At 51.9% G+C, this 54,893-nt stretch carries 63 protein-coding genes and 3 pseudogenes (1 of these 66 running past the window's edge); 31 read left to right on the forward strand and 35 right to left on the reverse strand.

Translation table 11 applies throughout. The features are described 5' to 3' along the window. From FD737_RS18340 to leuE, 4 genes are all read right to left on the reverse strand, one after another. On the reverse strand, positions 1-525 hold a 525-nt coding region (locus FD737_RS18340; protein WP_160834206.1), incomplete at its 3' end, for an ABC transporter ATP-binding protein. Next, on the reverse strand, positions 525-1,370 hold the full coding sequence (locus FD737_RS18345; protein ID WP_160834207.1) for an ABC transporter permease: 846 nt from the start codon (positions 1,368-1,370) through the stop codon (positions 525-527). The genes FD737_RS18345 and FD737_RS18340, both read right to left, overlap by 1 nt. Before the next feature lie 61 nt (positions 1,371-1,431). Beyond that, positions 1,432-2,418: an ABC transporter substrate-binding protein gene (locus tag FD737_RS18350; protein ID WP_160834208.1), complete on the reverse strand. Its 987-nt coding sequence runs from the start codon at positions 2,416-2,418 to the stop codon at positions 1,432-1,434. A gap of 335 nt (positions 2,419-2,753) precedes the next feature. Continuing rightward, on the reverse strand, positions 2,754-3,392 hold the full coding sequence (gene leuE, locus FD737_RS18355) for a leucine efflux protein LeuE (RefSeq protein ID WP_058961387.1): 639 nt from the start codon (positions 3,390-3,392) through the stop codon (positions 2,754-2,756). A gap of 219 nt (positions 3,393-3,611) precedes the next feature. Between leuE and FD737_RS18360 the strand changes: the two genes are divergently transcribed. Beyond that, on the forward strand, positions 3,612-4,682 hold the full coding sequence (locus FD737_RS18360; protein ID WP_160834209.1) for an ABC transporter substrate-binding protein: 1,071 nt from the start codon (positions 3,612-3,614) through the stop codon (positions 4,680-4,682). Further along, positions 4,651-5,364, forward strand: coding sequence for a substrate-binding domain-containing protein (locus tag FD737_RS18365; RefSeq protein ID WP_160834210.1), 714 nt, complete (start codon positions 4,651-4,653; stop codon positions 5,362-5,364). The genes FD737_RS18360 and FD737_RS18365 overlap by 32 nt, the downstream gene beginning before the upstream one ends. A 17-nt stretch (positions 5,365-5,381) precedes the next feature. Here FD737_RS18365 and FD737_RS18370 read toward each other — a convergent pair whose 3' ends face one another. Together FD737_RS18370 and FD737_RS18375 are read right to left on the reverse strand one after the other, a co-directional pair. Next, the gene (locus FD737_RS18370; protein ID WP_160834211.1) at positions 5,382-6,719 is read right to left on the reverse strand and encodes a DUF4105 domain-containing protein; all 1,338 of its coding nucleotides are present in this window, start codon (positions 6,717-6,719) and stop codon (positions 5,382-5,384) included. Between the two features lie 314 nt (positions 6,720-7,033). Beyond that, positions 7,034-7,921 carry a LysR substrate-binding domain-containing protein gene (locus FD737_RS18375; protein ID WP_160834212.1) on the reverse strand — a complete coding sequence of 296 codons (888 nt, stop codon included), beginning with the start codon at positions 7,919-7,921 and terminating at the stop codon, positions 7,034-7,036. Positions 7,922-8,012: 91 nt separating this feature from the next. On the opposite strand from FD737_RS18375, the gene FD737_RS18380 reads away from it, so the two are divergent. Continuing rightward, on the forward strand, positions 8,013-8,987 hold the full coding sequence (locus FD737_RS18380; RefSeq protein ID WP_160834213.1) for an AEC family transporter: 975 nt from the start codon (positions 8,013-8,015) through the stop codon (positions 8,985-8,987). 4 nt (positions 8,988-8,991) lie between these two features. On the opposite strand, the gene FD737_RS18385 is transcribed toward FD737_RS18380, so the two are convergent. The 3 genes and pseudogenes from FD737_RS18385 to FD737_RS18395 form a co-directional block, all read right to left on the reverse strand. After that, complete coding sequence (locus tag FD737_RS18385; RefSeq protein ID WP_237448824.1) at positions 8,992-10,143, reverse strand: dienelactone hydrolase family protein; 1,152 nt, start codon at positions 10,141-10,143, stop codon at positions 8,992-8,994. Positions 10,144-10,208: 65 nt separating this feature from the next. Continuing rightward, positions 10,209-10,892 (reverse strand): annotated as a pseudogene (locus FD737_RS18390) (O-methyltransferase). Positions 10,893-10,960: 68 nt separating this feature from the next. After that, positions 10,961-11,839, reverse strand: coding sequence for a LysR family transcriptional regulator (locus FD737_RS18395; protein ID WP_160834214.1), 879 nt, complete (start codon positions 11,837-11,839; stop codon positions 10,961-10,963). 120 nt (positions 11,840-11,959) lie between these two features. Here FD737_RS18395 and FD737_RS18400 point away from each other — a divergent pair, with 120 nt between their 5' ends. Then, positions 11,960-12,811: a Vmh family MBL fold metallo-hydrolase gene (locus FD737_RS18400; RefSeq protein WP_160834215.1), complete on the forward strand. Its 852-nt coding sequence runs from the start codon at positions 11,960-11,962 to the stop codon at positions 12,809-12,811. A 47-nt stretch (positions 12,812-12,858) separates the two neighbouring features. On the opposite strand, the gene FD737_RS18405 is transcribed toward FD737_RS18400, so the two are convergent. Together FD737_RS18405 and FD737_RS18410 are read right to left on the reverse strand one after the other, a co-directional pair. Then, positions 12,859-14,178, reverse strand: a complete 1,320-nt coding sequence (locus tag FD737_RS18405; RefSeq protein WP_160834216.1) for an FAD-binding oxidoreductase — start codon at positions 14,176-14,178, stop codon at positions 12,859-12,861. A 356-nt stretch (positions 14,179-14,534) separates the two neighbouring features. Then, positions 14,535-15,056, reverse strand: coding sequence for a MarR family winged helix-turn-helix transcriptional regulator (locus FD737_RS18410; RefSeq protein ID WP_097119103.1), 522 nt, complete (start codon positions 15,054-15,056; stop codon positions 14,535-14,537). A gap of 68 nt (positions 15,057-15,124) precedes the next feature. On the opposite strand from FD737_RS18410, the gene FD737_RS18415 reads away from it, so the two are divergent. After that, positions 15,125-15,997: an EamA family transporter gene (locus FD737_RS18415; protein WP_160834217.1), complete on the forward strand. Its 873-nt coding sequence runs from the start codon at positions 15,125-15,127 to the stop codon at positions 15,995-15,997. A gap of 100 nt (positions 15,998-16,097) precedes the next feature. Further along, positions 16,098-16,718: a TetR/AcrR family transcriptional regulator gene (locus tag FD737_RS18420; RefSeq protein ID WP_160834218.1), complete on the forward strand. Its 621-nt coding sequence runs from the start codon at positions 16,098-16,100 to the stop codon at positions 16,716-16,718. Here the strand turns inward: FD737_RS18420 and FD737_RS18425 are convergent. Next, entirely contained in the window at positions 16,706-16,927 is a 222-nt protein-coding gene (locus tag FD737_RS18425) for a hypothetical protein (protein ID WP_160834219.1), read from the reverse strand. The two genes, FD737_RS18420 and FD737_RS18425, sit on opposite strands and share 13 nt — an antisense overlap. A 169-nt stretch (positions 16,928-17,096) precedes the next feature. Here FD737_RS18425 and FD737_RS18430 point away from each other — a divergent pair, with 169 nt between their 5' ends. Then, complete coding sequence (locus FD737_RS18430) at positions 17,097-17,771, forward strand: DUF3313 domain-containing protein (protein WP_160834220.1); 675 nt, start codon at positions 17,097-17,099, stop codon at positions 17,769-17,771. 63 nt (positions 17,772-17,834) lie between these two features. Here the strand turns inward: FD737_RS18430 and yajD are convergent, their stop codons facing one another. Further along, complete coding sequence (gene yajD, locus FD737_RS18435) at positions 17,835-18,182, reverse strand: HNH nuclease YajD (protein WP_034824111.1); 348 nt, start codon at positions 18,180-18,182, stop codon at positions 17,835-17,837. A gap of 355 nt (positions 18,183-18,537) precedes the next feature. Between yajD and FD737_RS18440 the strand changes: the two genes are divergently transcribed. The 3 genes from FD737_RS18440 to FD737_RS18450 all read left to right on the forward strand — a co-directional run bounded on the left by FD737_RS18440 (position 18,538) and on the right by FD737_RS18450 (position 19,852). Continuing rightward, positions 18,538-18,807 (forward strand): hypothetical protein, encoded by a 270-nt coding sequence (locus FD737_RS18440; protein ID WP_160834221.1) that lies wholly within the window; start codon positions 18,538-18,540, stop codon positions 18,805-18,807. Positions 18,808-18,867: 60 nt separating this feature from the next. Continuing rightward, complete coding sequence (locus tag FD737_RS18445; RefSeq protein ID WP_045815627.1) at positions 18,868-19,218, forward strand: DUF1304 domain-containing protein; 351 nt, start codon at positions 18,868-18,870, stop codon at positions 19,216-19,218. Positions 19,219-19,312: 94 nt separating this feature from the next. Further along, complete coding sequence (locus FD737_RS18450) at positions 19,313-19,852, forward strand: DUF2058 domain-containing protein (RefSeq protein WP_160834222.1); 540 nt, start codon at positions 19,313-19,315, stop codon at positions 19,850-19,852. A gap of 15 nt (positions 19,853-19,867) precedes the next feature. Here the strand turns inward: FD737_RS18450 and FD737_RS18455 are convergent, their stop codons facing one another. After that, entirely contained in the window at positions 19,868-20,566 is a 699-nt protein-coding gene (locus tag FD737_RS18455) for an RluA family pseudouridine synthase (RefSeq protein WP_160834223.1), read from the reverse strand. 202 nt (positions 20,567-20,768) lie between these two features. Here FD737_RS18455 and FD737_RS18460 point away from each other — a divergent pair, with 202 nt between their 5' ends. Both FD737_RS18460 and FD737_RS18465 read left to right on the forward strand, forming a co-directional pair. Further along, complete coding sequence (locus FD737_RS18460; protein WP_064511353.1) at positions 20,769-21,251, forward strand: cold-shock protein; 483 nt, start codon at positions 20,769-20,771, stop codon at positions 21,249-21,251. A gap of 13 nt (positions 21,252-21,264) precedes the next feature. Continuing rightward, entirely contained in the window at positions 21,265-21,510 is a 246-nt protein-coding gene (locus tag FD737_RS18465; RefSeq protein WP_160834224.1) for a DUF2543 family protein, read from the forward strand. 67 nt (positions 21,511-21,577) lie between these two features. Here the strand turns inward: FD737_RS18465 and FD737_RS18470 are convergent, their stop codons facing one another. From FD737_RS18470 to FD737_RS18480, 3 genes are all read right to left on the reverse strand, one after another. Beyond that, a complete protein-coding gene (locus tag FD737_RS18470) occupies positions 21,578-22,300 on the reverse strand; it encodes a GntR family transcriptional regulator (RefSeq protein WP_255492032.1) in 723 nt (240 codons plus the stop codon). A 202-nt stretch (positions 22,301-22,502) separates the two neighbouring features. Further along, positions 22,503-23,999, reverse strand: coding sequence for an aldehyde dehydrogenase (locus FD737_RS18475; RefSeq protein ID WP_160834226.1), 1,497 nt, complete (start codon positions 23,997-23,999; stop codon positions 22,503-22,505). Between the two features lie 9 nt (positions 24,000-24,008). Next, positions 24,009-24,908 carry a dihydrodipicolinate synthase family protein gene (locus FD737_RS18480; protein ID WP_097119095.1) on the reverse strand — a complete coding sequence of 300 codons (900 nt, stop codon included), beginning with the start codon at positions 24,906-24,908 and terminating at the stop codon, positions 24,009-24,011. A 383-nt stretch (positions 24,909-25,291) separates the two neighbouring features. Here FD737_RS18480 and yddG point away from each other — a divergent pair, with 383 nt between their 5' ends. Continuing rightward, positions 25,292-26,206, forward strand: coding sequence for an aromatic amino acid DMT transporter YddG (yddG, locus tag FD737_RS18485; RefSeq protein ID WP_160834227.1), 915 nt, complete (start codon positions 25,292-25,294; stop codon positions 26,204-26,206). A 294-nt stretch (positions 26,207-26,500) separates the two neighbouring features. Next, positions 26,501-27,877, forward strand: a complete 1,377-nt coding sequence (locus FD737_RS18490) for an MFS transporter (protein ID WP_160834228.1) — start codon at positions 26,501-26,503, stop codon at positions 27,875-27,877. A gap of 22 nt (positions 27,878-27,899) precedes the next feature. Here the strand turns inward: FD737_RS18490 and FD737_RS18495 are convergent, their stop codons facing one another. Then, entirely contained in the window at positions 27,900-28,928 is a 1,029-nt protein-coding gene (locus FD737_RS18495) for a GlxA family transcriptional regulator (protein ID WP_097119092.1), read from the reverse strand. Between the two features lies 1 nt (position 28,929). Next, positions 28,930-29,394 carry a MarR family winged helix-turn-helix transcriptional regulator gene (locus FD737_RS18500; protein ID WP_160834229.1) on the reverse strand — a complete coding sequence of 155 codons (465 nt, stop codon included), beginning with the start codon at positions 29,392-29,394 and terminating at the stop codon, positions 28,930-28,932. Between the two features lie 86 nt (positions 29,395-29,480). Between FD737_RS18500 and FD737_RS18505 the strand changes: the two genes are divergently transcribed. Together FD737_RS18505 and FD737_RS18510 are read left to right on the forward strand one after the other, a co-directional pair. After that, positions 29,481-30,053 (forward strand): non-oxidative hydroxyarylic acid decarboxylases subunit B, encoded by a 573-nt coding sequence (locus FD737_RS18505; protein ID WP_160834230.1) that lies wholly within the window; start codon positions 29,481-29,483, stop codon positions 30,051-30,053. A gap of 10 nt (positions 30,054-30,063) precedes the next feature. Continuing rightward, on the forward strand, positions 30,064-31,524 hold the full coding sequence (locus FD737_RS18510) for a UbiD family decarboxylase (protein ID WP_160834231.1): 1,461 nt from the start codon (positions 30,064-30,066) through the stop codon (positions 31,522-31,524). 179 nt (positions 31,525-31,703) lie between these two features. Here FD737_RS18510 and FD737_RS18515 read toward each other — a convergent pair whose 3' ends face one another. Next, positions 31,704-32,657, reverse strand: coding sequence for a GlxA family transcriptional regulator (locus tag FD737_RS18515; RefSeq protein WP_058960939.1), 954 nt, complete (start codon positions 32,655-32,657; stop codon positions 31,704-31,706). 114 nt (positions 32,658-32,771) lie between these two features. On the opposite strand from FD737_RS18515, the gene FD737_RS18520 reads away from it, so the two are divergent. The 4 genes from FD737_RS18520 (at position 32,772) to FD737_RS18535 (ending at position 34,915) form a co-directional block, all read left to right on the forward strand. Further along, positions 32,772-33,413, forward strand: a complete 642-nt coding sequence (locus FD737_RS18520; protein ID WP_160834232.1) for an HD domain-containing protein — start codon at positions 32,772-32,774, stop codon at positions 33,411-33,413. Between the two features lie 107 nt (positions 33,414-33,520). After that, complete coding sequence (locus FD737_RS18525) at positions 33,521-33,838, forward strand: antibiotic biosynthesis monooxygenase (protein ID WP_160834233.1); 318 nt, start codon at positions 33,521-33,523, stop codon at positions 33,836-33,838. After that, positions 33,831-34,226 carry an amino acid-binding protein gene (locus FD737_RS18530; protein ID WP_160834234.1) on the forward strand — a complete coding sequence of 132 codons (396 nt, stop codon included), beginning with the start codon at positions 33,831-33,833 and terminating at the stop codon, positions 34,224-34,226. The genes FD737_RS18525 and FD737_RS18530 overlap by 8 nt, the downstream gene beginning before the upstream one ends. After that, positions 34,202-34,915, forward strand: a complete 714-nt coding sequence (locus FD737_RS18535) for a helix-turn-helix transcriptional regulator (RefSeq protein ID WP_237448826.1) — start codon at positions 34,202-34,204, stop codon at positions 34,913-34,915. The genes FD737_RS18530 and FD737_RS18535 overlap by 25 nt, the downstream gene beginning before the upstream one ends. Before the next feature lie 225 nt (positions 34,916-35,140). Here FD737_RS18535 and FD737_RS18540 read toward each other — a convergent pair whose 3' ends face one another. Continuing rightward, entirely contained in the window at positions 35,141-35,683 is a 543-nt protein-coding gene (locus tag FD737_RS18540) for a DUF924 family protein (RefSeq protein WP_160834235.1), read from the reverse strand. Between the two features lie 116 nt (positions 35,684-35,799). Between FD737_RS18540 and FD737_RS18545 the strand changes: the two genes are divergently transcribed. Beyond that, on the forward strand, positions 35,800-36,261 hold the full coding sequence (locus tag FD737_RS18545; RefSeq protein WP_160834236.1) for a YlaC family protein: 462 nt from the start codon (positions 35,800-35,802) through the stop codon (positions 36,259-36,261). Positions 36,262-36,300: 39 nt separating this feature from the next. Here the strand turns inward: FD737_RS18545 and FD737_RS18550 are convergent, their stop codons facing one another. From FD737_RS18550 to FD737_RS18560, 3 genes are all read right to left on the reverse strand, one after another. Beyond that, positions 36,301-37,497 (reverse strand): cupin domain-containing protein, encoded by a 1,197-nt coding sequence (locus tag FD737_RS18550; protein WP_160834286.1) that lies wholly within the window; start codon positions 37,495-37,497, stop codon positions 36,301-36,303. 455 nt (positions 37,498-37,952) lie between these two features. Further along, entirely contained in the window at positions 37,953-39,152 is a 1,200-nt protein-coding gene (locus FD737_RS18555; RefSeq protein ID WP_160834237.1) for an FAD-dependent oxidoreductase, read from the reverse strand. Between the two features lie 123 nt (positions 39,153-39,275). Then, the gene (locus FD737_RS18560; protein WP_160834238.1) at positions 39,276-40,310 is read right to left on the reverse strand and encodes an aldehyde reductase; all 1,035 of its coding nucleotides are present in this window, start codon (positions 40,308-40,310) and stop codon (positions 39,276-39,278) included. A 58-nt stretch (positions 40,311-40,368) separates the two neighbouring features. Between FD737_RS18560 and FD737_RS18565 the strand changes: the two genes are divergently transcribed. Beyond that, positions 40,369-41,331, forward strand: a complete 963-nt coding sequence (locus tag FD737_RS18565) for an AraC family transcriptional regulator (RefSeq protein WP_160834239.1) — start codon at positions 40,369-40,371, stop codon at positions 41,329-41,331. A gap of 102 nt (positions 41,332-41,433) precedes the next feature. On the opposite strand, the gene FD737_RS18570 is transcribed toward FD737_RS18565, so the two are convergent. Next, positions 41,434-41,940, reverse strand: coding sequence for a GNAT family N-acetyltransferase (locus tag FD737_RS18570; RefSeq protein WP_160834240.1), 507 nt, complete (start codon positions 41,938-41,940; stop codon positions 41,434-41,436). A gap of 55 nt (positions 41,941-41,995) precedes the next feature. Between FD737_RS18570 and FD737_RS18575 the strand changes: the two genes are divergently transcribed. Continuing rightward, positions 41,996-42,577, forward strand: coding sequence for an XRE family transcriptional regulator (locus tag FD737_RS18575; RefSeq protein ID WP_160834241.1), 582 nt, complete (start codon positions 41,996-41,998; stop codon positions 42,575-42,577). Positions 42,578-42,580: 3 nt separating this feature from the next. On the opposite strand, the gene FD737_RS18580 is transcribed toward FD737_RS18575, so the two are convergent. After that, positions 42,581-43,519 carry an AraC family transcriptional regulator N-terminal domain-containing protein gene (locus tag FD737_RS18580; RefSeq protein ID WP_370523119.1) on the reverse strand — a complete coding sequence of 313 codons (939 nt, stop codon included), beginning with the start codon at positions 43,517-43,519 and terminating at the stop codon, positions 42,581-42,583. A 108-nt stretch (positions 43,520-43,627) separates the two neighbouring features. Between FD737_RS18580 and FD737_RS18585 the strand changes: the two genes are divergently transcribed. Further along, entirely contained in the window at positions 43,628-44,464 is an 837-nt protein-coding gene (locus FD737_RS18585; RefSeq protein WP_160834243.1) for an oxidoreductase, read from the forward strand. 90 nt (positions 44,465-44,554) lie between these two features. Here the strand turns inward: FD737_RS18585 and FD737_RS18590 are convergent, their stop codons facing one another. Then, positions 44,555-44,881, reverse strand: a complete 327-nt coding sequence (locus tag FD737_RS18590; RefSeq protein WP_160834244.1) for a DNA-binding transcriptional regulator — start codon at positions 44,879-44,881, stop codon at positions 44,555-44,557. Next, positions 44,874-45,257, reverse strand: a complete 384-nt coding sequence (locus FD737_RS18595) for a type II toxin-antitoxin system RelE/ParE family toxin (protein ID WP_160834245.1) — start codon at positions 45,255-45,257, stop codon at positions 44,874-44,876. Before FD737_RS18595 ends, FD737_RS18590 begins: the two co-directional genes overlap by 8 nt. A gap of 299 nt (positions 45,258-45,556) precedes the next feature. Between FD737_RS18595 and ycgZ the strand changes: the two are divergent. Continuing rightward, positions 45,557-45,785, forward strand: a pseudogene (gene ycgZ, locus FD737_RS23955) (regulatory protein YcgZ). A 124-nt stretch (positions 45,786-45,909) separates the two neighbouring features. Then, entirely contained in the window at positions 45,910-46,200 is a 291-nt protein-coding gene (locus tag FD737_RS18600) for a hypothetical protein (protein WP_160834246.1), read from the forward strand. 95 nt (positions 46,201-46,295) lie between these two features. On the opposite strand, the gene FD737_RS18605 is transcribed toward FD737_RS18600, so the two are convergent. From FD737_RS18605 to FD737_RS18615, 3 genes are all read right to left on the reverse strand, one after another. Further along, positions 46,296-46,583 carry a chorismate mutase gene (locus tag FD737_RS18605; RefSeq protein WP_160834247.1) on the reverse strand — a complete coding sequence of 96 codons (288 nt, stop codon included), beginning with the start codon at positions 46,581-46,583 and terminating at the stop codon, positions 46,296-46,298. 24 nt (positions 46,584-46,607) lie between these two features. Continuing rightward, the gene (locus tag FD737_RS18610; RefSeq protein ID WP_370523122.1) at positions 46,608-47,186 is read right to left on the reverse strand and encodes a LysE family translocator; all 579 of its coding nucleotides are present in this window, start codon (positions 47,184-47,186) and stop codon (positions 46,608-46,610) included. 113 nt (positions 47,187-47,299) lie between these two features. Further along, complete coding sequence (locus FD737_RS18615; protein WP_160834249.1) at positions 47,300-48,064, reverse strand: AraC family transcriptional regulator; 765 nt, start codon at positions 48,062-48,064, stop codon at positions 47,300-47,302. A gap of 334 nt (positions 48,065-48,398) precedes the next feature. On the opposite strand from FD737_RS18615, the gene FD737_RS18620 reads away from it, so the two are divergent. Further along, positions 48,399-48,935, forward strand: coding sequence for a cysteine hydrolase family protein (locus tag FD737_RS18620; RefSeq protein WP_160834250.1), 537 nt, complete (start codon positions 48,399-48,401; stop codon positions 48,933-48,935). Between the two features lie 172 nt (positions 48,936-49,107). Here the strand turns inward: FD737_RS18620 and FD737_RS18625 are convergent, their stop codons facing one another. Both FD737_RS18625 and FD737_RS18630 read right to left on the reverse strand, forming a co-directional pair. Further along, positions 49,108-49,458, reverse strand: a complete 351-nt coding sequence (locus FD737_RS18625) for a DUF3147 family protein (protein WP_034824206.1) — start codon at positions 49,456-49,458, stop codon at positions 49,108-49,110. Between the two features lie 9 nt (positions 49,459-49,467). Continuing rightward, complete coding sequence (locus tag FD737_RS18630) at positions 49,468-49,743, reverse strand: metal/formaldehyde-sensitive transcriptional repressor (RefSeq protein WP_160834251.1); 276 nt, start codon at positions 49,741-49,743, stop codon at positions 49,468-49,470. A gap of 115 nt (positions 49,744-49,858) precedes the next feature. Here FD737_RS18630 and FD737_RS18640 point away from each other — a divergent pair. Together FD737_RS18640 and FD737_RS18645 are read left to right on the forward strand one after the other, a co-directional pair. Beyond that, positions 49,859-50,823 (forward strand): annotated as a pseudogene (locus FD737_RS18640) (nickel/cobalt efflux protein RcnA). A gap of 12 nt (positions 50,824-50,835) precedes the next feature. Beyond that, a complete protein-coding gene (locus FD737_RS18645; protein WP_045815653.1) occupies positions 50,836-51,012 on the forward strand; it encodes a DUF1289 domain-containing protein in 177 nt (58 codons plus the stop codon). Here the strand turns inward: FD737_RS18645 and FD737_RS18650 are convergent, their stop codons facing one another. Beyond that, entirely contained in the window at positions 51,013-51,885 is an 873-nt protein-coding gene (locus FD737_RS18650; RefSeq protein ID WP_160834254.1) for a LysR substrate-binding domain-containing protein, read from the reverse strand. It abuts the gene before it with no gap. 178 nt (positions 51,886-52,063) lie between these two features. Here FD737_RS18650 and FD737_RS18655 point away from each other — a divergent pair, with 178 nt between their 5' ends. After that, positions 52,064-53,596, forward strand: coding sequence for an MFS transporter (locus FD737_RS18655; protein WP_160834255.1), 1,533 nt, complete (start codon positions 52,064-52,066; stop codon positions 53,594-53,596). Between the two features lie 57 nt (positions 53,597-53,653). After that, complete coding sequence (locus FD737_RS18660) at positions 53,654-54,196, forward strand: YbhB/YbcL family Raf kinase inhibitor-like protein (RefSeq protein ID WP_160834256.1); 543 nt, start codon at positions 53,654-53,656, stop codon at positions 54,194-54,196. A gap of 35 nt (positions 54,197-54,231) precedes the next feature. Here the strand turns inward: FD737_RS18660 and FD737_RS18665 are convergent, their stop codons facing one another. After that, on the reverse strand, positions 54,232-54,893 hold the 3' portion of the coding sequence (locus FD737_RS18665) for a substrate-binding domain-containing protein (protein WP_160834257.1). 202 nt of this gene lie beyond the right edge of the window; 662 of the gene's 864 nt are visible here — the last part of the coding sequence; its start codon lies beyond the right edge, outside the window; its stop codon occupies positions 54,232-54,234.

The raw sequence follows: 54,893 nt of genomic DNA on the forward strand, positions 1-54,893 counted from the left end.
CTGCTGCATCGGGTGACGCGTCATGGCATCCAGCGCGCCAAAGGGCTCATCCATTAACAGAATTTTGGGGCGATACGAGAGCGCTCGGGCGATGGCCACACGCTGCTTCATCCCTCCCGAGAGTTCACTGGGCCAGCGATCGGCGGCATCACCCAGTTTCACCAGTTCCAGATGCTGCTGCGCGATTTCCCGGCACTGGCTGGCTGGTGTGCCTGCGGCTTTCAGGGCAAATTCAATATTGCCGCGCGCCGTCAGCCACGGCAGCAAAGTGTAAGATTGGAACACTACGCCGCGATCCAGCCCAGGGCCGGGAATCGGTTGCCCGTCTACCAGCACATCGCCGCTGTCAAACTCCTCCAGACCAGCTGCAATAGATAACAGTGTGCTTTTGCCGCAGCCGGAAGCCCCAACAATCGAAACAAACTCGTTGTCATTGAGCGTCAGGTCGATGCCATGCAGCACGCGGCGGCGAGATTTCCCCTGAGCGAAACTCTTCTCCAGTTTATTTATTGTTAAGCTCGCCATCAGGAACGTCTCCGGTTGTAGCGGAATAACACACGCTCAGCGGCGCGCATGATTTGGTCGGTAATCAGGCCCAGCAGCCCCAGTAACAGGATGTAGCCGATGATGGTGTCGGTCTGGAAATAGCGTTGGGAAACCACAATGCGGTAGCCTAAACCTGAGGTAGAAGCCACCAATTCAGCCAGCACTAACCACGTCCATGCCCAACCGAGGCTGATGCGCAATGCATCCCAAATTGCGGGTAAAGCAGAGGGGATGACAATTCGCAGTAAGATTTTGCGATCGGATAAGCCAAGGGTACGACCCAGCCCGACGAAATCAGGTGGCACGCGTTTGATGGCATCGATCATCATCAGCACCTGCTGAAAGAAGGTACCAATCCAGATCACGAGGAATTTCTGAATATCGTCAGTACCCGTCCATAAAATGGTGAGAGGGACAAACGCCACCACCGGCATATAGCGAATAAAATCGACCAGAGGTTCAACTATGGCTTTAAACAAACCGTAGCAACCCGCCAGAACGCCAATGAAAATGGCCATCGCCGAGGAGATCGCGAACGCAATCACCATGCGATACAGGCTGCTGGCGATATCACTTTGCAAAGTACCGTTCTGTGCCAGCGTCACCATCTGATGCCAGACGCGTTCAATGCCCGGCAGAAAAATAGGTTTGATTGCTCCTGAGGATGTGGCCAGCCACCAGGCCAGAATCAAGAATACGAACACCAGAATCGCGATAGTTAAAAATTGGGCCCGTGAGGGTTCTCTACCAATGGTTAAAAGGTGACTTCGACGGCGTTTTTTCTTCGCCTGACGATTAACCCGCTGCAACTCAACTGAACTCATGCCCCCTCCTGATTTCCATGCCTCTCCGCTGACAGGTGCGGCAGAGAGGCGCTATCAACGCTTATTGCTGATTGGCAAACTCTGCATCAATGGTTTGAGCAGGCGTCACCGGTTGGGTCACAATTCCGGCCTCGGTTGCCGCTTTTAAAATATGCGGGAAGGTTTTAGTGGTGAAATCATGTGAGAAATAGGCTTTGTTTTCACTCAAGGTAAAATATTTAACCCCATCAAAGGCGGTATCTAAATCCTCAGGTGTAGCCCCCACCGCTTTAGAAATAATGGCGCGGCCTTCAGTGGTATTGGCGTTATAAAAATCGAGCGCCGCACCCCAAGTCTTAATTAATGCTTTTATTTCATCCGGGTGGCTTTTAATAAAATCATCACGCACGACCAGCACATCACTGATTAAACCTGGATCGGAAGATCCGCTATACAGCATTTTAATACTGGGGTCTGATTTCTTCGCCACGCTGAGATACGGCTCGTAGGTGACTGCTACGGGTACTCTTCCAGCCAGGATGGCACTACCAGCCGAAGCTGCAGGCATCGGCACCGGTTTAATATCACTAAAGGATAATCCTGCCGATGCCAGCGCGCTGCGCAGCAGGATATCGCTGGTGGTGCCCTCTTCATATGCGACCTGCTTGCCTTTGAGCTCCTTAACGCTGCCGACCTCTTTGCTCGCCAGGATGGCGTCTGCCGTGTTGCTCTGATCCAGCACCAGGACGATTTTTACCGGCAGCCCGGCGGAAATCATCCCCATAGCGGTGTGAGTAGCGATATTGGCGGCATCAATCTGACCACTCGCCAGCGCCGCATTGATATCTTTATCTTCGGCGAAGTTAATCACTTCAACCTTGTTCAACCCAGATTTGGCAAAAAGGCCCTTTGCCGAGGCTATGTGCCACTGGCCGTAGCCCAACCAGGGTTCAACCCCCATTTTGATAGGCGCTGTTTCCGCTGCATAAACAGAGTGTGCCGCGAGTGTGAATAAACCTAAGCAGCAAACATGAGAAACTGATTTCTTCACAGCATGGAGAGAAAACATAGTTATTTCCTTCTGTTATGATTATGGGGTGTTAGCGACAAGTGATACACTCATGTATATACAAGGGTATGCAAGAGTGGTGCCAGTTAAATATCCGCTTGTGTCCGCAGTCATTAATCTTTTCTGCGCCTTAACGGTGCACACCAATAGTGCACTGCACTATGGCAAACAATATCCTGCTCATTAAGAACGTCGAATAAATTAAAAGAAAAAAGCTGGGCGGGTCACAACAAATTTTGGTGGGAGTAGAAAGCCGGGGATGATTTAAATGCTACCCGAAAACGGAAACAGCAGGTTTTCCTGCTGTTTCCTGAATATTAGCGCTGGGAATAAAATTAACTTTGTGCACTCATTAAGCGCACAGCAAAACCAAAGAACAACATGCCGGTGAGCATATTCCCCAGTTTTACCAGTCGAGTGCGGTTTTTCAGAAAGCGAACCATCACGTTGCCCGCCATCAGCAAAATCAGGTAATAGCTCAGGCTGATCAGTTGAATCATCGAGCCCAGCACTGCAAAGGCAGGCGCAGTGTGAGTGACTGCTGGATCAATAAACTGGATGAAAAAGGAGACGTAGAACAGAATGGCTTTCGGGTTGGTCACGCCCAGCAGCAGTGCGCGCAGGAAATAATTTTCTATTTTAACGGCTTCAGCGGGCTGGTTACCTTCGCGCTTGCGCAATGCACCCAGAATGATTTTTACGCCTAAGTAGAGCAGGAACATCGCGCCCAGATACTTCACCACCATAAAAATGTGCGGACTGGTGCGAATCAGCGTCGCGACACCGGCCCAGGCAAGGAAGATCAGAATCAGATCACCCATCATCACCCCTGCTATCGCCTTAGACGCCGCTTTAGCACCGCGGCTCATCCCGGTACGCAGCACGTATAAACTGTTTGGGCCGGGCAGCAGAATAATCACCAGCGCACCCGCCAGAAACGTCCAGACATTAATAATTCCTACATCGTGCAACATAACAACCACTACTCCACCGCCATGCAGGTTAATTCGCCCGATGGCTTTTGTTTTGATTTGACAGGTGAAAATTGACAGCGGATCGCGCTGCAATTGGCCCAATATTGTAGCAGATGACGCTGTGCCATGTCGTCCGACGACTGCGTATCACTGAAACAGTCATAGGCGCCTGCCAATTAGCGCTATATAATCCGTTGCATTACGCTGCAGGGATGACTCATGAACACAACGCTTAACCGCCTGATTCTGGCGGGCTTACTCACCTTTACCTCTTTGAAGACCTTCGCCAGCCGTGTGGTGACCGACCAAATTGGTCGTCAGGTGACGATCCCCGATCAGGTCGATCGCGTGGTGGTGCTACAGCACCAAACGCTGAACCTGCTGGTGCAACTCAACGCGACCGATAAGATCGTCGGCATCCTCGCGAACTGGAAGCAACAGTTGGGTGATGGCTACGCGCAGCTGGTGCCTGAACTGGCACAGAAAGCCATGCTGGGCGATCTGACCCATGTGGATTTAGAAAAATTGGTGGCGCTGCATCCGCAGGTGGTTTTTGTCACTAACTACGCGCCAAAAGAGATGATTGACCAGATTTCGGCGCTGGGCATTCCGGTATTGGCTATTTCCTTACGCCATGACGATGCAGGGGAACAAGGCAAGATTAACCCCAGCATGCAAAATGAGAATCAAGCTTACGATCTCGGCATCAAAGAAGGGATTACCTTGATTGGTGAGGTGGTGAATAAGCAGCAACAGGCCAAAGAGCTGATTGCCGCGGCGTTTGCCGGACGTAAACTGGTGAGCGATCGTCTGCAAGGTTTAACTGAGCAACAGCGTGTTCGTGCTTACATGGCCAATCCGGACCTCACCACTTATGGTTCTGGCAAATACACCGGTTTGATGATGTTGCACGCGGGCGCCTACAACGTTGCGGCATCGACCGTTCAGGGTTTCAAGCAAGTCAGCATGGAGCAAGTTGTGGCGTGGAATCCTCAGGTGATTTTTGTCCAGGATCGCTATCCTCAAGTGGTGGATGAGATCCAACAAAATCCACGCTGGCGCACCATTGACGCGGTGAAGCATCATCGGGTCTGGCTGATGCCGGAATATGCCAAAGCCTGGGGCTATCCGATGCCAGAAGCTATCGGCTTGGGCGAGCTCTGGATGGCGAAAAAACTCTATCCGGAAAAATTCCGCGATATTGATATGCAACAGCAGGCTTATCGCTGGTATCAGCATTTTTATCGGACCGCCTATCATGACAACGCTACACATTCTGGCAGCCGGTAGCCTGCGGGGTGTCTGGCCGGATCTGATGACAACCTTTCATCATCAGTCTGGCCTGACGACCGACACCCACTTTGGTCCTGCTGGCTTACTGCGGCAAAGGATTGAACGAGGTGAACATTGCGATCTTTTTGCCTCCGCCAATCTTCAGCACCCGGCCACGCTGTTACAGCGCGGTCTGGCAATACACACCGGCAAATTTGCCGCTAACAGTCTATGTTTGACCGCCAATCGTGACGTTGTCACTGAGAACGATACCTGGCTTTCACTTTTACATCGTGACGACCTGCGGCTGGCAACATCGACACCGTTAAGCGACCCTTCCGGCGATTACACCTGGCAGCTGTTTGACAATATTGAACAGGTTTATCCAGGCTGCGGTGAAAGGTTGAAGCAGCATGCGCGTCAGTTGGTTGGCGGTGTTGATAGCCTGGCGGTTCCCACTGGCGAACTGGCAGCACAATGGTTAATCGACCAACAGCACGCAGATCTCTTTATTGGCTACGCCAGCTATGCTCCACGTCTAATCAATCATCCGCATTTGCAGGTGTTGAGCATCCCGGAACCGTTCAACATTCAGGCAGAATATGGATGGGCGACATTCACCCACTCTGCTAATCCCCTTGCCGCCTTTCTCAGTACAACAGCGGCCAGAGCCATTCTGCAACAGAATGGTTTTGCCTGAATGCTGTTCAAAAACGGTCAACGTAACAAACTGCGCACGACCATGCGTGCGCCGAGCAGTTCGACTCTTAAACGATGAATGATTTTGCGATAGCGGCTGGTTCGCTGTTGAGTTTCCAGCACACGGCGCAGCAAAATGCAGTAATCCATCACCAGTCCTGGCGTCCACGTCATGCCTTCTGCGCGGCTGCGTACCAGGCTCAACAACCAAAAATCGGGGTTGAGGATGACCCAAAGCCCTTTCAAACCGTGTTCACCCAACAAGCCTTCAGTAGCAACGTCCAGCGCCTGCATTACGCTGGTCGAACAGTTACGTGATGTGAGGTTATAGCGGGTATCGGTTGAATTCGCGCGCCAGTAATTGCGCAAGGCTGCCTGATTGTAGTGCGTAAGAACCAGACGTTTATCAGGGCGGCACCATCTTTTGATTTCACTTTCCAGCGATGGCAGCAAACAACCCTCAACGTCGAACTCCTCTTTTGCGCGCAGCGTTTGCAGGAAACCGCGCAAGCTGCGTGAAACGTCATCAACCGGGTAGAGGCTGATATAGATTTCATTACCCATCTCTAACGATGTATGGCCGGTAGATACTTTACCGCGATGGTCAATCGCTGCGACCCAACGGTCAAACCATGGACGACGTCCGGCGACATCGCCCGAACCCAACGGCGTCCAGATGTAGACATTGAGCGGCACACTGGTATGCCCAGCCTGCAGCGGCGGATGTTCATAATTCAATCCATGCGGCGCACGCAGTCCTTTGCGGGTAAAGAGAGGCAGTGCGGTGACACTGGTGTTCTCTGGCAGCGCATGAATTTGCGCTCCCATAAACAAGAGATTGATGCCCCATCCCGCCAGCAGAAGTGCAAAACACAGCGGCACGATCAGATGCGGAGCCAGCGGCCAATGGATGGCAATCAGGAGGCTGAACAGGATTTCCGCGCATCCGAGGCTGAATTTCCGCGTCCATCGCCGACAGCGCATCAGGCTGCATGAAATGACACGGAACCCGCCATCCAGCAGAAAAATCAAGGCAAAACCCAGTGAGAAGCAGAGGCTGCTGTCATGCGGTGCAATGAACACCAACAGGCCGAACAGCATCAGCCCTGCAGATTTCATCAAAGGTGGCCAGGCTATGCCGGCAGGCGAATAGATTGCACTCATTGCTTCCGCCAGCCCTTCGACCGCAAGGAATACCCCTAACACATGCAAGGGGAACGATAAACTTCCATGTTGCAACAGATCCATCAGGATCCCGGTACTCGCACCAGCACACAGCAGGCCCAGCCCGGTCACATAAGGCCAACCCGCTCTTAGCGCCGGTCCACCCATCAACAGAAATAATAGTCGCAGCAAAGGTACTCTCCAGCGGATAACACAGCTCAGCACGGTCTATAGACGCGGGCAACTAACAGGAGTTCTGTTACGCCTCGGCAATTCTGACTTCGTTTACTGATGGTTGTGACTATGAGGGCACTCTACGTGGTGAAGATTAAAATTGGCTTAACGATAAAGTAAATATTGGCTTATTTTTTGAACAGCACAATGCTGAATTTGTGGCGATTTCAGGCTGAAACCGCCACTGACTCGCGGGGGAAACCCATCTTAACTTATTGATTTAATTCATTGTAGTTATCGCTCCGCAGAGGATTATGCGGCTGGCGTAGGTTTCACACTGCTGCGTGTCGTTGAATCAGCAGTTTTATAAAACTGTTGAGGCAGGGATTGCGGTTATCGCTGCTCCAGGCAACGGCAAGATTAACCTGCGGCGCATCCGCCAGCGGTTTGAAGACGATGCCATCCATTTTGAGTTGTTGAACAGATGAAGGCACCAATGCCACATAGCTAGCGTCATTGACCAGGCTAAGCATGGTGTGTTGCAGACGAACCTGCAGACTGACCATCGGTTCAAAACCATGAGCCCGGCAATAATCCATAATTACCGCGGTTAATCGGCTCCCGGCGCTGGCGGAGGTCATCACAAAAGGATCGTCGCGCAAATCTTCGATCTGCAATTTCCGACTTCTCGCTTTAGGATGTGTGCGCGACATGGCCACACATAAAGGCTCGGTTAACACGGTCAATGTCTGCATGCCCACGCGTGCAGTTCCTTCCACCAGTACCGCTAAATCGACTTCACCTGCCAGCACTTTATCCGGCAGGTCTTCAGTGACCGCCTCTTCCAACTCCAGAGCAATGTTGGGGAAGTGATGGCGAATCAATCGCACATACTCCGGGATCACGCTATGTGCAGAGTACATAGTGAAACCCACGCGCAATAAACCCGATTTGCCCGCGGCGGTGTCACGCGCCAGTTGTTGCGCCTGCTGGAGTGATTCGAGGATCTTACGTGCATCCTGGTAGAAGCTCTCACCGGCGGGCGTCAGCATTAGCTGGCGCGTATTGCGTTCCACCAGCTGTGTACCCACCGCTTTTTCCAGTGCAGCGATGTGACGACTTAAGGACGGCTGTGATAGATGCAGACGCTCCGCGGCACGGTGGAAATTTTTCACTTCTGCCAGCGCGATAAAGTACCGCAGCGGCTTCATATCAAGCATGATTCATTTTCCGTATCAATCCCGGCCAAATTTGCTATTGGATCTGCATCACTAAAGGCACTAGAGTCCTTCAGCTTACTGGGAGGACACAATGATAGCGACGTTTCTGATTCTTTTGCCGGTTTTCGGCTTAATTGTGGCGGGATATGCTTGCCGCATGCTAGGTGTATTAGGGCCAACCTCGGCGACGGAACTGAATAAATTTGTGGTATGGCTTGCGCTGCCTGCGCTGCTGTTTGACATCATGGCACACACGCCGTGGCACACCATTTATCAACCGGGATTCTTCTGGGCGTTTGCCCTCTCCTGCGCCGCCTCATTTGTTATCGTGTTTGCCTGTCAAAAATTCAAAGGCAAATCCACTGCCGATGCCAGCGTCGATGGCGTTGCCGCCGCCTATCCCAACACCGGTTATCTGGGTTTTCCGCTGTTGTTACTGATTTTTGGTAAAAGCAGCCTGATCCCCACCACCACGGCGACTATTGTGGTGGCGTGTATCCTGTTCGCGATTGCCATCGCGATGATCGAGATTGGTTTGCAGAGTGAACGTGAATTTCATCGACTGGCGATTAAAGTACTGCGCGCCATTTTAAAGAACCCGCTGATTATCTCACCGCTGTTGGGGGCAGCTTGCTCCAGCGCGGGTTTGACCATGCCCGGCAGCGTTGAAACCTTCATGAAAATGCTCGGCGGTGCGGCCAGCCCTTGCGCGCTGGTGTGTTTAGGGGTGTTTCTAGCCAGCCGACAAAAAGCCAAAGCCAGCGAATTGCCCACCGCGGCGAAAATGAGTTTCACCACGGTGGGCCTGGTCGTGGTGGCCAAGCTGGTGATGCAGCCGCTGCTGACCTGGATTTTAGCCGTCTGGCTGTTTCACCTGCCGCAGGATCTCACCAACATGGCGATTCTGCTGGCGGCACTGCCCACCGGCACCCGGCCCTTTATGCTGGCTGAGTATTATCGGCGCGATGCGCAAATCACTTCTGGCGCGATCCTCATCTCCACGGTGCTGTCGATCGTTACACTGGTGGCGATCATGCACTTTATGCAGGTGACGCCTGTCGCTTAGAGCGTTAGTTCGCCGCTGAGCGTTGATCTCCAGCGGCGTAAATGGTGCACGCCGCTTCTTCCTTCTCACGATACTGCTCGCAATTTGCCAGAGCTTCAGGGTTTGCATCCTGCTGGGTGCGAGCCCAGTGGGCGCGGCCCCACACACCTTCGCCGTTGGTGGCGAACGCTTTCTCATAGCCGCGATCTGACAGATAGTGTTTGAAAGCCTGTAGACCTGATGACGTTAATCCTGCCGGTGCAGCAAGCTCGGCCTCAGCAAGGGACACGACTCCATGGCTCGGCAAATGTTGCTGGCTAAGAAACGACGAGACGCTGCGCCACCAGAATCCTTCCGGTGCTGAAATCAGTAAATCATGCCCATCGTTACCGTAAGCCGGCAGAGTGATCAGCTTACCCTTAGCCTCTGCGTGATGGTAAGCCTTGAACATCTCCTCGCCAAGCTGGGGTGAAAACGACTGATCATTGGCAGTGTAAAGCCAGAGTGTTGGGATTCGTGCGGTTTGACCATAAGATTTCAGCGTCGCCAGCAGTGAGGTTTTATCACAAACCTGGCCCTCACCCATGGCTCCGCGTCCACCTGAAAAGCTGATGATAGCCTGTACACCCGGTGGATTCAGGGCACTGGCGGCGAGCACGCTGAATCCGCCAGATGATTGGCCGACCAGCACAGCTTGATGTTTTGCCGCCCAGGGCTGTACCCGTATCGCCGTCAGTGCAGCAAGGATATCGTCTCGTGCCATTTTCCCTGCTAGAGCATGTTGCGGCTGGGCGCAGCTGTTGCCTTGATAATCGTTGTGGCCGGTCGATTGACCATAGCCCTGTCGCATCACCACCACAGCGGCATAACCATGTCGGGCAAAGGTGATGGCGGCAGCTGAGAAACGGTTCGGCGTGAGATGCTGGCGATCGCTCTGCTCGCTGCCATCGGTGCCGTGGGTGATCAGTGCAACAGGAAACACACCGGGTTTGTCTGGTCGTGTGACATAAGCATCCAGCACCGCGCGTTGCCCGTTGGGGAAGGTTATGGTTAATGAGAGCGGCTCACGTATCAATCCCGCGAGTTGCGTAGCGCCGGCTGTCTGTGCTGGCAAGCCAAAGTGACTCCCTCCCATCAAACCAAAGATGAGAACAAAGTCAGTAGCCCAGTGGCGCATCAGTTAATACTCCATTATTAACGTTCAGTGATATTTGCCGATGGATACTATCACCCATTTAGCGCTTACAAACTTTTCACCACCGCCATGATCAGTCCATCCCAGCCTTTTTCGCCAACCGTCTGCAGTGCCGTGGCTTCCAATCGATTATCCTGGTTGATCATATTGACGAACTCACGCAGGCCGCTGACATTAGGATCTTCACTATCAGCAACGACTACCGCCCCTCCACGTACCACATTGTCTGCAATGATCACGGTCCCAACACGAGCAAGTTTCAATGCCCAGTGAAGATAGTGAGGATTATTGACTTTATCGGCATCAATGAAGATCAGGTCAAACGGCGCAGTCAGCATCGGCAAGCTATCCAATGCAGCGCCCACTATCACTTCTGCGCGATCGTGAACACGTGCCAACGCCAGGTTGTGACGGGCCACTTCAGCGTGATGGGGATTGAATTCGAGCGTGATAATTTGGCCGTTTTCCGGTAGAGCCCGAGCCATCCAGATTGTGCTTTATCCCCCTAATGTGCCAATTTCCAGTACGCGCTTTGCACCTGTAATCGTCACCATCAATGCCAGCCATTTGCCCTGTAATGCCGAAACATCGTGCACCGGTAAGCCCTGAGCAGCGTTATGCGCTAATGCAGCTTTCAGCGCCACATCCTCGGCTGCCAATGCGTTTGCAAAGTAATTATCGACTTGAGCCCACTGTTCGTTATGTTGCGAAGGGTAGTCGGGAATGCGCATCTTGAGTTCTCCTTGCGTGTCAGATTCTCAAGACATAGCACAACTGTATGACGTTATGCGTAAAGCATTTATGGAGCCAGCTGTTGCTGCACCGCATCAAGAAACAGCCGCAGCGCGGCAGGTTGGCGTTCACGCGACATATACAATCCATAAATGCCGAGGGTTTTTGGCGTAAAGTCCGGCAGTACACATTGCAACTGACCGTTTGCTATCCCGGCTCGCGCTTCCATTTCTGGCACCATGGCCAGCCCACATCCGGCGATGGCGGCATCGCACAATACCGATGAGATGCCGGCACTGAAATTTCCGCTCACGGCTGTGCTCAGTGCATCGCCATTGGCATCGTTGAACTGCCAACTCTGCCCGGCAAAGCGGCTATAGTGCAGGCAATTATGCTGGCTCAAATCCTGCGGCGTTTCAGGATTGCCATGCTTGCGCAAATAATCGGGTGATGCGCACACCACCGAAGCACATTCGCCAAGAAGGCGGGCAATTGCGCCCGGTTCAGGATTTTCCGTGATCCTCACCGCCACATCGATGCGCTCTCCCACTAAGCTCACCGGCTGATTGTTGATTTCTAATTCAATTCGCAACAATGGATAGCGCGCCAAAAAGGCCGGGATCATCGGCCCCAGAATATGGGTCGCGGTGGAGTGCGCACAGGCGACGCGTAATGTGCCCTGCGGTTCTCCCGGTTCGCCCTGTCCGGTTATCTCATCGGCCAGCCGTGCCAGCATGCGGGTTTTCTCCAGCACTTTTTCCCCGGCCGGGGTAATGGTCAAGCGACGTGATGAACGGTGTAGTAAACGTGCGCCTGCCCATTTCTCCATTTCATCCAGATAACGGCTGACCATTGGCCGTGAGATATCCAGCGCCCGCGCTGCGGCACTCAGGCTGCCTAGTTCGCAAATGCGATTAAATACTGAAGCGGCTGTGACTCTGTCCATCTGCTCTCCATCTGATCGTTTTATGAAACTGATCATCTCTATTTGCGGGAATTCTAGCAGACAGAAAAATCCTTACAATGATGTGCTTACCAGCCATGTTGGCACTGAAAGGAAAATAAGATGAAGATGAAGTCACTGACGTTGGTGCTCGCACTGGCAGCTGGCCCGGCGTTTGCTGCCCCATTGCAATTGGCAGTTTACAATCCGCAGGAACAAGGTGTGTTTCCGGTATCGTCAACGCTGATTACCGGGCCACACGAAGCGCTGCTGGTCGATGCACAGTTCAGCCCGAAAGACGGCGAGAAACTGGTGGAGATGATCAAAGCCAGCGGCAAAAAACTCACGCAAATCCTGGTTACCTCCGGTGACCCTGACTACTACTTTGGTCTCGAGCCCATCGTCAAAGCCTTCCCTCAGGTGAAAATTGTCGCAGCACCGACGGTGGTTGAGCATATCGAAGCTACCAAAGCCGCCAAGTTAGCGTACTGGGGCCCGAAAATGCCGGGTGGTGCGCCCACCCAACTTTATGTACCGCAGATCACCCATCAGACTTCGTTTAGCGTGGATGGTGAACGTATTGAACTGCGCCATGCGGGGGATAAATCCGCTTATCTGTGGATCCCAGCCAATAAGGCCGTGCTGGGTGGCACTGCCGTGGCAGCGGGCATCCACGTCTGGACCGCAGATACGCAAACGCCAGCCAGCCGTGAGCAGTGGCGCAGCGTGCTTAAAGAGATTCAGCAGCTTAAACCGAAAGTAGTGATTCCAGGACACTACATTGGCGCTCGTCCGGCGGGCGATGGTGCGGTGACATTTACCCTTAATTATCTGCAGACTTTTGAAAAAGCACTTCAGCAGCACAAAGGGTCTGCAGAAGTGATTGAAGCGATGAAAAAAGCCTATCCGAATTTGCCGGATGAGAGTTCACTGGAGCTGAGTGCGAAAGTGAATACTGGCGAGATGAAGTGGTAGGCAGCCAAGGGTAAAAGCCGCCATTAGTGATGGCGGCGATATCCTTCTTAAACTTCCATGCCCGCGCGGTATTGGCCCCACCTCAACACCGAGTTCACGCCAATCGACAGGAAAGGCTCAGCTGGCGTGCGGTTTGGACCCGGTGATTGGGTGAGGAAATCGATCAGTTCGTTCTTCTCACCTGCGATCATATCGGCAATCAATTTGCCGGTTGCCGTGCCGCGCGTTATGCCTAATCCGTTACAGCACAGCGCACCATAAACATTCGGTGCCAGTTTGCCAAAGAAGCCTTCGTGGTTTTCCGACAGGCAAATCGCGCCGCTCCAGGTGTATTCAAAATCCACCTGCGGCAGCATTGGGAAACGGCGTTCAAACGATTTGCGATGGTTTTCCAGATACTGCTTAAGGTATTTCTCGCGCGGTCGTCCATCCGGGTGGAAACTAAAACTGTTACGCACCAGAATACGATTATCCATTGTACGACGAATGGTGCTGCCAAACGGATGCGCCGGAATCACCCCCCACACCGCTTTGCCGCCCAATCGTGCCTGCTCTTCTTCAGTCAACTGACGTGACAGGCTGCCGTAAAGGAAAGTCGGTAGCAAACGGCGCTGCAGGAAACCAAAGTGCGACGCAAAACCGTTATTAGCCAGGATCAACGTATCAGCGGTGATGCTCCCTTTGTCATGCACCAACGTCACTTTGTCACCGTAGTCAATCGACGTGATGGGTGTGTACTCGTACAGCGTGACGTTCGCGGGCAGATTATCCGCCAGACCTTTTACCAATGCTGAAGGCTGCAACAAGATGGTGCCGGGAATAAACAGCGCCTGCTTGTAATAAGAAGTGCCAATGTGATCCGGCAGATCTTTACCCGAGATCATTTCGGATTCGCGCCCGATCTTTGCCAATCCGCTACGATAGGCTTCGAGAATCGCTGTGCCCTGCTCACCGACTGATGCCTGATATTTACCGGATTCGGTCATCTGACATTCGATGCCGTGTTCCTGCACAATCTGACGCAGATAGTTTTGCCCTAATGTATTCAGCTTGAGGACTTTATTCGCAATGGTGACGTCGCCAATATAATCCTTCGCGCCGATATCATGCGGTACATCGATGGCAAAACCGGCGTTACGTCCTGCCGATCCATATCCCACTTCCTGCGCCTCAATCAGCACCACTTCATCATTGGGGAAATTCAGCGCTAATTGTCGCGCAGCCGCCAGGCCCGTTAAGCCCGCCCCCACAATCGCGAAGCGTGTTTTTTTCTGACCAATATGCGCCGGGCGTGGCGTACGAGCGGCACTGGTATGAAACCAACCCGGCATCGAATCATCGGCAGGCAGTGAGGTGATCTTTTGCAATTCCGTTACTCCAATACACGTTTTCATTGTTTGTACTGGCGGATTGCCCGTACAACGTAGGGTTTTTTAGCGGTGTAAAGCGTAAGTATTTAATGAATTTCACGGGTATTTATCATGTATACCTGATGTATAAAGTTTTACTGAATCTCATGAAATGTTGTCAATATGATCACGATACGATTGTGTTATGGATCGCAAAAAATCGGGGGTTCAGGCGCGGGGATTAGCAAGAATGTGTTAGAGGGATCCGGCGTGCTCAACTTACGCCACAGCACCGGACCTGAATTAAATTTCGGTGGACTGAAAGGGGAATCTCCAATACACCGTCACAACGCTGACGCGTGAGAATGGGGCAATTAGCGCTGATGGGATCCTTCAAGCGATCGCAATAGACCCGACAGGTGGCTATCCAGTGCCATCAGCACTTCAGGAGAGAGCCCAGACAGAATTTTTCTTTCGTTATCCACGTGTTTTTCTACCGCACGGTCAATTAACGCCAGCCCGTCCTGACTTAATTGCACCAGCATGCTTCGCGCATCCTCTGCATTTACCTGTCGGGTAATCAGCCCTCTGGATTCAAGGCGTTTTAAGCGATGCGTCATGGTGCCCGAGGTGACCATTAGCGTCGAAAACAACTCGGTAGGACTTAAACTATAAGGTGCTCCGGCACGGCGCAGTGTTGCCAGCATATCAAACTCCCACATGCTCAATTCAAACTCGGCAAAGGCCTCTTCAAGTCGCTGTTCAATCAGCGCCGTGCAACGCTTGAGACGTCCAATCGGCCCCATCGGGCTGCAGTCTAAATCTGGCCGCTCGCGCTGCCACTGCTGAAGGATGAGATCGACGGCATCAGATCGGGTTTCAGTTTGATCATTCACTTATCTTGACTTCAAGGTAATTGGTGGACACACTAATTTTATCTTGAATTGAAGATAAAGGCAAAATGATGCAATCCTCTTTCTCTCTTTCGTACTGGCGTGACGTGATATTGACTGCCCTGGCCCCGGCTATCTGGGGATCGACCTACATCGTCACAACACAATTTCTGCCACCCGATCGCCCTTTTACGGCGGCGCTGATTCGGGTACTTCCGGCAGGGGTATTATTGTTGCTGTTCACTCGTCGCCTACCCGCCAGCCGTGATATTGGACGGCTCATTATTCTTAGTGCGCTGAATATCGGTGTTTTCCAGGCGCTGTTGTTTGTCGCTGCCTATCGACTGCCTGGCGGGCTTGCTGCCGTATTAGGCGCGATACAACCGCTGCTGGTGATGTTACTGGCATGGGGAGTTGAACATCGGGCGCCAGCGAGAATCACTTTATGGGCCGCGCTGGCCGGGGTTGTCGGGATGGCCTTGCTATTACTCTCTCCGCAAACAGTGTTCGAACCGGTCGGCATTGTGGCAGCGTTGTTGGGCGCGACCTGTATGGCCACAGGCGTATGGCTGACACGCCGCTGGAAAATGGATTTGCCGGTGATGGCCCTCACCGGCTGGCAGCTGATACTGGGTGGAATAATGTTGCTACCCGCAGCGTGGCTGATTGACGCCCCACTGCCCACACTGACGCTGCCGCAGTGGGCCGCTTATGCCTATCTCTCCCTGGCCGGTGCATTTGTGGCATACGGGTTGTGGTTCAGGGGAATTGGCCGCCTGCCCAGCGTTGCGGTGGCATCGCTCGGATTACTCAGCCCGATCACCGCCGTGCTGCTGGGTTGGATAGTGCTATCTCAGGTGATGAGCGGTACGGCTTTTGTCGGACTGGTCATCGTTTTAATCAGCGTGTTGCTTGTGCAGCGCACATCCCTTCGTGGCAATTAAAGTTTCACTCGTCATTTTCCAGACGACGAATCCACTATCCTCTTTCCTTTAATGAACCAGCCGGTTTTGTTAATATTTATCGCCGACAAAGGAGAGAGTGATGCGCACGCTAACCGAACAAAAGAGAACTGACATTATCAACGCCGCTTCAGCCGTGTTCCTGGAACAAGGATATGAGCGAGCTTCAATGGATAGCGTTGCAAAGCAGGCCGGTTGCTCGAAGGCGACACTCTATAATTACTTCGCTTCTAAAGAGAGCCTGTTTGAAGCCGTTGTCAGATGTTTTAGTACAAATTTTCTGATGCGTGCGGCTGATGAACTTAACCACCCGGAGACTCAATCCCTGTTGTTAAGTGAGAAGTTACAGCGTTTTGGTGAAGGTATGCTGGGCGCGCTGACATCAGACTGGAAGGCTCTGCAGTTGTACAGAATGGTGGTCGGTGAAGCGGGCCATTCCGATATCGGCGCGCTTTTTCATGAGTCCGGGGTGCGTGAGAGTATGAACGCCCTGACGGCGGTAATGGAGCATCACATCGCCAGCGGGGAATTGATCGGCGGCAGCCCGGCATTACGCGCCAAACAATTTTCAGCGTTAGTAAAAGCTGAAGTCGATGAATTATTCCTTCAGCGAACGTTGCCGAATTATACCAAAAGTGAGGTGACGACTATGGTGCAAAACGCCGTTTCGTTGTTCCTCAGAGGTGCTGCTCACAACATCTGAATTCTGGCTGACAGAATGCAAATAAGCGCCACCACCACAATGGTGTCGATAACCAGCAGCATCAATAAGGGTTTGCGGCGCGCGCCCCAAACCCTGACGGCATAAAACCCGCCTCGTTTTATACCTAATTGCCAGAGATGAAGTATCTCGCCTAAATTGCGGATGGCGCGGAAGAGTAATAGCAAAATTGCCGCTAATCCGGCCATCATTCCACCAGGTCTCCGGTAAACCTTTCACCCGACACTAACGAACGTCTTGCACTCACCTCTCAGCCCCCGCATCACGATGTCACACCCTGAAACCTCTTCTTGACAGATTTATGCTAACTGATATTAACTAAACCGTACAGTTCATTTATAACTTCTATCGGAGAGCTTCATGATGAGTCGTTTGTTCAACCCGTTGTGTCGTAGCCTTGCATTAGCGGCCGTATTTACCGCTGTCGGTTGTTCCTCTACCAGCCCGGTGAAATATGCTGGTATCGCGTCAGCATCACGCATGTCGCCTAATACCTCTGACGACAGCGATCGCATTCCCTTCCGTTATGCCGCTCCCGTGGACTGGAGTAAATATCGCAGCATCAGCATTGAACCGGTCGACATTTACAGCGGCAATGATGCGCAATTCAACGACTTGTCTGTGGATGAACGTCGCCAACTGGCTGAATATATGCGTAAGAAGTTTGAGGACGTGCTAGCGGAAAAATTCATCACCAATCCCCCTGCTGGGGCGGCTCCTGCGCTCAAATTGAAACTGACCCTGACCGGCGCCGATACCACACCGCAAGTGATTGGTACATTCACAAAGTTTGATTTAGCCGGCGGCCCTTACAATATCGTTCAGTCGGTACGTGGAGGGCGTGGCTTGATGAGTGGCTACGTTAATTTCGCCGTGGAGGTGAAAGATGCGGGATCGAATGAACTCTTACTGGCGTACCTAGCGGAACAATATCCAAATGCGATGAACGTGGGTGCGACTTTTGGTTCACTTAGCGCAGCAGAGACAGGAATTGATAAAGGGGCTGAGCAACTTTTAGAGAAGTTACGCCAGTAAATCAAACGGTAAAGGCTGCCAGCCTCTGTTCGGCATGCTGGCAGCATCAATGATCAGTGCGGATTATTTCTTCTTATTTAACATCGATTTTAAATCAGCAAAGGGATTGTAGGTTGCTGCTTCTACATCGTTCTGTGCATCTTCCCCGGCCACCACTCGGGTGCCGTACATGTCAGCTTCGGTGTACTTAGAGTGCTCATGATCATGACAAAAAAGACACAACAACTCCCAGTTACTGCCATCTTCCGGGTTGTTAGTATGATCGTGATCGATATGATGCACGGTGAGTTCACGCAGATTGGAGTAAACAAATTCACGTGAGCAGCGTCCACAAACCCACGGATAGATTTTTAATGCTTTCTCACGGTAGCCGCTTTCCAGCCGCGCATAGTTTTTCGGGATCAGAGCCATTGCCAATGTTACCTGTTTCGCAGAGATATTCGGGTGTTAGTGCTGCCAATATAGCGCAAAACCTTCGCCAGGCGTGTGCTGATTTCGCCGTGCTGTTTCAGGGCTGCTGCAGTGAATGCTGATTAACCTCGAACAGTGCGATTAGATGGTCAGCGACTGCTCTGACACGTCTGGGAATGCGTCAAAACATCTGCGCTGAACTTCGCGGATTCAATAACAAATGTACCTCCTCGTCGCATGGTATTACTTGCCTAATAACGCAAGTCACATATTCATGAAAAAAACCTCTGACACCTTGGTACCTTTTCGTTCCTGCTGATAAATTGCCGTTACCTCTTTTGATAAGGAATATTGAATGCCTGAATATTGTTTTTATAAAAAAAGAAACCAGATCGTGGCGCTGCAAAAGTCAGACAATGTGAGGGCAACTCTGTTAACCCGTCAGGGATTCGAAAAACAGTTTGAAGAAGTCAGCGCGGCCGATGAAAAGGCAGCACTTTCTCGCTTTGATGACATCCGTAAAGAAAAACGCATAGACCAGCACAATTTTCGAGCGGGGGCTATCACGATGCCATTCATTGGAATATTAACCGCTATCGCTAATCTTTTTTTCCGGAAAAAATAACCGGCGCTAATCTGGCTTAAACTTTCCATACATTTTAAGAACGCTCAATTAAGGAATTCCGTGTTAGCCAATATCCTTGTTGCTCTCGTCGCCGTGATTCATATCTACATTCTGGTGCTGGAGATGTTTCTGTGGGAGACGAAAACGGGCCGGAAAGCCTTCAAACTCAGCGTCGACTTTGCGCGCGAAACCCGTGTGCTGGCGGCCAATCAGGGCCTTTATAACGGTTTTCTGGCGGCGGGTTTACTCTGGGGGTTATGGCTGGGCGAGAACGGTGTGCCTGTCACTCTGTTCTTCCTCATCTGTGTGTTGATTGCCGGAATCTTCGGCGCGATGACCGCCAGTCGAAAAATTCTCTATGTGCAGGCACTCCCCGCTCTGATTGCGTTGCTGGCATTACTCCTGCGCTGATAGGTCGATTCATCAGGATCTCAAACCTCGCCGTGATCAGCCTTCGCATTACAGGTATAATCCGGCCAGGTTTTAACGGATTTTAGAGACGAAGATGACAAAACTCACCTTACAAGAGCAGATGCTCAAAGCTGGATTAGTTTCCACCAAGAAAATGGCCAAAGTGCAGCGCACTGCCAAGAAGTCTCGTGTGCAGGCACGTGAAGCGCGTGAAGCGGTGGAAGAGAATAAAAAAGCGCAAATTGAGCGTGATAAGCAGCTAAGTGAGCAGCAGAAACAAGCCACTTTGTCCAAAGAGTACAAAGCGCAGGTTAAGCAACTGATCGAAATGAACGCGATCACCGTTGCCAAAGGGGCGATTGATTTCAACTTCACCGATAACAACTTAATCAAAAAAATCGCCGTGGATAAAACCACGCAGACACAGTTGATCAATGGCCGTCTGGCAATTGCGCGCCTGGCTGCGGATAGCAGTGGCGAAAGCAAATACGCGATTATTCCCGCCAGCGTAGCCGATAAAATTGCGCAGCGTGATGCAGATAGCATTGTATTGAACAGTGCATTGAGTCAGGAAGAGCAGGATGAAGACGATCCGTATGCAGACTTCAAAGTGCCTGATGATTTGATGTGGTAATACTTGCCGCCCGTGTCAAAACGGGCTGGCATGACGCGCAGTGATGATCTCCCCGCTCACGGGATGGACAAAATGTAATTCACTGGCGTGCAGCATCAGCCGTGGTGTCTTTTCCGTGCCCGGCTGCAGTAACCCGCCATACAGATCACAGCCAAGAATCGGATGGCCCAATTGCTGGCAGTGAATACGCAATTGATGGGTGCGACCCGTCTCCGGCAATAGCTGCACCCGCGTAACCGGCAATAACACGCCATTATCCCCTTCACGAGTTAAGCGTTCTATTACCTGATAGCGCGAACGCGCAGGCTTCCCCGTCTCTGCACAAATCGACATCAACGGAAACAGTGCCGGGTCTTTTGCTATCGCGGCGTCAATCACCCCTTCATCGTGGTTGAGATGCCCGCATAATAGCGCCGTGTAAACTTTAGTCACGCTGCGCTGGCTAAACTGCTGGCACAACAAGGCGTTAATAGCTTTGTTGCGCGCCACCACCATTAATCCGGATGTCCCGAAATCGAGGCGATGCACTAAGGTGCAGCCGGGAAATAACTTCACCAACCGGTGATGCACGGAATCCAGATTTTGCGGATTTTTACCTGAAAGGCTGAGCAGCCCCGTGGGTTTATCGATTAATACCAGATGCTCGTCCTGATAGAGAATCGAGATCTCTTCAGAACACGGCGGAGCTATAAAGGTATCGATAATGGTGGACATCGGACTGCCAGGCTGGGAAGTGGGTGCGGATGATAACCAATTTTTAGCGAGCTGACGAATTTTGCCCTCTTCTCACAGGCTCGCGCTCGCACAGCAGAAATTTATCGTCCAGACTTACAGCAAAGGCGTAGTCTGCGCAGGCAATGTGCTTTACACTGCGCGCTGCAAAAAACTGATTAGATTAACGATTAAGTAGGCGGTAATGGCGATGAACGGAACGATCACAACCTGGTTTGAAGACAAAGGTTTTGGATTTATCAAAGATGAAAACGGAGACAACCGTTATTTCCATGTGATTAAGGTCGCCAACCCTGATCTGATTAAAAAAGACGCGGCAGTGACGTTCGAACCGACCACCAATAACAAAGGTTTATCGGCCTTTTCGGTGAAAGTGATACCGGACAGCAAATACATCTTTATCGCCGGTGAGCGTCTGAAGCTCACATCGATTAAATCCTTCGTGGTTTATAGTGAAGAAGAGCCGGTTGATACCCGCATTGATAAAGAAAACACCGTTCTGTCGGTGGGCCTTCTGATGAACAACATCAAACCCAAGACAGACGTTAAGCCCGATGAAATGCGCTCAGTAAAAAAACTGGCGGTGACCACTTTTCAGGGGACGACGCTGATCTTTACTGAAGATGAGATCGACATTGATGCTGCAGTGAAAATGCTCAAAGTTTAAAGGGGAGCTGATAATGAATAACAATATTCCACTGAAATATTATGACATTGCTGAAGAATACGCGTCGGAATCTGAACACGATGTGAGCGAAGCAGAACTCGATGCGCTGGCGCACTACTTCCAGCTGTTACTGACTCGTCTGACTAACAATGAAGAGATCAGCGAAGAGTCTCAGCAAGAGATGGCCCATGAAGCGGGTATTCAAGCGGTGCGAATCGATGAGATTGCCAATTTTTTGAATGAGTGGGGCAACGAGTAAGCTTCACCCCTCCCGTCTGAAGGCGGCTTGCAGCCGCCTTATCATGTCAAAATCGACAACCCTGAAACTACAACTTATTCCCTTCCGGTGACTGCACCAGATCGTCCGCTTTCAACCCCTGCGGCGCGATAAAGATCTCCATATTTTCGCGTGACAGTTCCCAATGTTCGAACACCAGATCCACCACCTTCTGCTCATCTCGCGCTTCAATCGCGCTGATAAAGGCATCGTGATGTTCGGCAGCTAACTGCAGGCGGCGTTCCATGTCTTCATTTTGCGGGCGGAAGAAGGTGTGGCCGATGCGGCAGTGGTCGATCAGTAAACGGCCCAGGCTGGGCTGTAAATAGGGATTGGCTGCCATCTCGCCCATGATTTCATGGAAACGATTGTTCTCCAGTGCCAGCGCTTCGGCATCACGCGTCTGCACTGCTTTACGGAAGCGCTTTTGCGTCTCTTTCAGTGATTTCATCTGGGAAGGTTTAAAATTCTGAACCGCCAGGCGACCGGTGGCGGCGTAGATCATCGGTGCGACGAGGAAGAAATTGCGCAGTGTGGAATGGCTCATCGGGATGACGCGCACGCCGCGTTTTTCGACGATTTCTAAGTAACCCTCTCCTGCCAGTCGCTGGAAAACTTCACGCACAGGCGTGCGAGATAAACCGTATTGTCCCGTCAGGCTGGCTTCATCCAGCAACTCGTCTGGGTCAAGTTCCATGGTCAAAATTAGGCGTTTTAAATCTTCGTATAACGCTGCTTTTCCCGATCTCAAAGTGACCTCCTGTGATGACATTCCGTATGCGATTCCTGCTTAACCTACAGAAAAAGTGTGTATACAGCAAAAATAATTATGGGATATTTTTTGCATTCTGCGGTGGATCACAGAATCGGTAATGATGGTATTACAAGGAGTTACAGATGAATAACCGAAACATCAATTGCAGGAAATTATCCTATTTACAGGGCATACCCGCCATCCGTGGCGGGCGTTAATTTTACTCAGCAGGCACATCAATCCAGATGGTTTTCAGTTCGGTATATTGATCAAGCGCGTACACCGATTTATCGCGCCCACCAAAACCAGACTGTTTATAGCCACCAAATGGCGTGGTCGCATCACCTTCACCAAAACAGTTGACCGTCACCGTTCCCGCACGCACTGCACGTGAAACACGAATCGCGCGGCTCAGTTTACCGGTGTAAACCGATGCCGCCAGCCCGTAATCGGTGTCGTTAGCCAGCGCGATGCCTTCAGCTTCGGTTTTGAAGGTGGTGACACACAGCACCGGCCCGAAGATCTCCTCGCGGAACAGCGCACTTTTCGGCGTCACGCCATCCACAATGGTCGGCTGCACGTAGATACCGCGATCGGTGAATCCACCCTGAATGATGCGTAATCCTTCTTTGCGCGCGGTCTTCAGATAGTCACTGACCTTGCAGAAATGGTCGGTGGTGATCATGGTGCCCAGACGATTCTCTGGATCCAGCGGATTGCCCATGCGCCATTCACCGATCTGCTCCGCGATCTGCGCCAGAAATTTATCCTTCACCCCTTCCTGCACCAGCAGTCGGGAAGTCGCCGAGCAGTTTTCGCCCATGTTCCAGAATGCGCCATTGAGCACATTGGCGGCGACGCTGGCCAGATCTTCGGCATCATCAAACACCAGCGCCGGGTTTTTCCCGCCGCATTCCAGCACAATCTTCTTCAGATTCGATTCCGCGGAATAGTGCAGGAAACGGCGTCCGGTCGCCGTTGAACCGGTGAAGCTCACCATATCAATATCAGGATGCAGGCCGATGGGTTCCCCCACCTCTTTCCCGGTACCGGTGACGATGTTGAGCACGCCAGCTGGAATACCCGCTTCATGCGCCAGTTCCGCCACGCGCAATGCCGTTAGCGAAGTTTGCTCCGCAGGCTTCACAATCACCGAGCAGCCAGCAGCCAGCGCTGGGCCGATTTTCCACGCCAGCATCAGCAGCGGGAAATTCCATGGCAGCACGCAGCCCACCACACCAATTGGCTCACGAACGATCATCGCCATCGCACCGTTGCCGGTTGGCGCGGTCTGGTCGTACAGCTTGTCGATGGCTTCCGCATGCCAGCGAATCACGTGAATCGTCTCTGGCACGTCGACTGCCAGACATTCGCTAACCGGTTTGCCGCTGTCGAGGCTTTCCATTACCGCCAGTTGCGTGACTTCGTTTTCCAGCAAGTCAGCCAGCTTGAGTAATACGGCTTTGCGCTCGCCGGGATGAAGCTGGCTCCAGCTGCCGGCTTCAAAGGCACTGCGTGCGCCTTGTACCGCCAGGTTCACATCCGCGCTTGCACAAGCAGCGATATGCGTCAGAATCTCACCCGTCGCAGGATTGGTGGTTTCCAGTGTTTTGCCGGAGACCGCCGCAGTAAAACGTCCGTTGATGAACGCCTGATCCGGGAACCGCAGCTCTCGCGCCACGTTCACCACATCGCTCAGCGTTTGTACCTGTTTCATGCGCACTCCTTAAAGCACTGCAACGGCTGCCACATTGCGTTTTACGCCGTCGATCACGGCCTGCAACTGCGCTTTCTCTTCTTCTTCCAGTGCCTGCAGCGGTGCGCGCACCGGGCCTGCTTTCAGGCCTGCCAGTTCAGAACCGTATTTAATCGACTGCACAAATTTGCCGCCATCAAGGAAGTTCATCAGTGGCATCATCGCAGCCATGATCTTACGTCCTTTATCGAAATCTTTTTCCACGACGCAGGCGTTGTACAACGCGACGTGCTCACGTGGAATGAAGTTAGAGCCCGCACACACCCAGCTACGCGCGCCCCAGGCGAAGAACTCCAGCGCCTGATCATCCCAACCACAAGAAAGCGCGATGTTCGGGAATTGACAGGCCAGCAGATGCAGATTGTTGAAGTCGCCTGAACTCTCTTTAATCGCCACCACATTTTTCGAACGGCTCACTTCGCGGAAGTAAGTTTCTCCCATGGAGATGCCCATACGGCCCGGATAGTTGTACAGCATGATCGGCAGCTGAGCGGCCTTGTCGACGGTCAGCGCATGGTGGGCGTTTTCCAGTTCGGTTGGCAGCGCATACGGCGGTGACGTCACTAAAATGGCATCGGCTTTATGCTCACGAGCGTGGGTTGCGAAAGCCACCGCGTCTTCAGTGCGAATCGCGCCGGTACCCACAATCAGTGGCAGACGATTGCCAATCACTTTACGTGCATGTTCAACCAGAGACAGACGCTCTTCTGCGCTTTGTGCATAATACTCACCGGTTGATCCACCGATGATAATGCCGTGCACGCGCGCTTCGATCAGCGATTCGAGGACGTTGGCGAACGCCGCGAAATCAATGCTGCCATCTGCTGCGTAAGGGGTAATTGCCGGGGTGTAGATACCTTCAAATGTCATCACGAAATCTCCAGGTGAATTCAGGACCAAATGCAACGCCGTATGGTTGCGTTTGTTAACAATTTGCATATCGCATGGAGAGAGGTCAATCGGGATAAGTTTTTTGTATACGTGAAAAATACAAAGGAAATACTATCAGATGGAACATTCCTACCAGGAATTAACTTATATTCACTATTAAACAACAATTTAAATTATTTTTAGTGACGTAATAATTTTCTAAATGAATTCAGATAACGATCACATTCCACAACTATCGTCCCCTTTGACGTATTTACACTGTGCGTCAGGCGGCATAGTTTTATGCTGGTTTTAACCTGAATTTAACAGGTAAGCTTGCACCGGCATTTCAGGTGAACATTGTGTAGAAGAGGTAGCGGGTGATGCCCCAAAAGAAAGCGACGCTCATAGGTTTGATTGCCATCCTGTTATGGAGCGCGATTGTTGGATTGATCAAAAGTGTTAGCGAAGGCTTCGGTCCGATCGCTGGGGCGGCATTGATCTACAGCTGTAGTGCCATATTGCTGCTGTTCAGCGTGGGATTTCCCAACCTGAAAAAATTTCCCCGCCGCTATGTGATTATCGGCAGCGTGCTGTTTGTCTGCTACGAACTTTGCCTTTCGCTTTCACTCGGGTTTACCCATAGCGGACGGCAAGCGATTGAAGTGGGCATGGTGAATTATCTATGGCCAAGTATGACGATTGTGCTGGCGGTGATTGTTAACCGGCAAAAAGTCAGCCCGCTGATTATTCCGGGCGTGATTTTAGCCGTGGCAGGAATATGCCGCGTACTGGGTGGTGATCAAGGGTTTTCGCTCAGTGAGATGACGAACAATATAATGGAAAATCCGTTAAGCTATGGCCTGGCATTTACCGGCGCCATCATTTGGGCCATTTATTGCGTGGTCACCAAACGAATTGCCAACGGTAATAACGGCATTACACTGTTCTTTGTTTTAACAGCATTAACTTTGTGGGTTAAATACCTTATTTCACCGCAACCCGAATTTGCACCCTCTTTTAATACGTGGATTTCACTGGCGCTGGCGGCGATGGCGATGGGATTCGGTTACGCGGCGTGGAACGTCGGCATTTTGCATGGCAATGTAACGGTATTAGCTGCCGCGTCTTACTTTATCCCGATCATTTCGTCGATTTTAGCGGCCTTTATTCTCAGTTCGCACCTTACCCTGTCGTTTTGGCAAGGCACGGCGATGGTCAGTCTTGGGTCATTAGTCTGCTGGTGGTCAACACGTACCGTTGCCACCAAAAGTGTCAGCAGTAAGATTTCTGAATAATGCTTCGGGAGGCATGGTCGCCTCCCGCAAAAAAGCCACATCAAAATGATAAAGCTCTCAGTTGTATTTATCCGACTATTCTGCACCGGAGGAAATGATATATGAAACAATCCCGCTAGCGTTATCGATGCACTTCTTTTTTAATTTCTGTTCTGAATAACATTTTAATCACCGCTACAGGTTTATATTTATCTGGCGTCCTGATGATGTTAAGCACCCATCGCAGATTGTGCTTAATTCAGTCGCATTGGCGTAGTGAAGTTCCCTCACGCCGAAAAGAAACAGGAGTAAAACATGTCAAATAACATGTCTGTTGAAGATGTTCCTATCAGCCGTTTCCACCGCTTATTAACGGTGCGCTCAGGCGGCGGCTCTTTCGTCGATGGCTATGTGCTCAGTATTATTGGTATAGCCATGACGAAAGTGTCGCCGGCCTTGGGTCTCAGCCCATTATGGGAAGGTCTGGTTGCGGCTTCTGCCCTGATCGGGATTTTCTTTGGTGGCTTCATGGGTGGCGTACTGACCGATCGCCTGGGTCGCCGCATGATCTACTTCGTCGGCCCCACCCTCTTTATTGTCTGTTCGCTGGCGCAGTTCTGGGTACAAAGCGGAGAAACGCTCTTTGCCTTACGCTTTATGACGGGCGTCGCAGTGGGTATTGAATACCCGGTTGCTACCGCTTTTCTGGTTGAGTTTATGCCGAAGAAGTCGCGCGGCCCCTGCCTCGCCACGCTCACCATTCTGTGGTTTGCCGGGGCGGCCACCGCGTATCTGGTGGGTGAAGCTTTGCTGAATTTTGGCGGTGTAGAAGCATGGCGTTATACGTTGGCGAGCACCGCAGTCATCGGCGCGCTGCTTTTCATTGTAAGAATGGGTACACCTGAATCACCGCGCTGGCTGATTAGCAAAGGACGACATCAGGAAGCAGAAGCCGTTATCCGCCGCGTCTATGGCGACAGCTTTAGTTTAAAGAACCTGCCCCCACAACCTGAAAACAATCACCTGTCATTCGGTAGCTTGCTGCATTCTGGCTATGGCAAACGCATGGCGTTTGTGACCATTTTCTGGACCTGCTCGGTTATTCCGGTGTTCGCCGTTTACGCCTTTGCACCGAAAGTTTTGCAGGCGCTACATCTGAGTGGTGACTGGGCATCTTACGGTTCCATCGCCATTACCTTGCTGTTCGTGGTGGGCTGCATTATCGGCACGCGTTTGGTGAACTCACTGGGACGCCGCAAATTGTTGCTGCACAGCTTCTTGTGGTCTGGCCTGGCACTGTTGTTGCTGGGTGCCTTGCGTGATGGCCCTTCGATGATCATCCTGCTGATGTTTGGTGCTTACGCCCTGTTTATCGGCGGCGCTCAGGTGCTGCAGCTGGTCTATCCGAATGAGATCTTCCCGACTGAAATTCGCGCCGGAGCCGTCGGCATAGGCACCTCAATGTCGCGTATTGGCGCGGCGGTTGGGACATATCTGGTACCGATCTCACTGCAAACCATCGGCATTGGTTCCACCATGTACATTGCTGCAGGCATTACGTTTATCGGCCTGATCGTGTCGTGGTTCCTGGCACCAGAAACCGCATCGCGCAATCTGGATGATGCGGCCTCGCTGGAAGAAGAAAGCCCAGCGCCATCCGTTTCTGGCAAACTCTCTAAGCATTCGCACTAACTAAAAGGGGCCATTTCGGCCCCTACTCCTTAACCAATCTCTCCACCACACGCCGCCGTTTACGAAACGAGCTGGGCGTTTCGCCATACTGCTTACGGAACCAGGCAATCAAATGTGAAGCATCGGCAAATCCTGTCGCAGTGGCAATCGCATTGATGCTGTTGCTGGAGTCCGCCATCAACTTGCGCGCCAGCTCCAGCCGCATACGTCGCCAGTAGACAGCCGCCGAGTAACCGGTGCATTTGGTGAAAATCAAATTGAGCTGGCGGAAAGTGACACCTGCGAATTCGGCTACATCGGCCAGCGGAACCGGCGAATCGAGGTGATGTTTCATAAATTCGATGACCTTATTCACCAGCTCGTTTTCATACACATCCGGCTCGTTAAGCGTGTTCTTTTGCTGTGTCTTTTTGACCGGTGCAGCGGGCTCTTCCACCAGCAAATACTTTAAGACCTTCTGTGAACGCACCAGCCCACAATGCTGGCGGATCAGATCGGCAGCGAGATCGATCGCCGTGCCGCCGGGACAGGAAATAATGCCGCCATCCTTGATATAGGTCTTGTCGATGACCGGGATTGCTTTCGGAAATCGCAGGCGAAATTCATCACGCGTAGTGAAATGAATCGCGCAATGCCGTCCATCCAGCAGGCCTGCGTTGCCAGCGACAAAGGCGCCGCTACACAGCGTGATGATGGGAATATTACGCGCATGTAAGTCGCGAAGTGCCTGTAACAGCCACGGTGGCGACTGGCGTGTTTCTTCCAGTAAGCCTCCCGCCACCACAAAGTAATCCCAGTTCTTGCTGAAATCGAGGTCAGCCGTAGGCGAAACCGGTAGTCCGCAGCTGGCTGTGATCGGCTGGTTATCACAAGTCATCCATTCCCAGCGACAAAAGATCTGGCGACTGGTAAACGATTCGTCTGCCGCAAAACGCAGTGACTCTACCAGCCCCGCGACCGAGGCCAGGGTAAAACTTTTCATCAGCAAAAAGCCGATGGTGAGATCCGGTTTCGGTTCGCCAGGTTGCTCGGCGAAAGCTGTTTGCGGCATGTTATTCAGGTTCCTGCAATCCACCCAGTTTGCTTAATAAGCGCTTCAGATCGGCGATATCCTGGCTGTTGAGGCCGGTGGTGATCATCTTCTCCGCGCTTTTTGCCTGCTCAATCATACGATTCAGCATCACTTCCCCTTCTGCGGTCATCGACACCAGTTTACGACGACGGTTGTTCACATCTGTCACTACATTCAGCAAACCGCTTTTATTCATGCGATCAATAACATAGGTGCCGGTAGCTTTATCAAACCCGGCACGCTGCCCCAGTGTTTGCTGATCACAGGCTGACTCTTCAGCCAGTACCACCAGAATCGCGTATTGCAAGGCTGACAGGCCGGTATCCACACATTGAGACCAGCAAAAAGTCGAGTGTTGTCCGGCACGCCGTACAAGGTGCATTAACGAACAATCGCCGTGCGGCCACAAGGGGGCGGCAAGAATTAAGTCAGGATTTTGTGACATCGGTGCACTTGACTCCTTAATTCGTCAAACTTATAGTTCGAACACAAACAGTTTGAACTTAAACTATACTGCAAAATGGATCACTTATGAAGCTTGTTGTAGGGATGACCGGCGCAACGGGTGCGGCAATTGGCGTACGCGTTCTCACGGCATTGCGCGAACTTGAAGTCGAAACCCATTTAGTCATCTCCAAATGGGCGCGCGCCACCATCCAAATGGAAACACCTTACAGTGTACAGGAGGTCGCTGCCCTCGCGACCAGGACTTACAGCGAACACGATCAGGCGGCGGCTATCTCCAGCGGATCATTTCGCGTGGATGGCATGATCGTGGTGCCGTGCAGCATGAAAACCCTGGCGGGTATCCGCAGCGGTTATGGCGATGGACTGATTACGCGCGCTGCTGACGTGACGCTCAAGGAGCAACGCAAGCTGGTGCTGGTGCCTCGCGAAGCCCCGCTCAACGCCATTCATCTGGAAAACATGCTGGCGCTCACTCGCGCGGGCGCGTTGATGCTGCCGCCAATGCCTGCTTTCTACAACAACCCGCAGTCCGTTGACGACATCATTAACCACACCGTTTCTCGCATTCTTGATCAGTTCGGCCTGGATAACGACATTACCCATCGCTGGACGGGTCCACGTTCTACCCTGGCTTAAGGAGAGCCTGATGAAATATTACGGCGATTTACGCAGCTTTATCACTGCCCTCGATGAAATGGGCGACATCATGCACGTGCAGCGTGAAGTGGATGGTGATTTCGAACCCAGCGCCATCACGCGCCGCAGCTATGAAATCCAGTCACCTGCGCCGCTGTTTCACAAGGTCGCCGGTGTCGCGCCGGGCTTTCGTCTGTTTGGTGCGCCTGCGGCATTATCGTCGCGCAGCGATATGCCCTACGCACGCGTCGCGATGTCACTGGGGTTAGCCCCTGAGTCCAGCGGCCCGGAGATTATCGAAGCTCTGTCCGCTGCCCGCTTTAAACCCGGTATTCCGCCTGTCCGCGTTGAGTCTGCTCAGGCAGAGTGCCAACAGAATATTTTACGTGGCGATGCGGCGAATCTCGACCGCTTCCCTATCCCGTTCGCTCATGACAAAGACGGTGGTCGTTACGCCAACACCTGGGGCACGCTGATTGTGAAAACCCCGGATGGAAAATGGGTCAACTGGTCTATTGCCCGCGTGATGAAGGTGGATGGCAAGCGCATGGTTGGTCTGATTGTGCCAAGTCAGCATATTGGTCAGATCTGGACGCAGTGGGTAGCACGCGGTGAGCCGATGCCTTATGCCCTGGTACAAGGTCCTGCGCCGGCGATCTCATGTGTGTCCGGGATTCCGATCCCAGCCCACGCGGATGAAGCCGATTACATTGGTACACTTGCGGGAGAGCCGGTGCCGGTTGTGAAAGCCATTAGTCTCGATCTTGATGTACCCGCAACAGCCGAAATTGTGATTGAAGGCCATGTTTCGATTGAGCGCGATTGTCAGGAAGGTCCCTACGGCGAGTACGGCGGCTATCTGGGCGAAGGCTCTTCGGCTCAGCCCACTTTCCACGTGGAAACCATTACCCATCGCGACGATCCGATTTGGCCGATGTCGATTACCGGTCGCCCCACCGATGAATCGCATACCTTATGGGCGATGGGCTTAGCGGCGGATGCGCTGACTTATCTGCGTGAAGCGGAATTGCCGATCAAAACAACCTGGATTCCGGAAGATTCCACCGTTCACTGGTTGCTGGTGGTGATGCCAGAAAACTGGCGCGAACTGCTGCCGGGTATCAGCAGTGAAGAGTTGACCCAACGCATTGGTGAAGTGCTGTTCAAAACCGATGCGATGGTATTTATCCCGAAAGTCTACGTGGTGGATGATGACTTTGATCCCACCAACCTGCGTGAAGTCGTTTGGGCCCTCTCAACGCGCGTGCATCCGGTCGGTCGTCGTGCCGTATTTGATGACCAGCGTGTGATCCGCCTGCCGCAGTGCTATGACGAGGCCGAGTACGTTGCCGGTAAAGGCGCCAAAGTCGTGTTTGACACCTTACAGACTAAGCGCCATTTGCATGCTTCGTTCGCGCAAGGCTATCCGGAAGAAGTACGTCAGCGCATTCTGGATAACTGGCCGGAATAAACACACTCCAATTAGCGGCGCAGAACTTTTGCGCCGCTAACTTCCAGTGCCACCCTGGCTTTGAATACGCGTGATAAATCACGCCGCTACGGTGCTCAACGCCTCTTCTACTCATGAAACGTAGCGACGCAATATATTGCCAGTATTGACGTCTCATGCATGCGCTAAGAGCCGCGCCGCTAGCGCATAAACATCTTGCGATACATCGATGGCGTCATGCCCGTCACCTTAACAAAAGCCCGTCGTAGAACATCGTTACTGCGGTAACCACAGGCGGCCGGAATGGCTTTCAGCGGCATTGATCCTGCTTCCAGCAACTTACGCGCTTGATCAATTCGCGCATTCTCCAGCCAATTGCCCGCCTGTACATCCATATGCTGACGGAAAAGCCTCGCTAAATGCCGTGTGCTAATTTGCATATGTGCGGCAAGATCATCGAGTGAACTCACCTGTGCCAGATTGGCCAAAGCCCATCTCTGCATCTCCTGAAACGCACTGCGCCCACCCAGCGAAAGTGGTTGTTTGCGAACAAAATGCCCTTGATTCACTGGCCGTTGAAAGAACATCACCAAATTGGCAGCGATATCCTGGGCCAATTCGCGCCCCAAATCTTCTTCCACCAACCTCAGGGCAAGATCGAGCCCCGACGTGACGCCAGCGGCGGTACGCAATCGTCCATCTGCGATATAAAGCGCATCGGCCTCTACCTGCGCATCCGGTACCTGTTCCATCAGTGCGTCAGCGCAGGCCCAATGGGTCGTCACTTTTTTACCACTCAGCAACCCGGTTTGTGCCAGCAGCAGCGCACCGGTACAAATCGAGCCAAAGCGCTGGCTGTGATGGCATAGCTCAATCAGACGAGCGGTTTGCTGCGCAGTTAGCTGCATATCCCGCGCCTCAGGTGCCCCCGCGATCAGAAACGTGTCAGTTTGCTGGATATCGTGCAGTGTGATATCCGCCATCAGGCGCACGCCCGAGGAACAACGAATATGTTCCCCTTCCAGTGACATGACTTGCAGCTGGTAAACGGCACGATTGAGCAGTCGGTTAGCTTCGGCAAACACATCCAACGGTCCAGAGACATCGAGCAATTGCGCCCCCGGCACCGCTAAAATCGCAAGATGGTGATTCATGCGCTATTCCCGTCTGTAAAAGTCTTAATGTCTTAAAAGGTCGCAAAAAGCTTATTTAAGACATTCTGCCTCGGCATTAAGCTGGTTGCAACTTAACCGAGCGGAGAACCTCCCATGAAATTTTCCATTAACGGCATCACTATTCCCGATACTGCAATGACCCGTGACGCGACGACGTTCGTCCGTGATACCGAATCCGATTTGCTGTTTCACCACTCCAGCCGCGTCTATTACTGGGGCGCACTCGCAGGACGCCGCTTAGATCTTAAGGTGGATGCTGAGCTGCTTTATGTCGGCTGTATGTTCCATGATGTTGGCCTGACGCACGAACACTGCAGCTGCGACAAACGCTTTGAGGTGGATGGCGCCAATGCGGCGCGCGATTTCTTGCAACAGTATGGTGTAGAGCAGGCCGATATCGATAAAGTCTGGACCGCGATTGCGCTGCATACCACCCCGGGCATTCCGCAATTTATGGCCCCGGAAATTGCGTTAGTCACCGCTGGCGTGGAAATGGATGTATTGGGCATCAACTATGATCACTTCAGCGATGCGGAGCGTGAAGCCGTGGTAGAACAGCATCCACGCCCAGCCCAATTTAAGGAGGAGATTATTCAGGCTTTCTACGATGGGATTAAAAACAAGCCTGATACCACCTTCGGCAATGTTAAAGCAGATGTCATTGCCGATAAGCAGCCTGGTTTTTCACCAATGAATTTTTGTCGCGTCATCCGTCAGTCTCGCTGGGTGGGATGAGTGGGCTGGCGCAGCGAACTCGCGCTGCGCCATACTTCGTTGTTCGCCGAAGCATCTTCATCTCCACTCGCTACACTGCTGCCATCACTGACTGATGGAGCTGAACCATGATTGCTGTCCTGTTTGAAGCACGCACCCAACCTGAGCACCAAGCCCGCTATCTTGAACTCGCCGCACAACTGAAATCTCAACTTACCCGTTTGCCTGGGTTTATTTCAGTAGAGCGATTTTCAAGCCTCAACGATCCTGGAAAGATCCTGTCCCTCTCCTACTGGGAAAACGAAGAGGCCGTGCTGGCATGGAAGAGAAATATCTCGCACCAAAAGGCTCAACAGGAAGGTCGAAACAGCTTGTTTTCTTTCTACCACATCCGTATCGCCGCTGTACTGCGGGAATACGCGCACGAGGCAAGCCAACATGTTTGATATTCACGTGATGCTCAATAATGTCCCAGGCGAGTTAGCCGCATTAGGTTTGACCCTTGGCAAGCATGGTGTAGGACTTGAAGGAGGCGGCGTGTTCACGGTGGGTGAACAAAGTCACGCGCATTTTTTAGTTGTGCAAGGGGAGCAAGCCAGACAAGTGCTAATGGCGGCCGGTTTTCAGGTGGTTTCAGTACAACAGCCGCTGATCCGCAAGCTGAAACAGGATCGACCAGGACAGCTTGGCGAAATTGCTGACGTGCTAGCACGCAATGGCGTTAACATTCAGCTTCAATACAGTGACCACAACAACCAGTTGATCCTGATTACCGATAATCCTGAACGTGCAGCAGAGGTAACCGCCGCATGGCAAGCCGTAGCAGCCCCATAATCACCAATGAGACGGCGGAACAAGGCTTGCAGCAGGCGATGTCTGCTGTGGCTGCCGCTCTGGCCGACCCTTCGCGTGTCAGCATTTTGTGCGCGCTGATGGATGGCCGTGCCTGGACAGCCACAGAATTAAGCGGCGTCGCCGATATCGCCGCTTCCACCACCAGCGGACATCTGGGCAAACTACTGGATGCCCGCCTTGTCACGTGTTTATCTCAGGGCCGCCATCGCTATTTCCGTTTGGCGGGCAGCGATATTGCGCACCTGCTTGAAACCCTTATGGGGGTATCGATGCAGCCACAGCGAGCACTGGTTTCCGCTACACCCCTCCATCTGCGCCATGCCCGCACCTGTTATGATCATTTGGCAGGTGAACTGGCGGTTGAGATATACAGTTTTATGCAAGAAAACGAGTGGGTTGTTGCCGACGGTAGTGCACTTACCCCCTTAGGCCGGCGGCAGTTAGAGAACATCGGCATGCAGCGAAATCTTCGTAGTAAACGTAAACCTTGTTGTGCCTGCCTCGACTGGAGTGAACGCCGCATGCATCTCGGTGGCGCAGCGGGAGCCGCGCTTCTTAGTCTGCTAATTGATAAACAGTGGCTAAGCCGCACGGCAGGCTATCGAGAGATAAATGTCACACCAGCCGGGAAAAAGGCGCTTCAACGCCTATTTTGCGTGCAGTTGTAAACATCAAAATAACACGCTCGTCACAAATATAACCTTTATCAAATCAGCAAAATTTAATCATCGATCATTTTATGTACTGGTCACTTATCGTTGCTAATATAGTGACGCAACACACAGCAATGCGTTGCCTACGAGAATTTTTCCTTGGTTTAATTACCCCGCCCGCTTAGCGGGCTTTTTTTTGTCCATGTATGCCCCATCCCAATAGCAGAGGCAGATGTTGAGTCAATAAAATGAGCGTTTCCTCTCATTAAGAAACGCTTGCTCTGCCGGCGTTGATGGGCGATTTAGGCGCTGATTACGATGTGGATAGCGACCAAACACTTCAATAATCTGCCGATGCTCTAACTCACTCTGATAGTGAGACGATCCTTTCAGCGCATCGAACAACACTTCGGCTTGTTGATGGATAACACGAGACTCGGCATGCATCCAGGGCATCAAGAGAAAGCCTTTTTCATCCAGGTTCAGTGACGCATAGCCCGGAGTTTTCACCGCTTCCTGCGCGAGCAATAGCGCCATGCCATCCTGCTGCCAGGCGAGAGCACTGTCCCGGTGAAGATTGCGGGAGAATTGATCCAGCACGATGATTTCTGCCAATCGTCCCCGAATGTCTTTCCGCCAGGCCGATAGCTCACCGCGACGAGCCGCTTCCCAGTTATCATAAAAACCATCTCGTATCGCTTCATCAAACCCGTCATTCTGTTTGAACCAATAGCTTTCATGGTGCGCGTTAAACCAGAATGCCAATACGGTTTCATACTCCATTCTCTTCCCCACAGATAATTCCCCTAATCACCATCAAGGTTAGGCTAAAATCGTGGTGGTTATCTGTTAAACTCGCGCGGGCGCAGTATGGATAAGGAAACCACTGAGGTGAATGCATGAGTAATCAACTGGATGAGCGACTACAAACCGAGCTGGATAGAATCAACGTAGAAGAGCAGCGTAATGACCGCCCCTACTTTGATATCTCCTTTATCAAAAATTATCCCGGTTTATTCAGCCTGATGTGGATACTGTTTGTTCTTACCATGGCGCTGCTGTTGTACTCCGACTCTTTCGGCACCATCGAATATGTGGTTTGCATTCTGATTTTTGCGGTGTGTAATTTCTTCTTCTTCTTCCATGTCAATCCGTCGTACAAAGCGAAGGATATCGATAAAGGTGCCTGGAAGAATTGCTACACCGGTGACTGGTATATGGAAGTCCATGTCCGGGACGCTTTTGTCGATGAACTGCTGGGCAGCGCCATTCTGACCGAGAGTGAAAAAACACGGCTAAACGAGATGCGCGCCAGAAAAGGCTATCTGTACTTTGCTGATATCTATCGTTTAAGGCATTAAACCCTTATTGCGCGCCGCTCCCGCGACGCGCTTTCCATGCTATTTCACCACCGGATGCTTAGCAAACTGCAGCGCCTGCATAAATTTATCATCCAGATGCAGATGCTGCCGCACCAAATCTGCTGGCGTACTGGCTAACCATTGGTTCAATGAAATATCCGCGTAGTAATCGCTTTTAAATAATTCTAAAAACCGCAGCGGCTTATCACCGATATTTTCAATGTAATGCCCCATGGCGAAAGGAACATAGCCAACATCACCCGCGCGGAAATCGAAGGTCCGAGCCTGCCCCGATGAGGCAAACACGCCCATGCGCCCTTCACCTTCCAGATAGTATTGCCACTCATCGTTGTTTGGATGCCAATGCAATTCCCGCATAGCGCCGGGCTCAAGTTCCACCAATGCAGCGGCGACGGTTTTTGATATGGGGAAATTACTGGTGTCGGTAATGCGTACAGTGCCACCCGGCAGGGTAATCGGTTTTTGCGCCAGCATTTTATGCGAGAAATTCAGCACAGATTTCACGCCACCTTTCACAGCTGCAGAATCCCCGCCCTCCGGCGCTTTCCCGGCAAAAATATACTCGTCGGCCGGTGATGGCAGCGTGTTGAAAACGTCCGCTGATACGCCAAAATTTTTGGCGAGCACTTCAGGCGGAATGTGTTTAAACCAGTCGCTAAGCAGGAAAGTGCTGTCCTCATCAAAGTTACCGTTATCAAAGGCCAGTAAAAACTCGCAGCCGTCGGGACCGAGCCCCTGGATAGAGTGCGGCACACCGGGCGGGAAATACCACAAGTCACCGACGCCAACATCATCCACAAACCATCCACCTTGGGTGTCCAGTGCAGTGATACGTGCATTGCCATAGAGCATGTACGCCCACTCGCCCTCTTTATGCCAGTGCAGTTCACGAATGCCGCCATTATCAAGCCGCATATCTACACCAGCGATGGTAGTGGAAATCCCTAATTCGCGTTGTGTCACCTGCCGCGTCCAACCTCCGCTGCCTTTGCGTACATGCGCATCGCTAAAAGAGAAGCGCAGATTCGGTAATGTACCGCTGTCTGTTGCGGGTGGATCGACAATATCGGGATTGAGCCCCTCACGGATAGGATCGTGTGGACCGGGGTCGCGGGGATGGCGGAGATCGTTTGCTGGGTAAGTGGCCACTGTTTCCTCGTGGGCATGAACTTTACCCGCTGCCAGCGCCACGGTGCCACCCGCTGCAAATGCCATGAAGGTTCGACGAGATAAGTTTTCTAATTTCATACCTGCTGTTTCCTCAGTTTCTTATGGTCTTAAAAGAGCTCATTAACCATAGTGAAACTGTGGTATTGCGATGTAACAGCGTGCGAGTTATTTCAAATCAAGGATTTAATCGAGGACAGAAACTAATCTCATCAACAGGTTAAAATAAACAAATTGTTGATTAAACATTGAGGTTCTGGCGCGCATCCAAATGAATAAAAGGCACAAAGAGGTTAACTCAGCCAAAAAACCATTAGAAAAAATTATCAAAACCCCATCATAAAGTTAATGAAATGTTACAAATGACAAGCAGATCGCTTATACCCACCTGCAATTTGATGAGGGTTAGCAGACAACCCACTGTTGTCTGCTCTGTGAATCTATTGTTGCCGCTGGAGGCATCGGGATAAATGGAAGCAGGTTTCAGGATTGGAAAGCCAAACTTACTCATTGAGATGTTCTGGTTTTTCAGTTCGAAAGCCTAAACCAATTAAACGACCGAACAGATAGCGCAAGAACGGGAAACGGCTGATCATCTGCGGCACTTTACTCGGCGTAGTGCGCTTACGTTTATTACTGCTCATTTTAATTTGCAGGAATTGCGTGGCAACGGTGGGAAACTGTCGGCGCTGTTGCACTTTCTGCAGGTCACGTAGTGTGACATGACCTTTTTTCAGTGGAAGAGTCAGGCAATTGGCCGCTGCCACCGCATCCTGAATCGCCAGATTGACGCCAACGCCGCCAATCGGCGACATCGCATGGGCTGCATCACCAATGCACAGCACGCCGGGCTTCATCCACTGATCCAGCCGGTCAATGCGAATCGACAACAGCTTCAATTTGTCCCAACCGTCGAGATCCGCCATGCGCTCAGCACTGAAGGGCGCCACTTCAGCCATAGCCTGCTTTAGCGTCTCCAGACCGGCAAGCTTTAATGCGTCAAACTCTCCTTTTTGGATGGTGTAGCCGCACTGCCAGTAGTCACCGCGATCAATCACAATGAAATTCTGCTTTGGCCCTTTGTGGCCCATACCCCATTCGGGATCGCTTCCCTGTTTGCCCAACCGGAACCACAGCACATCACGGGATGAGCCAAAGCTTTTACTCTGCAATCCGGCTTTGGCACGTACCTCCGAGTTACGCCCATCCGCGCCTATCACCAACGAGGTATGAATGAAGCGCGTATCGTTACCCTGTAACGTTTTAACACCCGATACCATACCCTCTGCATAGATCAAATCATCAAAAGCGGTGGATTGTAAGAGCGTGAAGCCGGGAAAAGCGGCCGCTTTGCTCGCGAGAAAATTGAGGAAATCCCATTGCGGCATAAAGGCAATAAAGCGGCACTGCACCGGCAAGCGCGAGAAATCAGCCATCGTGATCTCCTGACCAGCCACTTCTGCCTGTAATTTTTCGGCTCTCTGATGCGGTAAGGTCAGTAGCTCATCCAGCAGCCCGAGATGGCGCATGATCTCCAGCGTCGAGGGATGAATGGTATCGCCACGAAAATCGCGCAGGAAGTCGGGATGTTTTTCAATCACCACGACGCTTAATCCTGATCTCGCCAGTAAATAACCCAGCATTAATCCTGCTGGCCCGCCGCCGACAATACAACAGTCGGCGGTGAGTTCTGTTGGTTGCATCCTGACCTCAGCATAAAGCAATTGATGATAATCGTTATCATTTATATAGCATCGTGTTGAGGTTTAGGTGGGAATAAATGCCACAGTATCTGTCAGTACATAACTGCATGCTGCCCGCAGACGCTAGTTGTGTGAGACCAAACCCAGCTCAATCAAGCTCTGGGCCGTCGCGATAATTGCCTGTTGGGGTGTGCGCGGCTGCCAGCCCAACACAGACATCGCTTTCTTTGCCGTGACGTTCATATCTACCCCCAACAATTTCACCATCCCTATCATCACTGGATTCTTATCTGCAGCAGCCCGCACACTCTCATCCGTGAGTTCGATCATTGATACGCAGCGGGCGGCGTCACCCAGTGACGTTTTCAAGGTATGGGCTACCTTCACCAGACGCAAACTATGGCCCGAACTGGCAAGGAATCGCTCCCCCCTGGCTGCTGGGTGCTTCATAGCGATGACGTGTAAATCGGCGACATCCCGCACATCCACAAAACAGCTGTTGATATCAGGACAACCCGGCTGCCCTTCTAACATCTCTTTGATAATCCGGGTTGAGTGTGAGTAGTCTGCGCCCAGCACAGGTCCGAGTACAGCCACGGGATTGATAGCTGACAGCTCTAAACCCCGCCCCTCCTTCTCAATAAAGGCCCAGGCTGCCCGTTCCGATAAGGTTTTGGAACGTTGATACGGCCATAAATCGCTGTTTAGGTTCGTCCAGTCCGTCTCCTTAAATGGGCGCGGGTAGTCCGCCGCGTGACCGACTCCGACCGCACCAAATGCCGACGTTAACACCACGCGTTTCACGCCTGCATCCCTCGCCGCCCGCAGAACGCGCAAATTTCCCTCAATCGCGGGGTTGATCCAATCGGCCTCGGTGACCTGCTCACCGGATGGTGTAGGTGATGCGCCGTGCAGCACATAAGTACAGCCTTGAGTGGCCGCATCCCAACCCTGATCGGCCATTAAATCAGCCACGACAAATGTCAGGTTTTCGCCTGGCTCTACACCTCCTTGCTGGAGATGTTGTCGCACTTCGTTCTCCCGCTGGGCTGAACGCACCGTCGTGCGCACTCTGTATCCCTGTTTAAGCAGGGAAATAATGCAATGTTGCGCGATAAAACCGGTACCACCCGTCACCAAAACGGTTTCTTTAGTCATGAAAAATGCCTCGCTGTTGTGATACTGAGCAGAGTAAACAGCCATGACCGGATTTTGAATGCTTGATAGTGCGTGTAAGTTGCGTGATAGTACGGAAATGCAAAACGACCCTTTTTCCGATATCCTGAAATTCGTCCACGCGGAATCCCTGGTGACGGGAGGCTTTAGCGCGGGCGGGCGCTGGGCGTTACGTTTCCCTGCGCCCGAGAAAATTAAGTTTTTCGCCGTCCTGAAAGGACAATGCTGGGTTCAGTTTGACGACGGCGCCAGGCCAATTCTGTTCTCAACCGGCGATGTTGGTTTACTGAGTGCAAAACGCGCCTTTGTGCTGTCCAGCGAGCCCGGCGTAGAGCCGGTTGATGCCATGAGTGTGTTTTTCGGTGCCGGAAAACCTCATGCACCCATTGGTGAAGGGGATGATTTTGCGCATATCGGTGGGCATGTCCTGCTGAATCCCACCAGTGGCCGTTTATTGACGCACGTTTTGCCGCCATGGATTCATGTCCCTGCCGCCTCTCCGCAAGCGGCCTCGTTCCGTTGGTTACTGGACCAGTTAGTACAAGAGCGTCGTACCACACAGCCGGGTTCGCAACTGGCCTCCTCACAGTTGGCGCAACTTCTGTTTATTCAGATTTTGCGTGCTCATCTGCAAACCTGTGATGCACTCCCCGCCAGTTGGCTGCGAGCCCTTGGCGATGCACGTCTTGCGCCTGCGCTGCAACTGATGCATGGCGATCCGGCAAGAAATTGGCATCTGGAAGAGTTGGCAAAAGCCTGCGCCATGTCACGCACCACCTTTGCTCAGCAGTTTCGTACTGTTGCGGGTGTGACACCGGTTGCCTATCTGACACAATGGCGCATGCGATTAGCCGAACGCGCCTTACGTGAGGAGTCCGATCAGGTGGCCGTGGTGGCGCAGTCGCTGGGTTACACTTCAGAAAGCGCCTTCAGCCATGCGTTTGAACGCGAGACGGGAATGTCGCCAAAAGCGTGGCGACTGGCTGAACGTTCGATGGGATAAAAGGCGCCGCCTTAGCACGTAATCGCATGCGCAAGCATGTATCGCGGATCATGCAGGATATCGACAGCTTACCCAGTGAATACGTTTTGCAGAAACACTAAGTTAAGGCTGCGGCCTTGCATCAAGCTGAAGCTGCAAAAAGGTCAGATCGAGCCATCGGCCAAATTTGCAGCCTACCTGATTTAATCTCCCCCCATCACTGAAGCCCAGCTTCTTGTGCAGCGCGATTGAAGCGCTGTTCTCTGACTCAATCCCGGCAATCATCATATGTTTGCCCTGCTCGCGCGCCCGCTCAATCAAGGCGGTCATCAGAATGCCGCCCACACCTTGGCCGCGCCCGTTTTTATGGACATAGACTGAATGTTCAACGGTATGTCGGTAGCCGTCCCAGGGACGCCAGTCGCCATAGGAGGCGTAGCCAATGACGGCTTGCTCCTGAATCGCCACCAATACCGGAAACCCCGCGGCCTGGCGTGCAGCCATCCACTGGATGCGGTTAGCAATATCCACGGTATTCTCATTCCACATCGCGGTGGTGTTGAGTACTGCGTCGTTGTAGATGTCCGCGATCGCCCCGGCATCGCCCTCTTCTGCTGCTCGTATTTGCATGATTTCCGCCTCGTCACTATAGTGGATGTTTCGTTTACTATTGTAGTTATCCATTATGTTAGATGAGTTGTCTAGTAAAGAAGATGACATCAATGCGCGCATTGGTCAGAACATTAAAATCGAACGTGAGAAGCGCGGCTGGTCTTTAACCGACCTGGCAGAACAGTCCGGTGTTTCACGGGCGATGATCCATAAAATAGAACGGGGTGAGAGCAGCCCAACTGCGACGTCTCTCGCTCGCCTCGCCGGCTCGTTTGCTATGAGCATGTCGCAGCTCATCGCCCTCACGGAAGTTCAACCCGGGACGTTGCTGCGCCATGCACAACAACCCGTGTGGCAGGATCCGGAAACGGGCTACATTCGCCGCCATATTTCACCTGGCGATATCCCGTTGGATGTCGTGAGTGTAGAGCTCCCTCCGCACACTGACGTGCCAATGCCAGCGATTTCCTACCTTTCACGTCGTCAGTTGATCTGGGTGCTGGAAGGCACTTTGCGCTTTCAGGAGGGCGACAATCTGGTTGAAATGAACGTCGGTGATTGCCTGGAATTGGGCGATCCAACGGATTGCGTGTTTACCAATGCGACTGATGACATTTGTTGTTATGCGGTAATGGTGCTTAAAACCACTGTGTGAGCCCTAATGCGAAGAGACATATGCAGAAGCCTGCTGTGCAGGCGGCACCGCGAAATTGCGCTGCATGCGCTTGATCTCCTCCGCCGGTGGCAGCCCGAACAGACGTTTGAATTCCCGGTTAAATTGGGATGCGCTTTCATAACCCACCGCAAGGCTCGCCGAGGCCGCCGTCATCTCCTGACGCACCATCAGCATTCGCGCCTGATGTAAGCGTACCGATTTCACGTATTGCATCGGTGACTGCTGGGTGATGGTTTTAAAATGCGCGCTGAATGTCGGCACGCTCATGCCTGCTTCACCCGCCAACTGCGCCAGATTGAGCGTCTGGGCATAGCAGGCATGAATATGACGCAGCGCTTTACCCACCTTGCCGAATTGCCCCTGCAACGTCAGCGCGGCACGCAGTGCCTGACCTTGTGCACCCGTCAACACACGATAATAGAGTTCACGCACCAGTGCGGGGCCGAGGATCTGTGCATCCAAAGGATGACTCAGAGCCGTCAGGAAACGTAGCACTGAATCACGTAGCGGCTGATCCATGGGACTCGACATCATGCTCTGCGCCGCTTTCGCCGTGAAAGGCACTTGCTGTTGCTCTAGTTCCAGCAACAATGCTGTCGCCACACTGAAATCAAGATGCATGTAGATCGCCAGCAACGGGTGTTCTGCGCTCGCTGCGGTTTCCATGGTAAAGGGAACCGGCACAGAAACCGCCAGATAATGTTGCTCATCGTAGAGGTAGATTTGATCGCCAAAGAAACCACGCTTAGTGCCCTGGCAGACAATCACAATACCGGGATCGTAAAGCACTGGCGTGCGTGCTAGTGGGCGATCTGAACGCAAAATACGCACATCAGAAAGTGCCGTCAGGTTGTAGCCCTCATGCGGCGCGAGCGATTTAAGCAATTCCACCGTACGTTGTTGTACCTCTGAATCTACCACCACTCCTCCTCACTCATAAGATTAGGCAATAAAAGCAGAAGATACGGCCTTATAGCGCTGACCTCCAGAGAATATTATGCATGCATCATTCATGTAGGGAGAAAAACGATGTCTACCTCTAAAACACTTTTGATTACTGGTGTAAGCAGCGGTTTCGGTCGTGCGCTGGCGCTGGAGGCCTTAGCCAAAGGTTATCGCGTGATCGGGACGGTGCGAAATGTAGAAGCTAAATTGGCATTTGAACAACTCCATCCGCAAAATGCGCTGGCGTTTGAACTCGATGTCACTCATTTCGCTGTTATTGATGACCTTATAGCCGACATTGAAGCTGATCAGGGTCCAATTGATGTTTTGGTCAATAACGCGGGTTATGGACACGAAGGGATTATGGAGGAGTCCTCGCTGGAGGAGATGCGCCACCAATTTGACGTTAATGTATTTGGTGCCGTGGCGATGATCAAAGCCGTATTGCCCTTCATGCGCCAACGGCGTCGCGGGCATATCCTTAACATCACGTCGATGGGCGGATTTATCACCATGCCGGGCATTAGTTATTACTGTGGGAGTAAGTTTGCGCTGGAAGGAATCTCAGAAACTCTTAGCAAAGAACTCGCCGCATTTAATATTCATGTAACGGCCGTTGCCCCCGGTTCATTCCGTACTGACTGGGCAGGCCGCTCAATGGTGCGAAGCGCGCGCAGCATCAGTGATTATAACGCTCTCTTTGATCCTATCCGCCAGGCAAGAGAAGCGAAAAGCGGCAAACAGCTTGGGGATCCAGAGAAAGCAGCGCGCGCGATGCTGGCTATCATTGAGAGCGATAACCCGCCTGCACATTTGCTGCTCGGCAGCGATGCATTAAAGCTGGTGAAAGATAAACTTGTGGCGTTGAATGCAGAGATCGAGGCGTGGAAAACGCTGACACGTTCAACAGATGGTGATTAGTGACCTTTACAGGAATGTAGTAGTAATTAGCACATTGGGGGTTCAAATAATTAATAAGGAACTTAAAGCCCCGATTCAGGGGCTTTGGTATTACTGAAGAACACTCAAACCTTTACGATCAATAATATTGAGCAAACGCAGCGCCGCGCCGTTTGGTTTTTTTTCTTCTCGTTCCCATTTAATAATCGTGGCGACTGACATTCCAACGCAAGCCGCCAGCATTGCTTGGCTCAAGCCCAAACGCTCACGCAATTCTTTAATAGCCTGGCCCGACATCATAGGCAGAACAGGCAGTGCCGCTCGCAACTCGCGCAATCTTACCCTTGAATCGATTTTTTCTTTGAGATCATCAGAGACAACGCCAATTTCATTGAAATCATGTGCGATTTCCTGAAGATCTTTAAGGTGATTAACCATCACACTGCACCTCTCGCATTTTCCCCGCCCTAATCGCTCGTCTTGCTTGTTCAGTGGTGAGGTTGAATAACTCTTTGGCAACTTGCTTATAAAGTAGAAGTTCAGTTTCGGTCATTTCTCGTATTGTGCTTTTGACTGCTGACTTAGCATACCCATTTACAAAGAAGAGGTGCTTATCAATTTTGAAAGCAATGACAGCTCTGGCACCACTACTTTTACCTTTGGTTAAGGGAATGCGTTTCTTATATATCCCACCGCCTAAATTAGCTTCATATCGACCCGCGATAACTTCTAACGCTGCAATGCTTAGCTTGCCGTCGTCAATCCCATCAGCTTTGGTATTTCTGTCGAATGGTTTTAAAACATAAATTGCCATGGTGTGTCCTGACTGTGATTCGATAAGGACGCTCCTTGTCCACACATGCAATGTCTATAGTACTAAGTACCATAGGTTAACTCAATCTCTATCTTATTGGCCCAGACATCAAGTTTAAAGGCCTGAAAAGAGTGCTTTTATATAAGCATCTGTAATTAATAGACTAGCACTTTTTGCAAAAACAGCTCCCCTGATGGTTAACCATATTCCTGTACAACAGGCTTTTCTTTGTATAACTTTAGTGGGCCTGGTGCTCATTAGTTAACCTGGAGGATGGAACCATGCGTTAGGGTAGAAACCTGCTATCAACGTCGGATGCGATTACGCGTTATTTTAATGAGGCTTCCCTGCCTTCTCAGCAGGAAATCCTGGGTAAAATCGTTGGAGAAATACTGCGTTCAGGCCGTTCACTGAGTCGCAAAAACGATCTGCACCAAGCTGATTTGCCGACTGGAACAGGCAAATAGCCCGGAAGAAGAGTTGCACTACCAACAGTTAATTGGCCTGATGTTTACCTCCGAGCGATGATCCTGAGAACTTGCGCACCGACCTGACATCGGACAAAGTGGCTTCCGCCTCATAGGTTATTTCACGTTAGACTGAATCCACTTTGTTACCTGTCGCAGGTCTTTGCGGTAACCAGAGAACCTGTATGAACAGAAGTAAAGATGAACGATTAACTGATATCGTCATGGGCGATGCCGTACTGCAGCTGCTGAAAAAAAAGAGGCCGGTGACGAACAGCGCCCTGCTCGATAAGCTTCGTTTGATGGCGTCCGTTGAACCCGATGCTGGCCGCCAAAAAGCACTAAGCCGCGCCATGGCAGAAGTGAAGAACAACATGCAATCCTCCACTCAGGACAGCATGGCACTCAAAGATACCAACAACGTCACACACATTTTTCGCAACCGCGATAATACGGGCAAAGACACACAGCATTAAAATCGGGGCCTCGAGGCACCCTCTTGTTAATGAAATTTTCATAACTTAAGGCTGCAATTTTAACCCATTGCAGCCTTTTTTTGTCGGGCGCTTCACTACGCTTTCAATTCACCATGCTGTTGCAGCTCATAATCGATAAAGGCCGTAATCATCGCACGGTAAACCTGCTCAATAATTTCCTCAGATAACCCCTGCGCTTTTGCCTGACATCTCACTTTATCAATCACCTGTTGGACACGATCGGGAGCGCGTACCGCTGCGCGGTCTTGTTTAAACTGTGCAGCGGCCTTAACACACTCTCCACGCCGGGCAATCAGTGCCACCAGTTGTTGATCCACTTGATCAATTTCTTCCCTGACTGCATCAATAGAGTCAAATTCCATCAAGATTTCTCCTTTATAAATGGGTTATCGCGAACTGATGAGCAATTTGATGCCCAGGCAAACAAAGCTCAACGCAAAGATTCGGTTCATAAAGCGCATCACGCGCGGTTTTTCGAGCACCCGACGCCTCATCAGCGCGGCAAAAGCGCCATACAACATAAAGATGAAAAGCGTCAGCAACATAAAAATGGTACTCAGTACTAACATATCTTGTGTCGGCGTCGAACTCTCTGAAGCGATGAATTGCGGTAAAAAAGCCAGAAAAAACAGCGATAATTTAGGGTTAAAGAGATTGAGTAACAGAGCATGGTTAATAATACGCAATGCGGTTTTTTTACTCTCCACCTCAGTGGTCAGTGACGTCCGCTCACGTAACGCCATCCACGCCATGTAGAGCAAGTAGCCAACGCCGATTAGCTTCAACATGTTGAATGCGTAGTCACTGGTATGAAAAATAACGGCTAATCCCAGCAATGCAGCGAGAAGATGCGGCACAATACCGAGCGTGCACCCTAAAGCCGTAATAAAACTGACACGCATTCCTCGATTCAGACCGCTGGCGATAGTTAACATAGCCCCAGGGCCCGGTGACATCACCACCACCAAAGTAGTGACATAAAACTCTATTCCAGCGTGCATTTTTAATCCCTCAGTCGAATGTATCGCCTGAGTATCAATTCACGAAAGGCCAGCGTCTTGAACAAAATTGCAGAGGATTACAGCAGAATGGCTTTTTGATAGCGTGCAGGCGTGATACCCATTTGGCGCGAGAATGCACGCGTGAGGTGGCTTTGATCGGCAAAACCACTCATAACAGCGGCATCAGCCACACTATTCCCTTTTGCCAGCCATTGTCTTGCATTACGGACGCGCAACTGCATGAGATAGGCATGGGGCGTCATTCCAACTTCACGAGCAAAACTGCGCAAAAGTTGAAATCGACTTAGCCCACACAACGTTGCCAATTCACTCAGGCTCGTCTGACGAGATGGAGCATCATCTAAATATTGCTTTGCCCTTTGTATCGTGGGCGTCATTTTAGTCGGGAAAGCCAGGGTCAGAAGGTGGTGGTGACAGAGGTACATCAAGCATTGTAATAACGTCTCTTCCAGAAAACCCGGTTCAACCTTGGTCTGATTTAGGGCAAAAAAAAGCTGAAACAGACGATGGCTCAGAGAGTTGTCTCTGACTAACGGCTTGAGCACTGCATCGGCATCACTCCTCTCCATCCGTAACTCCTGCCACAACAGTTCAGGTTCCAGATAGACCATCTGCCAGCTACGCGCGCCCTGAAGCGGCATACCATCGTGCACTTCTCCCGGATTGACAATAATCACATCTCCAGGGCCGGCCTCTATCTGCCCCAGCAGGCTCCATGAGCGCTGTGCACCTTGCGAGATGACACCCATCCCGAAGTGATCATGGGAATGGCGCGGGAAGGTATGTTCGCTCTGCAGCGCCATGGCCTCTGTACCCGCCATAGGGCTATGCAGAACGCGTGACAAGTGGACGGGCTTTACCAACGTCGTTTCTCCGCAGATACACACTGACTGCTACTTTAGCGCCTTTTCCTCTCAGCAGAAAAAAAACCGCAGGGATTTTGTACGATGTTGTGCTAACGTCAGATTTATTCCCCAATCTGCCGCGAGCCGATGATGTCTTGGTTCATTACGTTGACCACAGTGACAACCACCACCGCATTCATCGGCGGCGTGAGTGTATCTGTAGCAAAAACGTAAGCGTACAGAATCCTCACCCCGTCAGCCAATGGACGGGGATTGTCTCCGTTCATCACCCAGTGAAAGGAGACACACCATGCCATCCTCAAGTAAAAAAGCGCTATTGATTATCGATATGCAACACGGTTTGTTTTTTGCGCCGCAGCAGCCATTTGCCGCAGAAACTTTGCTGAACAATATCAACACGTTGATTGCCCGTGCACGCGACGCAAAAGCTCCGATCTTTGCTGCTCGCCATACCGGGCCTGAGGGAACACCTCTTGCCGAGAGCAGTCCGCTCACGCAGCTTATTCCACAGTTGGCGATAGATGCCGAGTTGGATGGTGTGTTTGTGAAACGCTACCCCAACTGTTTCCGTGGCACGACGCTCCTGGCTTCGCTACAACTCGCCGGAATTGAAGAGTTGGTGATTTGTGGTATGAAAACAGAATATTGCGTGGATACGACTTGCCGGGCAGCGGCAGACTTAGGCTTTCGCGTGGTATTAATCAGCGATGCACATAGCACGACAGACAACGGGCAGATGAGTGCATCCCAGATCATTGCCCATCATAACCAAACGCTATCGGGTCCGTTTGCCCAACTGGCGGCTACGGCTGACGCGCTCATTTGAATGTTTGGGCGCGGTCAATATCGCGCCCTGACCTCAGTACCGCGCGCGCCCGCTGAATCCCGCACCCAGTAAAATACTTTGATAAACCTGTGTGCTGGATCCTCCCTCCTCATTCATCAAGCGCGAGATAAAAAAGGGGTAAAGAAAAAGGGTGCAGGCATAAAATATCAGACTACATCAATTGTATGCCAAAGCGCTTTAGCAACGTTGCCCACAGGACAAAAAGCACGATAGTTAACAGGCAACTCGCCACCAGCGTGGGCCAAAATCCCCAGCGCTGATAGAGAAATGGAAAGGCGACAAACATCGGCAGGGTTGGCACCACGTACCAGAAGGTATACCAGGCGTGGCTGGCGATCTTTGCCTGGCTCTGACCTTCCAGCTTCATCCAGATCAGCACCAATATCGTCACTAATGGCAGCGCCGCAATCAACCCTCCGAGACGGTCACTGCGTTTCGCCACTTCAGAAATCAGCACCACCATACCCGCCGTGATGGCGTATTTTACGATGAGCCACAGCATGGTTTGCTCCTACTTCAGATATGAACGAATAACGCTGACAATCTCTTCCAAATCCTGAGTGCGCTCCGCTTCGGTGGCAGATTCATTCATCAGGTGCTCTTTGATATGCCCCTCCAGCAGTTCTGCCATTAGACCATTAACTGCCCCGCGTACCGCTGCTACCTGCTGCAACACTTTTAGGCACTCCTCACCCGATTCCAATGCGGTCTCGAGCGAAGCTGCCTGCCCTTTAATACGACGTACGCGGGTTAACAGGCTTTTCTGATGCTTGAGTATAAGGCCCATTCTCGGCTCCTGTTGATCTTAATGTATACTGGGGTATAGTATATTTACTTTGAATTTTTTGATTTTACGGCACTGCAATGCCGCTTTCAACTTATCACGACACGAGATGCACACCATGAATGATTTCGCTGCCCTGCTGAGCCAGGGCACGTCTAGCGCGTTGCTGTTTATCCCAAGCGCCATCTTGCTTGGGGCGTTGCACGGCCTGGAGCCGGGTCACTCTAAGACGATGATGGCGGCATTTATCGTCGCCATCCGTGGCAGTGTTCGCCAGGCGGTGATGCTGGGTCTGGCAGCCACTTTTCCCACACTGCGGTGGTATGGCTGATTGCGATGGGCGGGATGTATATCAGTCGGCAGTTTACTGCCGAAGCTGCCGAACCCTGGCTGCAGCTGATTTCAGGCCTCATTATCATTGCAACAGCTGCCTGGATGTTCTGGCGTACCTGGTCTGAAGCACAAGCGTGGCATCAGCACCACGATCATGAACATACGCAGGATCATCATCATGAACATGGGAATCATCATGAGCATGGGCATCATCATGAACATGAGCATCATCATGAGCATGGGCATCATCATAAGCATCGGCATCATCATGAGCATGAGCATGAGCATGAGCATCATCATGGGCACGGGCATCATCATGAACACGGACATCATGGCGAATTGGCCAGGTTCGCGGAAGGTTCTCAGGAATATCAGGATGCTCACGAGCGCGCGCACGCGGAAGACATACGCCGACGCTTTGATGGCCGTGAAATCAGCAATCTGCAAATTCTTCTCTTCGGCCTGACGGGGGGATTAATTCCCTGCCCCGCAGCGATCACGGTCCTCCTTCTCTGCCTGCAGGTGAAGCAGTTTAGTCTTGGTGCGGCGCTGGTGGTCTGCTTCAGCATCGGCCTGGCGCTTACGCTGGTGACCGTCGGCGTAGGTGCGGCGCTAAGTGTTCGGCATGTATCCCGTCGATGGAAAGGATTCGCCGATATTGCACGCCGCGCACCTTACTTCTCTAGTGCCCTGATTGCCATCGTGGGCGTCTATATGATGTTCCATGGCTACAGTGGCCTCACCCAATAAGGAATTATTTCCATGTCTGTAAAATCGCCTTGTACTGATGTCTGTATTTTTGAGGGAAAAAATAGCTGGTGTCGTGCCTGCGGCCGTACGCGTAAAGAGGCACAGGAGTGGCGCAAAATGTCACCCTATCACCGCAAGGCGATTGAACGCGCATTGAAAGATCGCGTTGCGACGTTGCAAATAAAATAGTCAGGTGCTTCGTTCAATCATGCGCACCAGCTTATTCACTGCGGGAGTACGTTCACGTTTACGATATAAGAACCAAATGGATGAAGGAATAACGGCTCCGGGTATTTCGCGATAAGTGATGCCGGTTAATTTTAATTGAGTCACCAGAATAGCCGGTATTACCGCGACACCATTACCTAATGCGACATTGGCCAGCACTTCATTTAAACTGCCCGCCGACCAGCTACGACTCAGAATAAACCCACCACGCTGTGCAAAGGTCACGGTGCCAGACACTTGTTCGGGCAAAATAAAGGTTTCCCCTTTAAGTTGCGCAGATTCGATGGGTTGTTCCTGCGCAACCAGCGGGTGGTTATCCGGCAGTGCCAATGCGAAGTGATCTTGCTCGACTTCAATGTATCCGACATCGGCAGGCAACGGCACAGGACCGCGCACAAAGGCAACATCAATAGTACGTTCACTGACCTGAGTGGCCAGTGTATCCATGACTGATTCACGTGCATTGATTGAGATATCAGGTGCGCTGGCACTAAAGCTCGTCAATAACCGGGTTAAAATGCCAGATAATAGTGCGGATGCCACATAGCCCACGCGGATATAACCGCGTTCGCCGCGAGCGGCACTACGTACTCGGGATTTGGCCTGCTCCGCATGTTGTAGAGTCTCACGCGCCTCCTGTTGGAAAATTTCTCCAATTTGCGTCAACTCGACTTTACGTTGAGTACGATAAAATAATGGCGCACCTAATTCTTCTTCCAATTGATTAATCTGCACCGACAGCGTCGGCGTGGATATATTAAGATTCTCAGCCGCCACGCCATAATGCAGCGTTTTTGCCAGTTCCAGAAAATAGCGTAGATGGCGTAATTCCACGTTTTACCTCCTACTTATCTTGTGTGATGAACATGTCGATCATTACCTGAAACGGAAACGCCAGCAATATAAATGTTGTTAGGTTTTGCCTAACAATAACTCCAGTACTGTTTATTGAATGACTTCCGTGATGGATTCAAGCTGTAAAGCATTCACTACCTTGCTCGCGGGAGAAAAGATGTCCACTGCTACCATTGCACTCGACCATCGCCATCTGAATCGTGTTTTACTCGTTGCCTCAACCGGGTGCGCATTGACGGTAATCGACACCAATATCGTCGGCGTTATGTTGCCAACCATCGCTAAAGGTCTGCATGCTTCTTTTGCAGACATGGAATGGGTCATTGGCGCTTACGTGCTGAGCTTTTCCTCACTCCTTTTGCCGGCAGGGTCGCTGGCAGACAAATTTGGCCGACGCCGACTCTTTCTCGGCGGCATTTTACTGTTTGCACTGGCCTCACTCGCCTGTGGCATGGCGACCAGCGTTTTGGCACTCAATATTGCCCGTACGGTTCAGGGTATTGGCTCCGCATTTCTGCTGGCGCCAGCACTGGCAATTATCGCGCACAGCTTTCGCGATAGTCAGGCACGTAACCGGGCATGGGCGATTTGGGGCGGTGTGATGGGATTAACCATGGTGCTGGCACCGTTAGCCAGCGGCATGATCAGTACGTTGCTTGGCTGGCGCTGGACATTTTTTGTCAATATTCCTATTTGTGCCCTGCTGATGCTGGCCGTCACCCGCCACATTGAGGAATCCAGGCATGAACACGCGGGTAAACTCGATTTACCTGGCATCGCGCTGTTTATCGCAGGCATGTTCTGTTTGACCTGGGCATTAATATTAGCGCCGCAACATGGCTGGTTGAGCCGTGAAGTGGTGGGCAGATTGTGTCTCGGCGCGTTGTGGTTTGGCCTATTTATCCGTGTGGAAAGTGGCAAAAGCAGGCCGATGTTGAATCTGCAACTTTTCCGCTCGTTCCCCTTTATTGGCGCAGTATTAGCGATGTTTGCTTACGCTGCCACCGCGCAAGTTATGACCTCATTACTGCCGCTGTTATTGCAGAATGTTGAGGGAATGACGCCTTTAATGGCCGGAGCGGGTATGCTGCCTTTCGCTTTGGCAATGCTGCTGTTTCCTGTTGTGGCGCGCTGGCTCGGCAAACGCCTGCATGCCGCCACTTTACTGGCTCTTGGCCTGGTCACCGTCTCCTTTGGCAACATGATGATTGCGACTGCCGTGTACCACCACCATTTGCTGCTGACCCTGGCGGGTATGGCCCTACTCGGCAGTGGCGGTGGGCTGCTCAATGGCGAAACCCAAAAGGCGATTATGGCAACCGTACCGCCGCAGCAGGCAGGAATGGCATCGGGTATCAGCACAACAGCCCGTTTTTCCGGCATTTTGTTAGGATTTGCCACGCTGGGCGCGATTCTGGCGGCCAGCACACAGTGGCAATTACAATCAGCGATGCTACACGCGCAGTTGCCCCTTCAACCCGGTTTTAGCGCGCAGGTTATCGCCGGCGATTTCCGCCATGCACTGGCGATGTATGACGCCGTTCATCAGGTCTCTTTACAACCACTCATCATTACCAGCTACGCCGATGGATTTGCCAGCATGTTGTTGTGTGCTGCAGCATTTGCCCTGTTTTCCGCCATCGTTGTGCTCTATTCGGCGCGTCAGCCAACGGCGCTAGCCCAGCGCTAATTTTCAAGCGTGGGATCGACTGTCGCACGCACAACCCGTCCTTGTTGAGGAGCAATAATGAAGAAGTTAATGACCCTACTCTGCTTAAGCAGCTTGCCACTGTTTGCCCATGCGGCGGCGTTTTCGCTTAGGTCAGCAGACTTCGCCGATAACGGCGTGATGAAGAAAGCATTGGGTGGCAATGATAAGAACAATCTCTCCTGCAGCGGCAAAAACCTGTCGCCCGCGCTTAGCTGGGCCAATCCGCCCGTGGGCACCCAGAGTTATGTGCTACTGCTGACCGATCCGGCTGGCGCCAAAGGCTTGGGGGTGACGCATATGCTGGCGTACAACATTGATGCTACGCGTAACAAATTCCAACAGGGTGAGTTAAGCAAAGGAGGAAATTTTAGCTATGGCACCAATACGCCCGGCACGCAAAACTATTATGGCCCTTGTCCACCCGCAGGCGCGGGCTATCACCACTACAATTTTGTGCTGGTGGCGACCGACCTTGCGAACGGCACTTTACCCGCAGGACTCAGTCACACTGAGTTAGTCGCAAAATTGAAAGGTCACGCGCTGGGTTCTGCTAGCCTGGTCGGGCGTTTAGAGAATTGATTGCAGCGGGTCGCCGGCCTGGCGACCCAATAAAATTAGTGTCGAATCGCACAACCACACTGCGACATTTCACCCGGGACATATTTTCCGTGATGGGAGTGACGCACCTGCAACTCACCTTGCTGCCAGGCGTTGCCTGTATCAGCACGGTTTTCCAGTAAACGATTCAGTGCTTCGTTGACCAGCAAGTCACGACGCTGTGCCCAACTGGTCAGATGCCAGGTTGAGGCGCGGGCTTCATCCACATCATCAAAACCTACGACTGCCACGTGTGCGCCCTGGCCAAAATCGCGCACTGCCTGCAATGCACCAAAGGCCAGCACATCGCTTTCGCAGAACAGTGCATTAATGCGCTCGGCTGCACGGGTTTTCTTCAGGTAGGCCATCATGGTCTGATAAGCCAGTTCTCGATCGTTAGCCCCGGCCACCAGCTGAATGTTCAACGTTTTATGTTCTGCCTCAAGGCTGGACACCAGGCCTGCCATTTGACGCGCGGGATCGGCCTGCTGCTGACTGTGCATAAAGCCAAAGCGTTGATGTCCTTGAGACAGTAACAATAACCCCATCTCGGCACCCGCATCGAAACCATCGGCAATCACGACCTCAGCACCTGCTTCACGGCTCTGGCTTAAATGCACCGTCGCCACGTCAGGCAGTAGTTTTGCTGCGGTATGCAATTCATCCTCAAACAGGGATG

This window comes from Pantoea sp. Seng, from assembly GCF_009829935.1.
Classification (GTDB): domain Bacteria; phylum Pseudomonadota; class Gammaproteobacteria; order Enterobacterales; family Enterobacteriaceae; genus Pantoea; species Pantoea communis.

Coding starts and splice junctions, on each gene's coding strand:
- FD737_RS18575 (WP_160834241.1), top strand. CDS start 41,996: ATGTTAGATGAGTTGTCTAGTAAAGAAGATGACATCAATGCGCGCATT.
- FD737_RS18450 (WP_160834222.1), top strand. CDS start 19,313: ATGACAAAACTCACCTTACAAGAGCAGATGCTCAAAGCTGGATTAGTT.
- FD737_RS18505 (WP_160834230.1), top strand. CDS start 29,481: ATGAAGCTTGTTGTAGGGATGACCGGCGCAACGGGTGCGGCAATTGGC.
- FD737_RS18375 (WP_160834212.1), bottom strand. CDS start 7,921: ATGCTTGATATGAAGCCGCTGCGGTACTTTATCGCGCTGGCAGAAGTG.
- FD737_RS18525 (WP_160834233.1), top strand. CDS start 33,521: ATGATTGCTGTCCTGTTTGAAGCACGCACCCAACCTGAGCACCAAGCC.
- FD737_RS18350 (WP_160834208.1), bottom strand. CDS start 2,418: ATGTTTTCTCTCCATGCTGTGAAGAAATCAGTTTCTCATGTTTGCTGC.
- FD737_RS18600 (WP_160834246.1), top strand. CDS start 45,910: ATGAACAGAAGTAAAGATGAACGATTAACTGATATCGTCATGGGCGAT.
- FD737_RS18535 (WP_237448826.1), top strand. CDS start 34,202: ATGGCAAGCCGTAGCAGCCCCATAATCACCAATGAGACGGCGGAACAA.
- FD737_RS18510 (WP_160834231.1), top strand. CDS start 30,064: ATGAAATATTACGGCGATTTACGCAGCTTTATCACTGCCCTCGATGAA.
- FD737_RS18345 (WP_160834207.1), bottom strand. CDS start 1,370: ATGAGTTCAGTTGAGTTGCAGCGGGTTAATCGTCAGGCGAAGAAAAAA.
- FD737_RS18385 (WP_237448824.1), bottom strand. CDS start 10,143: ATGCGCCACTGGGCTACTGACTTTGTTCTCATCTTTGGTTTGATGGGA.
- FD737_RS18630 (WP_160834251.1), bottom strand. CDS start 49,743: ATGGGCCTTATACTCAAGCATCAGAAAAGCCTGTTAACCCGCGTACGT.
- FD737_RS18490 (WP_160834228.1), top strand. CDS start 26,501: ATGTCAAATAACATGTCTGTTGAAGATGTTCCTATCAGCCGTTTCCAC.
- FD737_RS18480 (WP_097119095.1), bottom strand. CDS start 24,908: ATGACATTTGAAGGTATCTACACCCCGGCAATTACCCCTTACGCAGCA.
- FD737_RS18520 (WP_160834232.1), top strand. CDS start 32,772: ATGAAATTTTCCATTAACGGCATCACTATTCCCGATACTGCAATGACC.
- FD737_RS18380 (WP_160834213.1), top strand. CDS start 8,013: ATGATAGCGACGTTTCTGATTCTTTTGCCGGTTTTCGGCTTAATTGTG.
- FD737_RS18425 (WP_160834219.1), bottom strand. CDS start 16,927: ATGATGGCCGGATTAGCGGCAATTTTGCTATTACTCTTCCGCGCCATC.
- FD737_RS18360 (WP_160834209.1), top strand. CDS start 3,612: ATGAACACAACGCTTAACCGCCTGATTCTGGCGGGCTTACTCACCTTT.
- FD737_RS18565 (WP_160834239.1), top strand. CDS start 40,369: ATGCTTGATAGTGCGTGTAAGTTGCGTGATAGTACGGAAATGCAAAAC.
- FD737_RS18470 (WP_255492032.1), bottom strand. CDS start 22,300: ATGTCATCACAGGAGGTCACTTTGAGATCGGGAAAAGCAGCGTTATAC.
- FD737_RS18500 (WP_160834229.1), bottom strand. CDS start 29,394: ATGTCACAAAATCCTGACTTAATTCTTGCCGCCCCCTTGTGGCCGCAC.
- FD737_RS18465 (WP_160834224.1), top strand. CDS start 21,265: ATGAATAACAATATTCCACTGAAATATTATGACATTGCTGAAGAATAC.
- FD737_RS18540 (WP_160834235.1), bottom strand. CDS start 35,683: ATGGAGTATGAAACCGTATTGGCATTCTGGTTTAACGCGCACCATGAA.
- FD737_RS18570 (WP_160834240.1), bottom strand. CDS start 41,940: ATGCAAATACGAGCAGCAGAAGAGGGCGATGCCGGGGCGATCGCGGAC.
- FD737_RS18590 (WP_160834244.1), bottom strand. CDS start 44,881: ATGGTTAATCACCTTAAAGATCTTCAGGAAATCGCACATGATTTCAAT.
- FD737_RS18595 (WP_160834245.1), bottom strand. CDS start 45,257: ATGGCAATTTATGTTTTAAAACCATTCGACAGAAATACCAAAGCTGAT.
- FD737_RS18365 (WP_160834210.1), top strand. CDS start 4,651: ATGACAACGCTACACATTCTGGCAGCCGGTAGCCTGCGGGGTGTCTGG.
- FD737_RS18420 (WP_160834218.1), top strand. CDS start 16,098: ATGCGCACGCTAACCGAACAAAAGAGAACTGACATTATCAACGCCGCT.
- FD737_RS18495 (WP_097119092.1), bottom strand. CDS start 28,928: ATGCCGCAAACAGCTTTCGCCGAGCAACCTGGCGAACCGAAACCGGAT.
- FD737_RS18585 (WP_160834243.1), top strand. CDS start 43,628: ATGTCTACCTCTAAAACACTTTTGATTACTGGTGTAAGCAGCGGTTTC.
- FD737_RS18455 (WP_160834223.1), bottom strand. CDS start 20,566: ATGTCCACCATTATCGATACCTTTATAGCTCCGCCGTGTTCTGAAGAG.
- FD737_RS18515 (WP_058960939.1), bottom strand. CDS start 32,657: ATGAATCACCATCTTGCGATTTTAGCGGTGCCGGGGGCGCAATTGCTC.
- FD737_RS18440 (WP_160834221.1), top strand. CDS start 18,538: ATGCCTGAATATTGTTTTTATAAAAAAAGAAACCAGATCGTGGCGCTG.
- FD737_RS18560 (WP_160834238.1), bottom strand. CDS start 40,310: ATGACTAAAGAAACCGTTTTGGTGACGGGTGGTACCGGTTTTATCGCG.
- FD737_RS18615 (WP_160834249.1), bottom strand. CDS start 48,064: ATGGCGGGTACAGAGGCCATGGCGCTGCAGAGCGAACATACCTTCCCG.
- FD737_RS18555 (WP_160834237.1), bottom strand. CDS start 39,152: ATGCAACCAACAGAACTCACCGCCGACTGTTGTATTGTCGGCGGCGGG.
- leuE (WP_058961387.1), bottom strand. CDS start 3,392: ATGTTGCACGATGTAGGAATTATTAATGTCTGGACGTTTCTGGCGGGT.
- yajD (WP_034824111.1), bottom strand. CDS start 18,182: ATGGCTCTGATCCCGAAAAACTATGCGCGGCTGGAAAGCGGCTACCGT.
- FD737_RS18620 (WP_160834250.1), top strand. CDS start 48,399: ATGCCATCCTCAAGTAAAAAAGCGCTATTGATTATCGATATGCAACAC.
- FD737_RS18415 (WP_160834217.1), top strand. CDS start 15,125: ATGCAATCCTCTTTCTCTCTTTCGTACTGGCGTGACGTGATATTGACT.
- FD737_RS18430 (WP_160834220.1), top strand. CDS start 17,097: ATGATGAGTCGTTTGTTCAACCCGTTGTGTCGTAGCCTTGCATTAGCG.
- FD737_RS18545 (WP_160834236.1), top strand. CDS start 35,800: ATGAGTAATCAACTGGATGAGCGACTACAAACCGAGCTGGATAGAATC.
- FD737_RS18660 (WP_160834256.1), top strand. CDS start 53,654: ATGAAGAAGTTAATGACCCTACTCTGCTTAAGCAGCTTGCCACTGTTT.
- FD737_RS18655 (WP_160834255.1), top strand. CDS start 52,064: ATGTCCACTGCTACCATTGCACTCGACCATCGCCATCTGAATCGTGTT.
- FD737_RS18395 (WP_160834214.1), bottom strand. CDS start 11,839: ATGGACAGAGTCACAGCCGCTTCAGTATTTAATCGCATTTGCGAACTA.
- FD737_RS18530 (WP_160834234.1), top strand. CDS start 33,831: ATGTTTGATATTCACGTGATGCTCAATAATGTCCCAGGCGAGTTAGCC.
- FD737_RS18460 (WP_064511353.1), top strand. CDS start 20,769: ATGGCGATGAACGGAACGATCACAACCTGGTTTGAAGACAAAGGTTTT.
- FD737_RS18550 (WP_160834286.1), bottom strand. CDS start 37,497: ATGGCATTTGCAGCGGGTGGCACCGTGGCGCTGGCAGCGGGTAAAGTT.
- FD737_RS18400 (WP_160834215.1), top strand. CDS start 11,960: ATGAAGATGAAGTCACTGACGTTGGTGCTCGCACTGGCAGCTGGCCCG.
- FD737_RS18645 (WP_045815653.1), top strand. CDS start 50,836: ATGTCTGTAAAATCGCCTTGTACTGATGTCTGTATTTTTGAGGGAAAA.
- FD737_RS18605 (WP_160834247.1), bottom strand. CDS start 46,583: ATGGAATTTGACTCTATTGATGCAGTCAGGGAAGAAATTGATCAAGTG.
- yddG (WP_160834227.1), top strand. CDS start 25,292: ATGCCCCAAAAGAAAGCGACGCTCATAGGTTTGATTGCCATCCTGTTA.
- FD737_RS18475 (WP_160834226.1), bottom strand. CDS start 23,999: ATGAAACAGGTACAAACGCTGAGCGATGTGGTGAACGTGGCGCGAGAG.
- FD737_RS18625 (WP_034824206.1), bottom strand. CDS start 49,458: ATGCTGTGGCTCATCGTAAAATACGCCATCACGGCGGGTATGGTGGTG.